Here is a 57137-nt window from a genome sequence, read left to right as displayed (position 1 = left end):
GGAACGCGTCCGGGGCGAGGAAGTTGCGCCGGCGCAGCTCGACCGGGTCCATGTCCAGCTCGGCCGCGGCGAGCTCGACCAGCCGCTCCAGGTGGGCGGCCGCCTCGGGCCGCCCGGCCCCGCGGAACGCGCCCATCGGCGTGGTGTTGGTCAGGGCGGACGCGGCGTCGTAGCGGACCTTCGGGATGTCGTAGACCCCCGTCGCCATCAGGTAGGTCATGTGCAGCGGCAGCGCGCCGCCGAACCCGGCGTAGGCACCGGCGTCGCCGATCACCCGGGCCCGCAGGCCGGTCATCCGGCCGTCCCGGGTGAGGCCGAGCTCGTAGTAGCCCACCTGCCCGCGACCGTGCGGCATCGAGACCAGGTTCTCCGAGCGGGTCTCGACCCACGCCAGCGGGCGGCCGAGCGCACGGGCCGCACCGACGGTCGCGGTGTGCTCGGCGAGCAGGCCCGCCTTGGCACCGAACCCTCCGCCGACGTGCGGCGCGATCACCCGGACGGTGCCGGGGTCGAGGCCGAGCACCTGGCAGAGCTGGTTGTGGAAGCCGTGCGGCATCTGGGTGGAGACGTGCAGGGTCAGCGCGTAGCCGTCGTCCCCGTCGGACCGGGGGTCGGCGACGATCGCGTTGCCCTCCAGCGGGACCGCGGCGACCCGCTGGTTCTCCATCCGGACCCGGACCACGACCTCGGCGTCCTCGAGCGGGTCGCCGTCGGGGCCGCGCAGCCCGGCGGCGAGGTTCGACCCGTACTCGGGGAACTGCAGCTCGGCGCCCTCGGCGAGGGCCGCCTCGGGGTCGGTGACGGCGGGCAGGGGCTCGTAGTCGACCTCGACGAGCTCGGTGGCGTCGACGGCCGCGGCCCGGGTCTCGGCGACGACCAGCGCGACGGCCTCGCCGACGAACCGGACCCGGTCGGTGGCCAGCGGCGGGCGCGGCAGCTCGGGGTTGAGCACCATGAGGCCGTGGTGGGCGGGAAGGTCCAGGTCGGCGGCGGTGTGGACGGCGAGCACGCCGGGCGCGGCGGCCGCCTCCGCCGTGTCGATTCCGGTGACGAGCGCGTGCGCCAGTGGCGACCGGACGAAGGCCACGTGGGCCAGGGAGTCGAGCCGGAGGTTGCCGACGTAGGTGCTCGCCCCGGTGATCAGGTCTGCGTCCTCGACGCGACGGACCGATGTTCCGAGGATCGAACCAGGCATGTGAGCGACGTTACCGCATCAACCGGAGGGTCATCCGGTTACGGCCGCGCCGTGTCGTGAGCGGCCGGGGTCACGCGTCGGCTGCGTCTCCACCTGCGGTCACGGCCCGACCTCGCCCGGTAGCGTCCCGTCCATGCCCGAGTTCCACCACACCGACGTGCTCCCGCTCGGCCCGGACGACACCGAGTACCGCGAGCTCGACCTGCCCGCGGGCTCCGTGACCGAGGCCGCGGGCCGGACCTTCCTCGAGGTCCCCCCGGAGACGATCACCGGTCTCGTCCGCGCCGCCGTGACCGACATCCAGCACCTGCTGCGGCCGTCCCACCTCGCGCAGCTGCGCGCCATCATCGACGACCCGGAGGCCTCCGGCAACGACCGGTTCGTCGCCACCGACCTGCTCCGCAACGCCTGCGTCTCGGCGGGCGGGGTGCTGCCGATGTGCCAGGACACCGGCACCGCGATCGTCGTCGGCAAGAAGACCGAGACCGTGCTGACCGGCGGCGACGACGAGGCGTCGGTCTCCCGCGGGGTGTTCGAGGCCTACCAGGAGCTGAACCTGCGGTACTCGCAGATGGCGCCGATCTCGTTCTGGGACGAGAAGAACACCGGCACCAACCTGCCGGCCCAGGTCGAGCTGTTCGCCAAGCCCGGCCGGGACCCGTTCTACGAGTTCCTGGTGATGGCCAAGGGTGGCGGCTCGGCCAACAAGACCTTCCTCTACCAGGAGACCAAGGCGCTGCTGAACCCGAAGCGGCTCGCGACGTTCCTGGACGAGAAGCTGCGCTCGCTGGGCACGGCGGCGTGCCCGCCGTACCACCTCGCGATCGTCGTCGGCGGCATGTCGGCCGAGTACAACCTCAAGGTCGCCAAGCTCGCCTCGGCGCGCTACCTGGACGGCCTGCCGACCGAGGGCTCCCCGCTGGGGCACGCGATCCGCGACACCGACCTGGAGCAGCAGGTGCTCGAGCTGACCCGCAACTTCGGGATCGGCGCCCAGTTCGGTGGCAAGTACTTCTGCCACGACGTCCGCGTGATCCGCCTGCCCCGGCACGGCGCCTCGCTGCCGGTCGGTGTGGCGGTGTCCTGCTCGGCGGACCGCCAGGCCAAGGCGAAGATCACCCCGTCCGGGGTCTACCTGGAGCAGCTGGAGCGCGACCCGGCCCAGTACCTGCCGGACGCGGTCGCCGAGGACCTCTCCGGCGACGTGGTGCAGGTCGACCTGAACCGCCCGATGGACGAGATCCGTGCCCAGCTCTCGCAGCTCCCGGTGAAGACCAGGCTGTCGCTGACCGGGCCGCTGGTCGTCGCCCGCGACATCGCGCACGCGAAGATCGCCGAGCGGCTCGACGCGGGCGAGCCGATGCCGCAGTACTTGCGCGACCACGCGGTCTACTACGCCGGCCCCGCCAAGACGCCGGAGGGCTACGCGTCGGGCTCGTTCGGGCCGACGACGGCCGGGCGGATGGACTCCTACGTGAAGCAGTTCCAGGAGGCCGGTGGTTCGCTGGTCATGCTGGCGAAGGGCAACCGGTCCAAGCAGGTCGTGGACTCGTGCGCCGCGAACGGCGGGTTCTACCTCGGCTCGATCGGCGGCCCGGCCGCGCGGCTGGCCCAGGACTGCATCCGCAACGTCGAGGTGCTCGAGTACCCCGAGCTCGGCATGGAGGCGGTCTGGAAGATCCAGGTCGAGGACTTCCCGGCGTTCGTCGTGATGGACGACAAGGGCAACGACTTCTTCGCCGACACCTCCGCGCCGACACTGCAGGTCAGCTTCCGCAGCTGACGCCGCACCACGCGCCTCCGCCGTGCCCGGGCCGGGTCCCGGGCACGGCGCCCGCGCACGTCCTGCTCAGCGGAGCCGACGGGGGCCCGTGTCGCGCCGGTCCGGTACCGGGCCGACCGTCACCCGCGCCCCCGTGACGAACACGCCCTCCGGTGAGGCCAGCACCGGGTTCAGGGCCAGCGCCCGGACCTGCGGGATGTCCTCGGTGAGCCGTCCGAGCCGCAGGACGACGTCCTCCAGCGCGTCGGTGTCCGCCGGCTCGGTGCCCTGGTAGCCGGTGAGCAACGGCGCCGCCCGCGGCGCCCGGATCAGCCGCTTGGCGTCCTCGGTGGACACCGGCAGCACCCGGTAGGCCCGGTCGTCGAGCAGCTCGGTGGCCATTCCGGACAGTCCGAACGCGAGCAGCGAGCCGAACGACGGGTCGTCGACCACCTCGATCTTGCAGGACGTGCCCTTGGGCGCCATCCGCTGGACGTAGACCTCGTCGGACCCGGTGAGCCGGGCGAGCTCGGCGTGCGCGGCCCGCACGGCGTCCGGGGACACGAGGTCGAGCCGGACGCCGACGAAGTCGCCGCGGTGGCGCCACTGCTCCCCGGTCGTCTTGAGCACCACCGGGTAGCCGAGCTCGTCGGCCGCCGCGGCGGCGGCGTCGGCCCCGGTGACCCGGCGGAAGGTGATGACGTCGAGCCCGTAGCAGCCGAGCAGCTCCACCGCCTCGTCGTCGTCGAGCTCGTGCTCGGCGTCCGCCCCGAACGAGGCGACCAGCCGGCGGGCCCGCTCGGTGTCGACCCCGTCCGGCACGACGAACTCGCCGACCGGGGTGTTGCGCCACTCCGCGTAGCGGGCCACGCGGCCCAGCGCGGACGTCGCCCGCTCCGGGCTGGCGTAGCTGGGCACCGAGCCGCGCCCCGGCGTCCCGTCGGCCTGCGACACCGACAGCTCCTCCGGGATGCCCTCGACCGCCAGGAACACCGCGAGCACCGGCACCCCGGCGTCGGCGGCGGCGTCGCGCAGCGCGTGGGCGTGTGCGGTGCCCTCCACGGCCACCGGCGGGACGAACACCGCGATGAGCGCGTCCGGCTGGTCCTCGCCCGCGAGCTCGCTCTGGACCGCCTCGGCGAACTTCTCGGGCGAGGCCTGGGTGCCGACGTCCACCGTGTCACCGGCGAGCTCGAGCCCCTCGTCCAGCAGGCCGTCGGCGACCAGCAGGTTCACCGCCGTCGAGTTGCCCACGACCGCGACCCGCCTGCCGGTCGGCAGCGGCTGGTAGGCCAGCAGCAGCGCGGTGTCGAACAGCTGCGGCAGGGTCTGCACCCGGATGACCCCGGACTGCTCGAACAGCGCCTGGACGCTGGACTCGTCGATCTGTGCCGCGACCGAGGCCAGCGACGGCAGCGGCCCGGTGTGCCGCCCGGACTTCACGGCGACGATCGGCTTGGTCCGGGCCAGCCGGCGCGCGACCCGCGCGAACTTGCGCGGGTTGCCGAACGTCTCCAGGTAGAGCAGCACCTGGTCGGTGTCCGGGTCGGTCTGCCAGTACTGCATGAGGTCGTTGCCGGAGACGTCGGCGCGGTTGCCTGCGGAGACGAACGAGGACAGCCCGAGCCCGCGCGAGCGCGCGTTCGCGAGGATCGCGGTCCCCAGCGCCCCGGACTGGCAGAAGAACCCGGTACGGCCGGGCCCGGGCAGTGCCGGGGCCAGGGTCGCGTTCAGCCGGACGGCCGGGTCCGGGTTGGCGACCCCGAGCGCGTTCGGGCCCACCACCCGCATGCCGTGCGCACGGGCCTCGGCGACCAGCCGCCGCTCGGCCACGGTGCCGCCCCCGCCGACGTCGGCGAACCCGGAGCTGATCACCACCAGTGCCTTGACGCCCTTGGCCAGGCAGGAGTCCATGACCTCGTCGATGTTCGCGGCCGGGACCGCGACCACGGCCAGGTCCACCTCGTCCGGGATGGCGGTCACCGACGCGTACGCCCGCACGCCGCGCACCGACCGGGCGTCCGGGTTCACCGGGTAGACGGGGCCGGTGAACCCGGCGAGTAGCAGGTTCGAGAGCACCGCGTGCCCGAGCTTGGTCTCGTCCGCGGACGCGCCGATCACCGCGACCGAGGTCGGGTGCAGCAGGTTCGCGACGCTGCGGGCCTCGGCGGCCTGCTCGCGCGAGTCCCGGACCGCGATCGACTTCTCGGTCGGGTCGATGTCGAACTCCAGGTGCAGCACGCCCTCGGCGAAGGCCCGCTTGACCTGGTAGCCCGCCTCCCGGAAGACCCGGACCATGGCGTGGTTCTCCACCAGCACCTCGGCCTCGAAGCGCGACAGCCCGTTCTCCCGGGCCGCCGCGGCGAGGTGCTCGAGCAGGATCGAGCCCAGGCCGCGGGACTGGTGGTCGTCGCGGACGACGAACGCCACCTCGGCGGAGGAGACCGGCTTGTCGGTGCCCGCTCCCTCCTGGGAGGCCGCGCCGCCGTCGGGTGTCAGGCCCTCGTACCGGCCGATCGCGATGATCTCGTCGCCGAGCAGGGCGAGGAACGCGACCCGGGTGCGGTGGTCGACGACGGTGAACCGCTCCAGGTCCCGCGGCGAGATCCGCGGGTACGGGCCGAAGTACCGCAGGTACCGCGTGCGGTCGGACAGCTTGCCGTGGAAGGTCAGCACCAGGTCGGCGTCGTCCGGGGTGATCGGTCGCAGGTGGACGATCCCGCCGTCGGAGGCAACGACGTCGGCCTCCCAGTGCCGGGGGTAGGGGTGGGCCCGCTGCTGCGGCTGCTCGTCGGTCGTGCTCGTCGTCGTGTTCACCGGTCGGTCCAGGGGTCGGTCGTTCCGCACGCTGCGGTCACTTCTGGCGGGTCGTTCCGCACTCGCTCTCAGTCCCTCGGGTCGTCGGGCTCGAGCCCGTGCAGGGGGAAGACCGCACGGCGGGTCTCCAGGATCGAGGAGTCCACCCGGTCGCCGTACGCGCCGCCCCACTTCTCGAACGACGGGTCCGCCCCGTCGGACATCGACACGGGCAGCGGGGCACGGGTGTGGGTCGACGCGGTCGCCGTCCAGTCCGCGGGGATCGTCGTGTCCGGGTCGAGGTCGCGGTCGAGGGAGACCGCGAGCAGGTGCGTCCAGGAGCGCGGCACCACCCGGTAGAGGGCGTAGCCGCCGCCCCCGAGCACCAGCCACTTGCCGCCCGCGGTGGTCTCGGCGAGCTCGCGCAGCGTCCGGTAGATCGCCCGGTGGCCGTCCACGGACAGCTCCAGGTTCGCCAGCGGGTCCTCGGCGTGGGTGTCCGCGCCGCACTCGGTGACCAGCACCTGCGGGCGGAACGACTCCAGCAGCGACGGCACGACACCGTGGAACGCGCGCAGCCAGCCGGCGTCCCCGGTGCCGGGCGGCAGCGCGATGTTGACCGCGTAGCCCTCGCCGTCGCCGCGCCCGAGCTCCCCGGCCCAGCCGGTGCCCGGCCACAGCGTCAGCGGGTGCTGGTGCATCGAGATCGTCAGGACCCGCGGGTCGTCGTAGAACGAGGTCTGGACCCCGTCGCCGTGGTGGACGTCGACGTCGACGTAGGCGATCCGCTCGTAGCCCTGGTCCAGCAGCCAGGCGATCGCGACCGAGCAGTCGTTGTAGACGCAGAACCCGGCGGCCCGGTCCGGCATGGCGTGGTGCAGGCCCCCAGCCAGGTTCACCGCCCGGTCGGCCCGGCCCTCGGCGATCTCCCGGGCCGCCGCCACCGAGCCCCCGGCGATCAGCGCGGCCGCCTCGTGCATGCCGAAGAAGATCGGGTTGTCGGCGGTGCCCAGACCGTGCCCGATGCCGAACGGCACCTCCGGGGCCGACCGCACCGCGGTCTGGTACCCGGGCGTGTGCACCCGGGTCAGCTCGGCCTCGGTGGCGGGCTGCGGCTCGACCAGCTCGATCCCGTCGAGGACACCGAGCCCGCGCGACAGCTCCATCATGAGGTCGAGCCGCACCGGGTTCAGCGGGTGGTCGTCGGACAGCTGGTAGGTCAGGAACTCCGGCGTCCAGACGACCGACGTGCGCGCGCTCATGGCACGCGACCGTATGCCAGGGATGCGCCGACGGCCACGCCACTCACCTCCTCCGCCCCGCTCACCGGTCCGCCACCCAGGGCCGGTCCCCGGTCGCGGCCGGCCGCTGCGGGTCGGCGCTCCACTCCGACCAGGACCCCGGGTAGAGCGCGGCCGGCGCCTGCGGGGTCGTCAGCCCGGACTCCTCCAGCGCCAGCACCACCGCGCAGGCGTTGATGCCCGAACCGCAGTAGGCGCCGGCCGGGACACCGGGTCCGACCCCGGCCGCGCGGAACCGCTCGGCGAGCACCCCCGCGGGCGCCCAGCGCCCGTCCGGGCCCGCGTTGGCGGCGGCCGGGACGTTGCGCGCCCCGGGGACGTGCCCGGCGCGCGGGTCGACCGGCTCGGTCTCGCCGCGGTACCGGGCCGCCGCGCGGGCGTCGAGCAGCACCCCGTCGCGGGCCAGGGCGGCGGCGCCGTCGGCGTCGACGACCGGCATGCCGCCGGGACGCACGACGAGATCGCCGGCCGGCGACGGCTCCGGCTCGGGCGCGTCTCCTCCGCTGCCCGCGACCGGCAGCCCCGCCTGCGCCCAGGCGGCGAACCCGCCGTCGAGCACCCGGACGCGGGCCGGGTCGACCCCCGCCCAGCGCAGCAGCCACCAGGCCCGCGCGGCGACCGAGCCGTCCGCGTCGTCGTAGGCGATCACCAGCTGGTCCGGGTCCCCGTCCCGCACCCCGGCCGCGCGCAGCACCTCCTGCAGCGCCGCGGGCTCCGGCAGCGGGTGCCGGCCACCCGGCCCGGGCGACGACGGTCCGGCCGCCAGCTCGGTGTCCAGATCGGTGAAGACCGCGCCGGGAATACGGCGGGCCGCGTGGTCGTCTCGTCCAGGAGGCCCGGTGAGCCGCCACCGCACGTCCAGCACCACCGGGACGGCGGTGCGTGGCGGTCTGTCTGCTCCGTCACGACCGGCGCGCGGCAGCAGACCGGCGAGGGCCTCGGGGGAGATCATGGAACCGGACACGGTGCCCATCCTGCCCCGGATGGGTGCGCCGTGCCCGGGGCTCGCCCTGGGTAGACTGGCCGTCGAACGAAGGGGCCCCACGTGAACGACCTCATCGACACCACAGAGATGTACCTGCGGACCATCTACGAACTCGAGGAGGAAGGTGTTGTCCCGCTGCGCGCGCGGATCGCCGAGCGCCTCGGCCAGAGCGGTCCGACCGTCAGCCAGACCGTCGCCCGGATGGAGCGCGACGGCCTGGTCGTCGTCGCCGGGGACCGCCACCTCGAGCTGACCGACGACGGTCGCAGCCGCGCTGTCGCGGTCATGCGCAAGCACCGCCTCGCGGAGCGTCTGCTCATCGACGTCATCGGCCTGGAGTGGGAACTCGTGCACGCCGAGGCGTGCCGCTGGGAACACGTGATGAGCGAGGACGTCGAGCGCAAGCTGCTCCGCCTGCTCGACAAGCCGACCGTGTCCCCGTACGGCAACCCGATCCCGGGACTCGACGACCTCGAGCAGGGCAACGACGTGCCGTCGAGCTCCTCCTCGGTCCCGCCCTCGCTGGAGGTCGGGCTGCAGCGGCTCGACGAGCTCGCCCGTCGCGGCGGCGGCCGGGTCGAGGTGCGCCGGATCGCCGAGCACGTGCAGAACGACGCGGACCTGATGGGTGAGCTGAAGCTCGCCGGCATCGTGCCGGGCCAGAGCGTCGAGGTCGGTGCCATCCCGCGCTTCGGGGACCCGGTCCCGGTGCACTCCACCGAGGACGAGAAGGCCACGGTCGCCCCGCTGGTGGCGCACGCCGTCCTGGTCAGGGCCCAGTAGCGGTCGCGACTGCCGGGACCGGGACCACCCGGACCGCGGCCACCCGGGTGCACGGCGGTCGCCGCCCGCGCCCGTGACATGCTCGCCCCGACGGCTCGGCGCCGCGGAGATCGGCGCCGCAGGGATCGGCAAGCGGGGAGGCCCGGGGTGAAGCTGCTCGTCACCGGCGGCGCGGGGTACGTCGGCAGTGTGTGCGCGGCGCACCTGCTCGAGGCGGGACACGAGGTCGTCGTCCTCGACGACCTGTCCACCGGGCACCGGGACGCGGTCCCCTCGGGCGCGACGTTCGTCGAGGCGGAGCTCGGCGCGGGGGCCGACGAGGTGCTCGGTGCGGGCGGTTTCGACGGGGTGCTGCATTTCGCCGCCCGCTCCCTGGTCGGCGAGTCGGTGACCGAACCGGAGAAGTACTGGTCCGGCAACGTCGTCGCCTCGTTCCGGCTGCTGGAGGCGATCCGCCGGCACGCGGTGCCACGGCTGGTGTTCTCCTCGACCGCCGCGACCTACGGCGAACCGGACCAGGTGCCGATCCCCGAGTCCGCACCGACCCGCCCGACCAACCCGTACGGGGCGAGCAAGCTCGCGATCGATCACATGATCACCTCGTACGCCACGGCGCACGGGCTGGCCGCGACCAGCCTGCGGTACTTCAACGTGGCGGGCGCCCACGTGGCGGGCGACACGCACCTCGGTGAGCGGCACACGGTCGAGACCCACCTGATCCCGCTCGTGCTGCAGGTCGCCTCCGGTACCCGCGAGTCGATCTCGATCTTCGGTGACGACTGGCCGACCCCGGACGGCACCTGCGTGCGCGACTACATCCACGTCGACGACCTGGCCGATGCCCATCTGCTGGCGTTGCAGCACTCCACCGCCGGTGACCACGCCGTCTACAACCTGGGCAGCGGGCACGGCTTCTCGGTGCTCGAGGTCGTCGAGACCTGCCGGTCGGTCACCGGTCACCCGATCCCGGCCGTGGTCGCCCCGCGCCGGGCCGGCGACCCCGCCGTCCTGGTCGCGGCCGGGCACCGGGCCGCCGAGCAGCTCGGCTGGAAGCCCTCGCGCACCGCGCTGGCGCGCATCGTCGCCGACGCGTGGGAGTTCGCCCGGGGCCGCTGACCGCGCCACCGGGCTCGCCGCCCGGCCCTGCACCGGCACCGGACCGGTCGCGGACTCCCCCGGCGCCGCCCGGCGGATCACCGGCCGGAGCACCGCACCGGGGCCGGTCACCGTGCCCCCGCCGGGCCGGGGTCGCCGTGGGTGTCGCCGCCGTCGCCGGCTTCGGCCTCCGCGAGCACCGCGTCGAGCAGGCGGCGCAGCCCGGCCGGTCCCGTGTACGGGCCCGGCGTCGCCCCCGGGGTCACCGCGGCCCGCAGCGACGTCTCGACCACGGTGGCCACGACGTGCCCGGGCCGGTCCGCCAGTGCGCGCTCCACGGCCAGCCCGGCGAGGGCACCGTCGCCGCGCAGGAGGGCGCAGACGGCGAGCAGCGCCGCCGTGTCGGCCCGCCCGGCTCCCGGCAGCGCCCGCGTGAGCGCCGCCCAGAGCTGCTCGGCGTGCGGTGCGTCCGGCCCGAGGCTGCGCCGCAGCGCCTCGTCCCGGAAGCCGGGGTCGGCGAAGGCCGCGCGGAAGTCGAGCGCGAGGCGGTCGTCGATCACGAGCCGGCCCTCGGCCGCCTCGGCGAGCGCCACGTCGAGCAGGCCGCCGGGGTCGCGGGTCTCCCGGTCCCCGCCGTCGGGGGCCGGTCCGGCGCCGGCTGCGCACACCACCCCGGCCCCGCTCGGCGCTCCGCCGTTGCCGCCGGCGCCGGCCCGGGCACGCAGCCGCGACCGGCGAGCGCGGTCGGCGCCGTCACCGTCGAGCTGGGCGAGCACCGCGGCCCGGTCCGGCAGTACGGCACGACCGCCCTGCACCGCCGCCGCGACCGCGACGGGGGTGGCACTCGGGTCCGGCACCGTCCCGGCGCAGCCACAGTCCTGCCCGGGCAACGGGTAGCAGCTCCACCGGTCACCGGCCCGGGTCCCCGAGGCCCACAGCACGGCCATCGGGTCGATACCGGCCCACCGCAGGGCCCGGCGCGCGGCGACCGCGACGTCACGCCGGGGCCCGTTCCGCGCTGCCGGCACCGCGGCGCCGCCACCCACGACCACGACGACCGCCCGGGCCGGGTCGCTGCCCGCCAGCACGGAGACGGCCTCGTCGCAGACGCGACGCACCGCCCTCCCCTGCGGCAGGTCGAGACGCAGGGTGAGGCCGACCCGGCCGCGGAACTCCGGACCGGCGAGCCCGACCAGGACCAGCGAGTCCTCGGGATGGAACCCGATCAGGACCGGTACCGCGGCGACCAGGTCCGCCGGGTCGGTGAGCCGGATCCGGGCCGGCGCGGTGCCGCCCGGCGCCCACGGCCACGGATCGGCCGGGGTGCCACCCGGCGGCCACAGCGGCGTGGCCGCGGCAGTGGGCGGCCCGGGGTCGGGCGGTACCGGGTCGGGCGGCACCGGGTCGGGCGGCACGGGGTCGGGCGGCGCCGGGCTCGGCGGCGCAGGGCTCGCCGGCGCAGGGCTCGCCGGCGCGGGACTCGCCGGCGCGGGACTCGCCGGCGCGGGCTCGGAGAGCGCGGGGCTGGACGGAGCGGGGGCTCGCGGCTCCCCCCGCGCGACGTCCGCGGCGGGCGGAGACCCGGGGCGGGCCGGGGAGCCGGGTTCGGGCTGCGGCAGTGCGGTCATGGCGCCGAGGGTGGAGCAGCGGGACGACGGACGGCGCTCGCCGGGGCCGGGCCTGTGGACCGAGCGCCCCGGACCCGGTTCCGGAGGGGGTGTCGTGGACAACTCGGCCGGTGCGGGGTGCGGCCCGGGTCCGAGTGTCGGTCCCCTGTGCCGGCGGCGGCGGGCGGCCCGCTCCCGGTCGTGGCAGTGCTTCGGACGGCGCCGATGCGCCCGGACACCGCACCCGGTAGGAAAGGACCATGCAGGTGTACCTCGGTGTCGACATCGGAACCTCCGGCTCGAAGGGCGTCGTGGTCGACTCCGGGGGCCGGGTGCTCGCCCGGGCCGACCGCGCACACGAGACCGCGCAGCCCCGTCCCGGGTGGGTCGAGCACGACGCGGAGGCCATCTGGTGGGGCGACTTCGCGGCGATCGTCCGCGAGCTGCTCACCGCGGTGCCGGACGCCGCGCCCGCCGGCCTCGGTGTCTCCGGGATCGGCCCGACGCTGCTCCCCGCGGACGCCGACGGCCGGCCGCTGCGTCCGGCGATCCTCTACGGCGTCGACACCCGGGCGGGCACGGAGATCGACGAGCTGACCGCCGAGCTCGGTGCCGAGCAGATCCTCGCCCGCGCCGGGACGCCGCTGTCGTCGCAGGCGGTCGGGCCGAAGTGGCGCTGGCTCGCCCGGCACGAACCCGAGATCCACGAGCGGACGGCGCTGTTCCTGATGTGCTCGTCCTACCTGGTGCACCGGCTCACCGGGGAGTACGTGCTCGACCACCACTCGGCCAGCCAGTGCGACCCGATGTACGACCTCGAGGCGGCGGACTGGGCCCACGACTGGGCCGAGGCGACCGCACCGGGGATCGAGCTGCCGCGGCTGCTGTGGCCCACCGAGGTCGCCGGGCACGTCACCGCCGCCGCGGCCGCCGAGACCGGGCTGCCGGAGGGGCTGCCGGTCACCGCCGGGACCGTCGACGCCTGGGCGGAGGCGACCAGCGCCGGCGTGACCTCCCCGGGCGAGGTCATGGTCATGTACGGCACGACGATGTTCCTCATCGAGGTGATCGACCGCCCCCGGCCGCACCCGGCGATGTGGACGACCCGCGGCGTCGTCCCCGGCACGTTCACCCTCGCCGCCGGGATGGCGACCTCCGGCGCGATCACGAACTGGCTGCGTGACCTCACCGGGGAGGGCTTCACCCAGCTGGTCGAGGAGGCAGGTCGGGCCGCGCCGGGCAGCGGCGGGCTGCTGCTGCTCCCCTATTTCGCCGGGGAGCGCACCCCGCTGTTCGACCCGGACGCGCGCGGCATCCTCGCCGGGCTCACCACGGGGCACTCACGGGGCGAGGTCTACCGGGCTGCACTGGAGGGCATCGCACACGGTGTCCGGCACAACCTCGAGGTCATGCGCGAGGCTGGCGGCGGGACGAAGCGCCTGGTCGCGGTCGGTGGTGGCGTCCAGGGCGGGCTGTGGACCCGGATCGTCACCGACGTCACCGGCGTGCCGCAGGACATCCCGGAGCAGACCGTCGGTGCCGCGCTGGGCGACGCGTGGCTGGCCGCGGCCGCCACCGGGGCGGAACCAGAGCTGCGCCGGTGGAACCCCGTGGCGCGGACCATCCGGCCCGACCCGGTCGCCCGGGAGGTCTACGAGCGCTTCCACCCGCACTACCGCTCGCTCTACACCGCGACGCGGGAGACGGCACACTTCCTCGCCGAGGAACGGCGCCGGGCCGACCCGGCCTGACCGCTCGCCCGGGCCGCGCCGGGAACGATCAGGTGTAGCTGAACCCGTTGGCGTCGAGCCACGGCTTCGGGTTGATCTTCGTACCGCTCGGGTCGACCACCTCGATGTGCAGGTGCGGCCCGGTGGACTGGCCCCGGTTGCCGACCTCGGCGATCTGCTGGCCGGGCGTGACCTTCTGCCCGACCGTCACCAGGGAGCGGTTGATGTGGCCGTAGACGGTGACGGTGCCGTCGTCGTGCTTGACCCGGACCCACATCCCGAACCCGCTGGCCGAACCGGAGCTGATCACGGTCCCGCCCAGCGGGACGTGGATCGGGGTACCGATCGGGGCCGCGATGTCGAGGCCCTTGTGCTGGCTGCCCCAGCGGGAGCCGAAGCCCGAGGTGACTCGGCCGGACACGATCGACACCGCACCGCCGGCGGACGCGGACTGCAGTGACCCGGTGGCGCCGGCGGCGCGAGCGGCCTCGGCGGCGCGGGCACGCTCGGCGGCGGCCTTCTGGACCTCGGTCACCGAGGCCGCAGCACCCTCGACCGCCTGGGCGGCACCGGTGTGCACACCGGGGGCCACGGTAACGGCCCGGGCGGCGACCGAACCACCGGCCGCGGCCGGGGTCGCCAGCGCGGCGATGGTCGCCGAGTCGGCGATCGGCGCCGCCGGAGCGGCGTCGACCGGGGCGCGGGGGGCGGGCACCGCGGCGGCGTCGGACGCGGTGGCCGCGGGGGTGGCGTCGAACCAGGCCGCCGGCGACGGGAGCTCGCCGGAACCGACGGTCGCGTGTGCGGCGCCGGCGATACCGCCGACGGCGACGACCGCGGCCGCGATGCGGGTGGACGCGGAGATCCGGGAGCCCTCGAGGGACGACCCGGAGGAACCGGGCGGGGAGTACCCGGCGGGGGCGTGCGTGCGGGAGCGCCGGACGCGGGGTCCGGTCGGGAACGCGCCGACCGGCCCTCCGACCCCTGCCACCGCGAACTGCGGTGACAGGAGCCCGAGGCTCGCGCTTCGGCCCTGGGGGGAGCGATGCCGTGCCACGATCTTCCTTCCAGATCCCGGAACGGCGGACAACCCGTGGGGAGCGGGCGGCCCGTCGGGGGTCGGGCTGCGTCCGGTTCGTAACCGTTCCGTGATCCGTGGGCCACGCTAGCCAGCGACCCGCGGACCGCAAACACGAATGAGTGATCGCGAGACCACCGGGACGCGACGGGCGGTGAGCGGACGTTCGGTGACGAGAAGGGCCGCAACCTGCCGTTCACCGCAGCGACCACCGGGGCCGCACACCACTCCCACCCCTCTGACCTGCAGTGACGGTGGTGCCCCGTGGACTGGCGAGTGGTTCGACCGGTTGCCTGCCTGTGGCCGCGGTCACCGAGAGTGGTGGCGGCCGCGGCCGGCAGCGCCGTTCACCCGGTGCGGGACACTGACCCGGCACGATCCGCGGACCGCGAAGGAGCCCGATGCCCGTCACCGACGCCCCGGGGAAGGCCCGGGCGCTCTACGAGGCCCGCCGCACCCGGGTGCCGATCCCACCGCTGACCGACGCCGACCCGTCGCTCGGCATGGCCGACGGCTACGCCGTCCAGCAGGAGCTGGTGTCGCTGCTGCTGGCCGACGGCGACACCGTCGTCGGGCACAAGGTGGGGGCGACGTCGAAGGCCATGCAGCGACTCATCGGCATCGACTCCCCCGACCACGGCCCCGTGCTCGCCTCCACGGTCTACCGCGACGGCGACACGATCCCGCTGGACCGGTTCATCCAGCCCAAGGTCGAGGCCGAGATCGTCTTCGTGCTCGGCGAGCGGCTCGCGGGCCCGGGTGTGACCGTGCCAGCGGCGCGGCGGGCGATCGCCGGCGCGGTGGCCGGGATGGAGATCGTCGACTCCCGGATCGAGGACTGGCGGATCGCGCTCGCCGACACGGTCGCCGACCTGGCCTCGAACGGCGCGATGGCGACGTCCTCGCAGGTCGTCCCGCTCGAGGGCTGGGACCCCCGGCTGACCGGGATGACACTGACCCGCAACGGCGAGCTGGTCGACTCCGGCGCCGGGGCGGCCGCGCTGGGCGACCCGGTCGCGGTCGTCGCCTGGCTGGCGAACACCCTCGGCGAGGCCGGCGTCGTGCTCGAACCCGGCCATCTGATCATGACGGGCGCGTTGCACGCGGCCGTCCCCCTGACGGCCGGGGACGTGTTCCGGGCCGAGTTCGACCGGCTGGGGCCGGTCACGATCCGCGTGGGAGGTACGGCGTGAACGTCTCCGAGCTGGCGGACCGGCTGTCGCGGGCCGTGGCCGACCGGACGGCCGTCGACCGGCTGTCCGACGAGTTCACCGAGCTGGACCTGCCCACCGCGTACCGGGTGCAGCGCGTGCTGCGCGACGCGGCCGGACCGCTGGCCGGCTGGAAGCTCGGCGTCACCTCCCGGGCCAAGCAGGCCCAGGTCGGCGTGTCCGACCCGATCTTCGGGTTCCTGCCGGCCGGCGGCGCACTGGACATCGGCGAGCCGCTGGAGGTCGCCCGCCAGATCCAGCCGCGGTGCGAACCGGAGATCGTGTTCGTGCTCGGCCGCGACCTGGCGGGCGAGCACTGCACCGCCACCGACGTGCTCGCCGCCACCGCCGGTGTCGCCGTCGGGATCGAGGTGCTCGACTCCCGCTACCGCGACTACCGGTTCACGATGGCCGACGTCGTCGCCGACAACACCTCGGCGTCGCGGTACGTGGTGGGGACGCCGGTGCCGGTGTCCGGCATCGACCTGCGGCTGGTCGGGGTGGTGCTCGAGCACAACGGCGAGGTCGCCGCGACGGCGTCCGGGGCGGCGTCGCTCGGGCACCCGGCGGCCGCGGTGGCCTGGCTGGTCCGGGCGCTGGCCGCCGAGGGCGGCGGGCTGCGCGCCGGGGAGATCGTGCTCTCCGGTGGGCTGACGGCGGCCGTACCGGTCGGCCCCGGGGACGTCGTCGTCGCGTCGATCGATCGGCTCGGGACGCTCGAGCTGGCATGCAGGTGAGGAGGACGCAGGTGAGGAGAACACCGTGCCGGTGATCCAGGTGACGCTGACCCGCGGGCGCACGCCCGAGCAGCTCCGCGCGCTCGGTGAGGCACTCACCGCCGCCGCCGCCGACACCCTCGGCGCGAAGCCGGAGACGGTGCGGGTGGTGCTGAACGAGTGCGAGGCCGAGCACTTCTTCGTCGGCGGGGAGTCGCTGGCGGAGCTGCGGGCGTCCGGGCGGCGGTAGCCCGCCGCAGCGTGCTGCACCCGTTCGGCCCACACGGCGGTCACGCGGCGGACGACCGGGCGGGTGGCGCTCACCCGGAACCGTGATTGCCCGGACCCGCGACACCCGGGTTGGGTGGGGTCCGTGCGCCGACTCCTCGTCCCGCTGCTGGCCTGTGCCCTCGTCGTACTCCTGGCCCCCGCGGCGGGCGCGGCCCCCGCGCTCGACCTCTCGGCCACCCGCTACGTCGCGCTCGGGGACTCCTACGCCGCCGGCGTCGGTGCCACCCCGGATCCGGCGTCCGGGGAGTGCCGGCGCAGCGACCGTTCCTACCCGGCGCTGTGGGCCGCGCAGAACGACCCGGCGTCGTTCGTCTCGGTCGCCTGCAGCGGGGCGAACAGCGCCGAGGTCGTGGCGAAGCAGGTGAGCGCGGTCGGCCGGGACACCACGCTCGTCACGATCACCGCGGGCGGCAACGACACCGGGTTCGCCCCGGTGCTGGCCACCTGCAGCACCGCGCCGGACGACGAGTCCTGCTTCCGCGCGATCCGCGGCGGCGAGCACGCCGCCCGGTTCGTCGCGCCCGGCGGCCTGATCTCGACGATCGTCGGCGTGCGGCTGCAGGCGCCCGACGCGAAGATCGTCGTCCTGGGCTACCCACGGCTGTTCGAACCCGGCGCCTGCGACGTGCCGGGCGTGCCGAACGAGACCCGCCGCGAGGCGCTCAACCGGGCCGCCGACACGCTCAACGCGTCGCTGGCCGACGCCGCGCACCGCTTCCGCGGCCAGTTCGTCGACGTGCGCGACGCCTTCGCCGGGCACGGGATCTGCGGCTCCGACCCGTGGATCAACCCGCCGGCGCAGCCGACGACCCCGGCCGTCTATCACCCGAACGCCCTCGGCTATGCCGAGGGCTACCTGCCCGCGCTCACCGCCGCGGCCGCACGGCCGTGACGGCGGACCGGGCCGGCGCCGCGCGGCGTTGCGGCTCCCGCCGCCGCCCGGTCACCGGCCCGCCACCCGCCGGACGCTCCGGACCCCGAGGGTCGGGGCCGACCGTGTTCACCCGTCCGGAGGTCCCACCCGTGCGCCTGCGCCGCCTGCTCGGCTCGCTGCTCCCCCTCGCTCTCGCCCCGGTCGCCCTGACGGCCCTCGGCCCGGCCGCACTCGCCGGCGAACCGGCCGGCACCGAGGTCGTCGCGCATCGCGGGGCGTCCGGCGACGCCCCGGAGAACACCCTCGCCGCGGTCGACGAGGCCGTCGCGCAGCGGGCCGACTCGATCGAGATCGACGTCCAGCGCAGCGCCGACGGCCATCTCGTCGTGCTGCACGACACCACCCTCACCCGGACCACCGACGTCGAGCGGGTCTTCCCCGGCCGGGCCCTGGACCCGGTCGGCAGCTTCACCCTCGCCGAGCTGAGGCGGCTCGACGCCGGTTCCTGGTTCGGGCCCGGGTTCGCCGGGCAGCGCATCCCGACCCTCGACGAGGTCGTCGAGCACATCGGTGAGCGGGCCGGGCTGCTGATCGAGCTGAAGGAACCCGCGGCGTACCCCGGCATCGAGGCGGAGGTCGCCGCCGAGCTCGGCGAGCAACCGGCCGGGATCGTGGTGCAGTCGTTCGACCACGACGCGATGCGCCGCTTCGCCGAGGTGGCCCCAGCCGTGCCCGCCGGGTGGCTGTTCGAGGCCCGCCCGAGCACCGCCGAGCTCGACGACGCGGCCGCGACCGGTGTCGAACAGATCAACCCGAGCTTCCGGGGCACCGACGCCGGCCTGGTCGAGGCCATCCGGTCCCGCGGGATGCAGACCGGGGTCTACACCGTCGACGACGAGGCGGACATGCGCCGGATGCTCGACGCGGGCGTCGACCGGATCATCACCGACCATCCGGGAGTGCTGCGGGACGTGCTCGACGGCTGATGCCCGGCCGGTGACCGGCCCGGTGCGCCGGGGGCAGCAGCCAGGGCGGCAGAGCAGCAGGATCAGCGCGAGCTCGACCGGTGCGCCGCCGGGTACAGCAGCCGGCACGGCGGGGCCGCACCACCCACCTCCGGTGCCCGAGCCGCTACCGTCCGGTGCGGGACGGAGGCCGCGTTATGACGACGTCGGGGACCGGCTGGGCGAACGTGCTCGGTGTGGTGCTGGTGCTCGGCGCGGTCGTCGCCGTGGCGGCCGGCCCCGGCGGCCGGTTCCGCCCGACACTCGCGGGCGCGGGGCTGTGGTTGCTGGTCGCGGTCCCGTCGCTGGCCCAGCTCGCGGTCCCGGGACTGCTCGACGCCCTGGCGCGGGTCCCCGAGCTGATCCGCGCCGGCCAGGTGTGGCGGCTGGCCACCTCGGTCGTCGTGCAGGACGGCGGGGCCGCCGGGACGGCGTCCAACCTGGTCCTGCTCGCGGTCGTGGTGTGTGCGGCGGTGCCCGCCTCGGGTCCCGCGCGGTCCTGGGCGCTCTTCCTCGGTGGCGCGGTCGCCTTCGACCTGGTCACGACGTTCGCGTTCCCCTCCACCGGGGCGGGGAACTCGGCGGCGACCTACGTCCTCGGCTGTGCCCTGCTCGGCCTGCGGCTCGTACGGGGACGGACCTCCCGGTCGGTGACCGCCGCGGTCGTCGCCGGTGCCACCGGGGTGGCGCTGCTGGTGGTGCGGGACGCGCACGGGTTCGCCGTGCTCGGCGGGCTGGCGGCGGGGACGGTCCTGGCGTGGTCCGCCCCGCCGCCGGCACCTGACCCCCTGACCTGCTGACCCGCGGGGTCGGTCAGCCCTTCACACAGAGGATCGTCCGGAGCCGGTGCTCGACCCGGACGAGGTCGGTCTGGGCGGCCATCACGGTGTCGAGGTCCTTGTAGGCACCGGGGATCTCGTCGAGCACGCCGGCGTCCTTGCGGCACTCGACACCCTCGGTCTGTGCCTGCAGGTCGGCCACCGAGAACTGCCGGCGGGCCGCCGCCCGCGACATCCGCCGGCCCGCACCGTGCGAGGCCGAGCGGTACGACTGCGGGTTCCCCAGCCCGGACACGATGAACGACCCGGTGCCCATCGAGCCGGGGATGATCCCCTTCCGGCCGCCCTCGGTGGAGATCGCGCCCTTGCGGGTCACGATCAGCTCGACGCCGTCGTAGGTCTCCTCCGAGACGTAGTTGTGGTGGCAGGAGACCTCGGGCTCGAAGGCGACGGTGCGGCCCAGGCCGCGGCCCAGCGCGGCCTTGAACAGCTCCATCATCACCCGGCGGTTGAGCCGCGCGTACTCCTGCGCCCAGTACAGGTCGGCCCGGTAGGCGTCCATCGCCGGTGTCCCGGACAGGAACACGGCCAGGTCGCGGTCGGGCAGGGCCTGGTTGTGCGGCAGCTGCTTGGCCCGTTCGATGTGCAGGTTCGCGAGGATGTTGCCGATCCCCCGCGACCCGGAGTGCAGCATCAGCCAGACCCGGTCGTCGCCGTCGAGGCACAGCTCGAGGAAGTGGTTGCCGGACCCGAGCGACCCCAGCTGCCGGTGCGCCTTCGCCCGCAACGCGTCGGCATCGGTCCAGGACGCCTCGTCCAGGTGGTGCAGCCGCTCGAAGCCGGACCAGAAGCCGGTCCAGTCGTAGCCGCGCTCGATGCCCAGCCGCGCCAGGTCGGGACCCTCGCGGTGCCCGGCCCGCCCGACCGGAACCGCCCGCTCGACCTGCGCGCGAACCCGGCCCAGCGAGTCGGGCAGGTCGCCCGCGGTCAGGTCGGTGCGGACCGCGGACATGCCGCACCCGATGTCGACGCCGACGGCGCCGGGCGACACGGCGTCGCGCATCGCGACCACCGACCCCACCGTCGCGCCGTAGCCCTGGTGCACGTCCGGCATCACGGCGACCCCGTGGGTCCACGGCAGGTTCGCGCAGTTGCGCAGCTGGGTCAGCGCGCCGGGTTCGACCGACTCCGGGTCGGTCCACAGACGGACCGGCGCCGCGGTGCCGGTGAGCGTGTGCATGGCTCCCCCTTCCGATCATGGAGATTCCCAGGATCGCCGATCGGAGGGCGGCGGGCATCCGGATTGCCGCGGGGTCAGCCTGCCAGCCCGCCGTCGACGGCCAGCGTGGTGCGGGTGACGAAGGCGCTCTCGTCCGAGGCCAGGTAGACGACGGCGTCGGCGATCTCCTCCGGCCGCGCGTGCCGCCGCAGCGGCAGCAGCTCGTCGAACGCCGCGGCGGCCGCCTCCCGGGACAGCCCGGTCGCCGCCATCTCGATCTCGTCCTGGAACGCCGTCGACGTCGGGCCGGGGTGCAGCGTGTTGACCCGGATCCGGCGCGGGGCGACCTCGGTCGCGATCGCCCGCATGAGCCCGACCTGGGCGTGCTTGGCCGCGATGTACCCGCAGAGCCCACCGAAGCCGATGAGTCCGACGACACTGGAGGTGATCACGATGCTGCCGCCGTCGTGCATCCGGGGCAGCCCGTGTTTGAGGACGTGGAACGCGCCGGTCACGTGCACGGCGAGCGTGCGGCCGAACGTCTCCGACGGGTAGTCCTCGATCCCGGCCACCGCTCCGGAGATACCGGCGTTGGAGAACACCACGTCGAGCGGGCCGAACGCGGCCACCGCGGCGTCGACGGCGGCGAGCACCGCGTCCTCGTCGGTGACGTCGGCGACCGCGTACCCGGCGACGGCACCGAGCTCGGTGACCGCATCGCCGAGCCGGCCCTCGTCCAGGCCGACCAGGAAGACCCGGGCCCCCTCCGCCACGAACCGGCGGGCGGTGGCGAGGCCGATCCCGCTCTCCCCACCGGTGATCAGCGTCGTCTTGTCCCGCAGTCGTCCCATGACCGGCCTCCCGCCGTACGGCCGTACCCTCCGGACGGCCGTGCACCCGTCAGCGTCGTCCGGGCGTGGGCCCGGGGGTATCCCGGAAACCGTGTAGTCAGCGACCGCGCAGGACCTGTGCGGTCGCTTCGGCCCGGTTGCGGGCGCCGAGCTTCGCGTAGCCGTTGACGAGGTGCCGTTCGACGGTGTGCACGCTGATCCCGAGCAGGCGCGCGATCTGCTTGTTCGGGGAGCCGGTCGTGACCAGGTCGAGGACCTGCCGCTCCCGGCGGGTGAGGGTGACGGCGCGGGCGGCCGGCGCCCGGCGGACGGGCAGCGCCGACGCCGACCACTCCCGATGGGTCCGGGCACCCGCGGCGAGCAGCGCACCGGCCTCCGCGTCCCGGCCGAGGACGCCGGCCAGCAGCCCGAGATGGTGGTCGACGGCGCCGAGCCAGGCGACCAGGCCCTGCAACACCACCTCGCCGCGGTGCGGCCGCAGCGCCGCGGAGAGCGTCGCCGCCGCCTCCCGGTGCCCCAGCGCGGCCGCGGCCTCGGCCAGCTGCACCATCGACGACAGCCACAGCGCGTCCCGTGGGACGGCGGCACAGTCGTCGTCGGTCAGTGCCTCCAGCGACGCGGTCGCCTCCCGTTCGCGCCCGGTGCCGGCGAGCAGCAGCGTCAGCCCGCAGCGCAGCGTCGCCAGCCGCGGGTAGGCGGTGATCGCCGCACGGAGCGCGGGCTCGGCCTCGGCGACCCGGCCGGTGCCGCGCAGGACGGCGAACCGCTGGACCGTCGCGTACATCCCGGCGGGCCGGGCCCCGATCCGGCGCCCGAACGTCTCGGTCCGGGCGATCGCCTCGAGCGCGTCCCCGGCCGGGTCGCGCAGGCAGGTCAGCGCGGTCCGGAACACCATGGCGTACCAGCGGGCGAGAGGACGGCGGGTCTGCTCGGCCAGCGCCTCGAGAGCGCCGAGCTCGGTCTCCAACGCCTCCGGTGAGTCGGCGAAGGCGTCCGCGACCAGCAGCCGGCGCGCCGACACCTCGGCCGGGACGTCGCCGAGCCCGGCCGCGTGCCGGACCAGCTCGCGGCCGGTACGGACCCGCTCGGCCCGGTCCGCGGGTCCGCGCAGCACGAACTGCTGCGCGGCGAGCGCTCCGGTGAGCGTGCGGGCGTCGCCCAGCCGGCGGGCGGCCGCCACCGCGTCCCGGGCGACGGCGCGGGCCTCCGGCAACCGCGGGCCCCAGTAGATCTCCACGGCGAGCCGGGCCAGCAGCGCCACCCGGGTCGCCCGCTCGGCGGGCGGGAGCAGGTCCAAGGCCCGTTCGAGCATCCGGACCAGGCCGGCGTCGACGATGCCCGCGGAGTCGACGACCTCGCCGAGCCCGAGCGCGACCGCAGCGGGCCGCCGCCCGGGCCGGTCCCCGGCGAGCAGCCACGCCTGGTCGTGCGCGGTCCGCGCGGCGTCCCCGCGCCCGGCCCGCCCGGCCGCCGCGCCGGAGGCCAGGAGCAGCCCGAACCGGTCACCCGGCGCGGTGTGCTCCAGGGCCCGTCCGAGCCAGGTGTGCTCCTCCTCGAACGCGAGCCGTCCGGCGGCCTCGGTGGCTGCCTCCACCGCGAGCCGGGCGGCCCGCTCCCGCTCCGCGGCGGTGCGCTGCACCCGGCCGGCGTGCTCGGCACGCTCGCTCACCGGCAGGTCGGTCATTCCGGCGGCGCCGTGGTGCAACACGGTGCGCCGGTCGGCCGGGCAGGCCGCGTGCAGGACGTCCCGGACCAGGACGTGCGCGAACGCGTGACCGCGGCCGGTCGTGGTGAGCAGCCGGTCGGCGACGGCCGGGGCGAGCGCGCGCTCCACCCCCGCCGCCGACAGCGCTGCGGCTGCCTCCGCGGCAGCAGATCCGGCAACGTCGGAGGCCCGTTCGGCGTGGTCGATCCGCGCGCCGTCGATCTGCGCGTTGTCGATCTGCGCGACGGCGATCCGCGCGACGGCGAGCAGCCCGGCGACGTCGGAGGCGACGAACTCCCGGCCGAGGACCGCGGCGGCCTCGAGCGCGGCGCGGGTCCGCGGCGGCAGCCGGCCCACCCGTGCGGCCAAGGCCGCGGCCACGGTGACCGGGAGGTCACCGTCGGTGGGCCCGCGGAGCAGCTCGCTCATGAAGTACGGGTTGCCGCCGCAGCGGGCACGCAGCGCGTCGGGATCGGCGGTGCCGGCCGCGAGCCGTCCCGCCAGCTCCCGGGCCTCCGGTGCGGACAGCCCGCCCAACCGGAGCACGCCGACCGTGCTGCGCCCGGCGACCGGGTCGAGGCCCGGTGGCCACTCGGTACCACCGTCACGGCAGGTGCCGAGCACGACGACGGGGGCGTCGTCGAGAACGGGCAGGAGGTGGTCGAGCAGGAGCAGGGAGGCCTCGTCGGCCCGGTGCAGGTCCTCGAGCAGCACCAGCAGCGGACGGCCGCGGCGCACGAGCAGCTCGGTGACGGCCTCGAACAGCGCGAACCGGTCCACCGTCGCCGCGCGACCGGCGAGCAGCGGGCCGAGATCGGCGGCCGGAGCACCGCGACCGAGGTACCGGACGATCTCGGTCCACGGCTGGAACGCCGGGGCGCCCGGTGTCTCCCGGCAGCGCCCCCACACCACGTCGGCGCCGGCGTCGCGGGCATCTGCCGCGACCGTCGTCGCGAGCATGCTCTTGCCGATCCCCGGCTCGCCGGTCACGAGCAGCAAAGCGCCGCGGCCGTCGCGGGCGGCCCGCAGCGCGGAACTGATCCGGGCCCGTTCGGAGGTCCGCCCGACCATCGGCGAACCGTCCCCGTCCATCGGCACTCCGTCCGTGCGGCCCGACGGACAGGATGGACCCGACGCGGCCGGTGTGGCACCGCCGTTCGGCAGGGTCCGCCGACACGGACCTCACAGCGCCGGACCTACACTCCGGGCCGGATCGGAAGCAAGGTCCGATCAGCGAGTGGAGGAGCCGGGATGGCGGCTGTACGGCAGCACGTGCTGCTTCTCTCGGCGGTACTGGCACTGGTCGCCGGTTGTGGCGGGTCGCTGGCGACCCAGCCGGGTTCGACCCGCGCGCCGACGACCACGCAGGCCCGGGCGACCACCCCGTTCTGTGAGGCCGTGCAGGCCAGCCGGGACGCGGCACAGCCGGTCAACGGGGTCGGGATCGGCCGCTCGGTCGGTGACGTCGGCGAGGTGGCGGCGAACGTCCGTCAGGCCAACCAGCAGGTGACCGCGCTGGCCCCGCAGGAGATCCGGGCCGACTTCGACCGTGTCAACCAGTTCACCCAGCGTCAGCTGGAGCTGCTGGAGGCCAACGGCGGGGACACCCTGGCGGTCGCCCGCGACCCGGAGATCGCGCAGGCTCGCAGCGACCCCGAGTACCAGGCGGCCTCGCAGCGGATCAACGACTACGTCCGGGCCAATTGCTCGTCCTGACCTGCGGCGTGGGCACCGGGTCGATCGTCACGGGGTGCTGCCGGCGCCAGCCGAGGTAGCGGTCGGCCTCGACGAGCAGTGACCCGCCCAGCCACATGGCGACGACGGCGTCGTCGGTCAGGCCCAGCACGGCCAGGAACATCTCCGGCACGACGTCGACCGGGGAGACCAGGTAGGCTAGGGCGAGCAGGAACGTCGCCATCCGGCCCTTGCCCAGGTGCGGGTAGCTGCCGCGCCAGGCGTCGCGGACCATCGACGGCAGTGCCTTGACCCGCTCGACGGGCCCGGGCTCGCCCGGCCCACCGCGTCGGGTCAGGGCGCGGAAGAGCGTGGCGAAGGCGGCCGTGCGGCCGGCCCGGCGGCCGGCGGACGAAGCGGATGCAGCGCTCATGTCCCGCACAACGCCCACGACCCCGCCGACGTTCCCGATGTGACCCGTCAGTGGCCCCCGAGAGTCGGTAGCCCCCGAGAGTCAGTGGCTCGCGAACATCAGTGGCTCGCGAGGTAGATGTCGCGCAGCACGCCCGCCTCGGTGCTCATCTCGGCCAGCCGCTGCTTGACGACGTCCCCGATGCTGATCATTCCGCAGAGCCGTCCCTCGTCGACGACCGGCAGGTGCCGGTGCCGCCAGCGGTTCATCTTCGCCATGACCTCGGCGATCGACTCGTCCGGGGTGCAGGTGATGACGTGGCGGGTCATGACGTCGGCGACCGTCAGCTTCATCAGGCCCACGCCGTCGGTCGCGAGCCTGCGGACGATGTCGCGCTCGGAGACGATGCCGTCGACGCGCTCGCGGAACCCGTCGTCGGAGACCACCAGTGCACCGATGGGCGGCGGTCCGGCGAGCCGGGTGGCCGCCTCCTCGACCGTGTTCCACGACAGCACGGTGTGCACCGCATCGCCCTTGATCCGCAGGATGTCGGACACCTTCATGGGACACTCCTTCCGGTGGATCCGTACCTCCGAGTGTCCGCCCTCACAACGGCGTCGAGCAAGCGCACCGGCATGACCTGATCGGTTCGGTCGGGCCGGGTGACCAGGACGAATGCGACAGTCGCCGCGTTCGCCGCCGGCCGGGTGCGCACCCCTCAGTGCGCGACTCCTCGGTGCGCGACTCCTCGGTGCGCGACTCCTCGGTGCGCGACTCCTCGGTGCACGGGCCCTCGCGGCCGCCGCACCCGCTTCGCCACCAGTGCCGCGCCGACCCCGGCGGCGAGGGCCCCGCCGGCGAACGGCGCCGCGGCACGCGCGATCTCCCCGGCCCGCCCGACGATCGCCGCCCGGCGCTCCGTGATCGCCGCGGACAGCCGGTCCAGGCTCTCGCGCAGGTCGACCGCCGCACGGACGACCCGGACGTCGCGGCCGTCGGAGAAGGCGGACAGCCGGTCCCGCAGCTCGGCGGCCGAGACGCCGGTCAGGTCGAGCTCCTCCGCCGAGTCCTCACCGGCCGGAACCCCACCGCCGGTCGGGACCCCGCCGCCGTTCGGAACCACACCGCCGTTCGGGACCACGTTCTCGCCGCCCGTCCCGCCACCACGCCGCCGCACGACGCCCTCCCCTCGACCGGTCCGGGAGCTCCCGGACGTGCGCGAACCGTCGTCGTCCAGTCAACGGCATCCGCGGCGCCACAGCCACCTCCGAACGGCCGGGCCGCACTCCCCGAAAATTCGCAGACATATCTCGTTGCAACGACGACCGCTCTCGATATATCGTGATGGCATCCGAGCCGATCGACGAGGAGACTCGACGACGAGAGGACGACACGTCATGACCACGCGAGACATTCCCTGGGGCCCGCCGTTCGCCCGCCGCGGGCGCCGGTCCGGCTTCCGCCACCCCTGGGCCCGCTCCGGACCCGGCATCCCCTTCCCCTGCGGCCCCGAGGAGGCAGCCGTGCACGACCCCGACGACGAGAACGACCAGCACGACAACGACCGGCCCGGCCGGGAGCACGAGCGGCCCGGCCCGCCCGGCCGTGGCCGCCGGCACCACCGCGGCGGCCCGCACCCCCGCGGCCGCGACTTCGGTCCCGGTGGCTTCGGTCCCGGTGGCTTCGGTCCGGGAGGCCCCTTCGGCCCGGGCGGGTTCGGTCCCGGCGGCCCCGGTCGCGGGTTCGGCCGGCGCGGCCGGCGGACCGCACGCGGCGACGTCCGCACGGCGGTGCTCGCCGTCGTCGCCGACGGCCCGCGGCACGGATACGAGATCATCCAGGAGATCACCGCGCGCTCCGGCGGGCAGTGGAAGCCCAGTCCGGGATCGGTGTACCCGATGCTGTCCCAGCTCGAGGACGAGGGCCTGGTCCGCTCCGAGCAGAGCGACGGCCGCCGCGTCGTCCACCTCACCGAGGAGGGCACCCGGCACGTCGAGGAGCACCGCGCCACGCTCGACGCGGTGTGGGCCCCCTTCACCGCCGGGAACGAGGCGTCCGACGAGCCGGGCGACGGTTTCGCCGAGGAGCTGTCGAAGCTGTTCGCGGCCGCCCAGCAGGTCGCCGCGGCCGGTACCCCGGAGCAGATCGCCTCGGCGACCGAGTCGCTGACCGAGGCACGCAAGGCGCTCTACCGCCTGCTCGCCGAGTGAGACACCGGCATCGCCGCCGAGGTGCGGCCCAGCGCGCTCCAGTGACGGACGATCCGCGCTGGGCCGCACCTCGGCAGGCCCCGGGAGCGCGGGAGGGTCCCGCGACCGTGGCGCTCAGGACACGTCGCGCCGCCGGCGCCGGTTGCGCCGCAGCGCCTCGCGCAGCGGCGGCACGACGGTGCCCTCCTCGGCCATCACGCGCCGCGCCTTGCGTCGCGTGGCGAGCACCCCGAGCGTGGTGACCGCCCAGATCGGGAACTGCACCAGCCAGGCGATCCGGAACGCCTCCGGCGTGTAGCCACCCGCGAGGCCCAGCACCGCGCCGACCAGCAGCGTCGTCGTCAGCGAGGCGGTGAACCCGCCGACGTTGACGATCCCGACGGCCGTCCCGCGCCGGTGCTCCGGGTTGAACGTGCGGGCGTAGTCGAACCCGACCGCCGAGCTGGGGCCGTTCGCGGCCAGCACCAGCACGAGCAGCACCAGCAGCCACAGCGGCGCGGGCGGCGGCACGAGCAGCACCACGGCCCACACCAGCGCGGTCGCGCCGATCACCGACAGCACGAGCCAGGACCGGCGCAGCGGGTGCCGCGCGGTGAACTCCCCGAAGACCGGGCCGACGACGGCCCCGGCCAGCACCAGCACCGTCAGCATGACCGAGGCGCCGGTGGTGCTCATGCCCTGCCCGGCGACCAGGTACGGGACGCCCCACAGCAGCGCGAACACGAGCCCGGAGAACTGCGTGCCGGCATGGGTCCACAACCCGAGCCGGGTGCCCGGGTGCCGCCAGGCGTCCTTGAGACCGTCGAGGACCTCGCGCGGGGTCGCCGCCGTCGCCGGCGCCGGACTGCCCGGCGGGCGGTCGCGGAACACGGCGAGCACGGCGATGCCGGCGACCAGGCCCGCCGCCGCGGCGGCGAGGAACGCGGTCGTCCAGCCGTAGCCGTGCAGCAGCGTGGCCAGCGGGATCGCCGACAGCACCTGGCCGAACTGGCCCAGCAGCGCCGTCAGCTGCGTCATCAGCGGCACCCGGCGCGCGGGGAACCACACCGACACCACCGACAGCACGGAGATGAACGTCAGCGCGTCCCCGACCCCGACCAGCACCCGGGCGACGATCGCCAGCGGCAGCGACGTCACCAGCGCGACCATGACCTGCGCGGCCGTCATCGTCACCGCACCGGCGAGCACCATCGCCCGCGCCCCGAACCGGTCGAGCAGCAGCCCGACCGGCACCTGCAGCGCCGCGTACACCAGCAGCTGCAGCACGAGGAACCCGGCGAGCACCGTCGGCGTCGCCTCGAACCGCTCGGCCGCGTCGAGACCGGCGACACCGAACGAGCTGCGTTGCAGCACCGCGACGATGTAGGCGAGGAGACCGGCGGACCAGACCAGATAGGCGCGCTGTGACGATTGCATGGCGTTCCACATCCTCCTCCACCCGCCCGGCGCACGGGCACGGAGGCGGACGGGGTCACACCGGCGTCCGCACCACCGGCCCGCCCCGGCTCCGGATAGGGTCGGCCGCGCACGCCACGACATGGAGGACACCGGTGCTCGATCCCGCACAGCTCTACCAGGTCGACCCGGCCGCTCCGGAGCTCGACGAGCCCGTCCTGATCGTCGTCCTGGACGGGTTCGTGGACGCGGGCAACGCGGGTGCGCTCGCCGTCGGCGCGCTGACCGACGACCGCGAGACCACCCGCGTGGCCGGCTTCGACGTCGACCAGCTCGTCGACTACCGCTCCCGGCGCCCACCGCTGCGGTTCGAGACCGACCGCTGGACCGAGTACCACCCGCCGACGCTCGACGTCGTCGCGCTCTCCGACACCGGTGACACGCAGTACCTGCTGCTGTCCGGGCCGGAGCCGGACACCCAGTGGGAGCGGTTCGTCGCCGCGATGGGCCTGCTCGTCGAGCAGCTCGGCGTCCGCCTGGTGATCACCCTGCAGGGCATCCCGATGGCCGTCCCGCACACCCGCCCGATCGGGGTGACCGCGCACGCGACCCGGTCGGAGCTGGTCGAGGGCCACACCCCGTGGTTCGCCACGGCCGACGTCCCGGGCAGCGCGGCCGCGCTGCTGGAGTACCGCCTCGGCCAGGCCGGGCAGGACGCGATGGGCTTCGCCGTGCACGTGCCGCACTACCTGGCACGGTCGGCCTACCCCCAGGCGGCGCGGGTCCTGCTCGACCACGCCGGGCTCGCCGCCGGGCTGTACCTGCCGACCGAGACGCTGACCCGTGCCGCCGAGCAGGCCGACAGCGAGATCGCCGAGCAGATGGCCGAGTCGGACGAGGTCGTGCAGGTGGTGAAGGCGCTCGAGGAGCAGTACGACCAGGTGGCGGCCGCCCGCGAGTCCGGGGACCTCACCGAGGGTCTCGACGGCGGCGAGCTGCCCAGCGGCGACGAGCTGGCCGCCGAGTTCGAGCGGTTCCTCGCCGCAGGGGGCAAGTCCGACGGCGACAAGTCCGGCGACGACGAACCGCCGCAGGAGCCACCGGCGCCCTCCTCCTGACCGGGGGCACACCGCTGACACCCCGGGCCGCCGCTAACACCCCGGGGCCGGCCACCGACTCCTCCCCCGGTCCCCGCGCCGGGACCGGGGAGGGCGGCCGCCGTGGAGTCCTGGAGTGATTTCGGGGTCGCCGTCACCGGTGCCGGTGCCGCCCTGATCGGCCTGCTGTTCGTGTCGATGTCGATCAATCTGCGACAGATCGTGACGTCGGCGTCGCTGCCGTCGCGCGCGGCGTTCGCGCTGCTCCTGCTGGTGGTCCCGACGCTGTCGGCGATGCTGCTGCTGGTGCCGCAGCACCCGCTCGCCTACGGCGTGGAGCTGCTGGTGCTGAGCGTGGCGCTCGGGCCACCGCTGATCCACCTGAGCCGTCCTGGCCCCCGGCCCGCCGAGCAGCCCCGCGCCACCCGGATCGGCGCCGTCGTGGTCACCGTGCTGACCGTGGGCGGGACGGTCGTGGCCAGGGTGCTGCTCGTGGCCGGCTCGGTGGCCGGCACCCACGGGATCGTGGTCAGCACCGTCGCCGCGTTCGGCGGGGCGCTGACGAACACGTGGGTGCTGCTCGTGGAGATCCTGCGGTAGCTCGCCGCAGTCGAGCGTCACAGCAGGTCGAGCGCCGCAGCGAGCGTCACAGCAGGTCGAACGCCGCCCCCACCACCGCGTCGGCGTCCAGCCCGTGGTGGGCGTAGACGGACCCGAGGTCGCCGGACTGCCCGAACCGCGACACGCCCAGGTGGGTGGCCGGCACCCGGTTGACCCCGGCCAGGAACGCGAGCGTGTGCGGGTGCCCGTCGAGCAGCGTGACCAGGGGCGCGGCCCGGCGGGCCGGGAACGCGGCCTCGAGGATCCACGGCTCGGCCTGCGGCCGGGCCGGGCGGCCGGCGCGCGCCTGCACGGCGTCGAACAGCAGTCCGGCGGCGGTCACACACACGACGTCGACGGCGTAGCCCTGCTCGGTGAGGCGGTCGGCGGCGGTGAGCGCCTCGGTCAGCAGCGGGCCCATCGCCGCGATCGTCAGGTCCGGGCGCTCCCCCGCCGCCCGGCGCAGCGGGTACGCGCCGGCGACGACCTGGCGGCGGCGCCGCTCGCGGGCCGCCGGGTCGGCGGGCACGTCGGCGAGGGCCTGGTCGACCGGCCGGGTGGACAGCCGCAGGTAGGCCGAGGTCCCGTCCGGACGCCCGAGCCGGGCCAGCGAGGCCAGCAGCGTCCACTCGACGTCGATCGCGAACGCCGGCTCGTAGGTCACGCACCCGGGCTGCTCGAGCCCCACCGACGGCGTCGTGACCGACTGGTGGGCCCCGCCCTCGGGGGCCAGCGACACCCCGGACGGCGTCCCGACCAGGATCGACTGCCCGCCGGCGTAGATCCCGAACGACCACGGCTCCAGTGCGCGCTCGACGAACGGGTCGTAGAGCACCCCGATCGGCAGCACCGGCTGACCCCACCGCGACCAGGTGGCGCCCAGCTCGCCGAGCGCGCCGACCAGGTTGCCCTCGGCGATGCCCAGCTCCAGGTGCTGCCCGGTGGGCCGCTCGCGCCAGTGCAGGATCGTCTCGGGGTCGTCGTCGAACCAGTTCTTGCGCTCCGCGGTCGACCACACGCCGACCTTGTTGACCCAGCCGCCGAGGTTCGTCGACGACGACACGTCCGGGCAGAGCGTCACGACCCGGGCGGCCGCGTCCGGGGCCTCCCGGGTGAGGTCGAGCAGGGCACGGCCGAGCGCGGCCTGGGTGGTCGCGCGCCCGGACGGCGTGCGGCCGATGTCGGTGGGGAGCTCCGGCGCCGGCACCGGCACCGTCTCCTCGCGGTGCAGCCGCTCCGCGGTCCGCGCGCAGAGCCGTCCCGCGGCCGAGTCGGCGGGGAAGCGGTGCCACGGGTCGTCGACGTCCGCGCCGACCGCGTCGGCGAGCTCGGCCATCTGCTCGGCGGTGAGGATCGAGCCGTGGTTCTGCGGGTGCCCCGCGGTGGCCAGCCCGTGCCCCTTCACGGTGTAGGCGAGGATCACCGTCGGCCGGGAGTCGTCGATCTCGTCGAACGCCTCGCCGAGCGCGGCGGCGTCGTGGCCGCCGAGGTTGCGGACGGCGGCGAGCAGCGTCGCGTCGTCCAGGGTCGCGACCAGCTCGGCGAGGGCGGGGCCGTCCGGTCCCGAGCCGACGTCCGGCAGCCGGGTGCGGACCTCGTCGGCGTCGCAGCGCAGCAGCCGCTGGTACTCGGGGTTGGGCATGCCGTCGATCCGGGCCCGCAGCGCGTCCCCGCCGGGGCGCGCGAACAGCTCGTGCAGCAGCCGGCCGTACTTGACGGTGAGGACCTGCCACCCGGCGGCGCGGAACATGCCCTCGATCCGCGGGGTGCCGATGTTCGGCACGACCCGGTCCAGCGACTGACGGTTCAGGTCGACGATCCACACGACCTCGCCGAGCTCGCCGACCATCGGGTCGAGGATGGCCTCCCACACCGCGCCCTCGTCGAGCTCGGCGTCGCCGACCAGCGAGTACTGCCTGCCGCGCCGGCCGGCCTCCGCCGGGTCCGCGTCCGCTCCCCCGAACCGGGCGGAGACGTAGCGCCGGGCGAGCGCACCCCAGATCGGGGCGGTCGCACCGATCCCGACCGAGCCCGTGGAGTAGTCGACCGGGTCGGGGTCCTTGGTCCGCGACGGGTAGGACTGCAGCCCGCCGAACGCGCGCAGGGTCGGCAGGTAGGACTCGTCGAGGTCGCCGAGCAGGTAGTTGATCGCGTGCAGCACCGGGGAGGCGTGCGGCTTCACCGAGACCCGGTCGTCGGCCCGCAGGTGCTCGAACCAGAGCGCCGTCATGATCGTCACCATCGACGCCGAGGACGCCTGGTGCCCGCCCACCTTGAGCCCGCTCGGGTCACCTCGCCGGTTGGCCGCATCGATGATCGCGGTGGACAGCCACAGCACCCGCTGCTCGATCTCGGCGAGCGGATCCGCGGCCGGCGCGGCCGTGGCGGACGAGGGGTCGGCGGCGGTGGTCATCGTTCTCTCCAGCTTCGTCGTCCCGAGTCACTGCACCCGGGTCACTGCACCCCGGGCGTCCCCGGGGACGACCGTCCCCAGCGGCAGCGCTACACGCAGGTTGCCCTGACAGCGCACCATCAATCACGATGAGTGCACAACCGGAACCCGCAATTCTGAGCAGACTGCTCGATGCGGGCCCGACCGAGCCGAGCCAGGGCGGGCAGAGTGCACACCGACGACCGCATCCACGCCGGGACCCCCGCCCCGGCCGACGAGCATGCTCCGCCGCCGCACGATGCCGTGCCGCCCGCCCGCACCGACCTCGACGGCCACGACGCGCGGCTGCTGCTCGAGCTGGCCGCGGACCCGCGGGCCACGGTGCTGGCCCTGGCCGAGCGGGTCGGGTTGTCGCGCAACACGGTGCAGGCGCGGCTGGCGAAGCTGGACCGCCTCGGCGCGCTGGACACCTTCGAGCGCCGGGTCGACCCGGCCGCGCTCGGCTACCCGCTGGCCGCCTTCGTCACCGTGCGGGTCGTGCAGCGCGAGCTGGCCGCGGTGGCCGGCGCCCTGGATCGGCTGCCCGAGGTCCTGGAGGTGCACGGGATCTCCGGTGAGGAGGACCTGCTGGTGCACCTGGTGGCCCGGGACGCCGACGACCTCTACCGGATCGCCGGGCACCTGCTCGCGATCGAGGGGGTGGAGCGGACGTCGACCTCGCTGGTCATGCGCTCGCTCGTCGGGTTCCGCACGGCTCCCCTGCTGCACCGTCTCGCGCGCGGGCGCTGACGACACGGCGGCAGCGCCACACCCGCACCGCGCGCCACCCCGGGCCCGCGCCACACCGCCGGACTACGGTCGCAGGCATGTCCGACCTGCTCCCCACCACCCAGCGCACCCTGCTCGCCCGCGTCGCCCGCGCCCAGCGCGACGGCCGCGTCCCCGGGCTCGTCGCGGGGGTCGTCCGCGACGGCGGGCTGGCCTGGCACGCGGGCCGGGGCGCGCTGCCCGCCGGGGCGGCGCCGGACGACGTCCAGTTCCGGATCGGGTCGATCACCAAGACGGTCTGCGCGGTCACCGTGCTACGGCTGCGCGACGAGGGCCTGCTCGATCTCGACGACCCGCTGGAGCGGCACCTGCCCGGCACCCCGTTCGGCGACCGCACGATCGGCCAGCTGCTCTCGCACCTGGCCGGGGCCGGCGCGGAGAGCCCGGGACAGTGGTGGGAGCGCACTCCAGGCGGTTCCCTGGCGGAGCTGGCCCTGTCCGACGACGACCGGGTGCTCCCGGCGGCCCGCCGGTTCCACTATTCCAACCTCGGTTTCGGGCTGCTCGGCGAGCTGGTCGCCCACCGGCGCGGGGCGGACTGGGCCGACGTCGCCCGCCGCGAGGTCCTGCTCCCGCTGGACATGACTCGGACCTCGCCCCGGCCGCAGGCCCCCGCCGCCGCGGGGCACGCCGTGCACCCCTGGGCGGAGCTGACCCTGCCCGAGCCCGAGCACGACGCGGGCGTGATGGCCCCGGCCGGCCAGCTCTGGTGCACCGCGCGGGACCTGGCCCGCCTCGGCGCGTTCCTGCTCGGCGACACCGGCGGGGTCCTGTCGCCCGCGACGGTCGAGGAGATGACGCTGCCGGCCGGCATCGACGCCGCGTCGCCGAGCTGGGCGGCCTACGGCCTGGGGGTGCAGGTTCACCGGGTCGACGGCGTCACCCTGGTCGGCCACGGCGGCTCGATGCCCGGTTTCCTGGCCGGGCTGTGGGTCGACCGCGAGGAGGGCACCGGCGCGCTGGCACTGGGCAACACGACGGCCGGGCTGGACTCCGGGCTCGGTCCCCGCCTGCTCGCCGACCTGCGCGCGGCCGAGCCCCGGATCGTCGACGCCTGGGCACCGGAACCGTGCCCGATCGACCCGGCCCTGCTCGGCCCGTGGTTCTGGGGCCCCTCGCCGTACGCCCTGCGCGCGGTGCCCGGCGGGCTGCTGCACCTGGGTGGCCTGGGCCGTCCGGGCCGGTCGTCGCGGTTCCGGCCCGGCCCGGACGGGACCTGGGTCGGCCTGGACGGCTACTTCGCCGGGGAGACGTTGCGGATCACCGGCGACCACCTCCGGCTGGCCACGTTCGTCCTCACCCGCACCCCGTACGACCCGGCCGCGCCGGTGCCCGGCGGGGTCGCGGCGTCCGGCTGGAGCGCCGAAACCGCGTCGCAGCACGCCGATATCGAATCGAAACAGTCGCTTACAGCGGGTTGACCTGCGACGATTCGTCCGTATGGTGCGCGGTTGCACCAGCGCGGTCAGGGGGTCGCCTACACTTCCGGCGACAACCAACTTGTGCACTTTTCACCGTATTCGACCGGGAGGGGGATGCGCCCGCAGGGCGTGACCTGTCATGACACAGGCGGAACCACGCACGGACACCGGCGCTGCCGGGTCCGGTGAAGGTCGGCCACGTACCGACTGGATCGTCTTCGGAGTGGCCGCGGCGATCGCGCTGCTCTTCGTGGTCTGGGGCATCATCGCCCCGGACAACCTGGGAAACACCGCGAGCTCCATGCTCGACGGTCTGATGCGCGGTGGCGGCTGGGGCTTCATCCTGGCGGCGACCGCCTTCGTCGCGTTCGCGCTGTTCCTCGCGTTCAGCCGGTTCGGCCGGATCAAGCTCGGCACCGACACCGAGGAGCCGGAGTTCCGGACCGTCTCCTGGATCGCGATGATGTTCTCCGCCGGCATGGGCATCGGTCTGATGTTCTTCGGCGTGAACGAGCCGCTCTCGTTCTTCACCACGTCCGTGCCCCCCGGTGCGGCCGAGCCGGGCACGACCGAGGCGATGCAGGTGGCGATGGCCACCTCGCTGTTCCACTGGACGCTGCACCCGTGGGCGATCTACGCCGTCGTCGGCCTGGCCATCGCGTACTCGACGTTCCGCAAGGGCCGTCGTCAGCTCATCAGCCAGGCGTTCATCCCCCTCATCGGCAAGAAGGCCGCCGAGGGACCGATCGGGCGGGCCATCGACATCCTCGCGATCTTCGCGACCCTGTTCGGGTCCGCGGCGTCGCTGGGTCTGGGTGCCTTCCAGATCGGTGGCGGCATGCAGATCGTCGGCTGGACCGACGGGCCGGTGAGCCCTGCGATCCTCGCCGCGATCATCGTGGTCCTCACCGCGGCGTTCGTGCTGTCCGCGGTCTCGGGCATCGCCCGGGGCATCCAGTGGCTGTCGAACATCAACATGGTGCTGGCGGGTCTGCTGGCGCTGTTCGTGTTCGTCGTCGGCCCGACGGTGATCATCCTCGACCTCATCCCGACCTCGATCGGCGCGTACTTCTCGCAGTTCTTCGAGATGGTCGGGCGTACCGAGGCCGTCGGCGGCGAGCCGATGCTCGAGTGGCTGTCCGGCTGGACGATCTTCTACTGGGCCTGGTGGATCTCCTGGACGCCGTTCGTCGGCATGTTCCTGGCCCGGATCTCCCGCGGGCGCACCATCCGTGAGTTCGTCGGCGGCGTCATCCTGGCGCCGAGCCTGGTCTCGCTGGTCTGGTTCTGCATCTTCGGTGGCACCGCGATTACCCAGTCCCAGCAGGGCGTCCAGTTCTCCGAGGACTCCAACGTCCAACTGTTCCAGATGCTCGAGGCCTACCCGTGGTCGGTGATCACCGGCATCCTGGTGATGCTGCTGGTCGGCATCTTCTTCGTCTCCGGTGCCGACGCGGCGTCGATCGTGATGGGCACGCTCTCGCAGCGCGGCACCATCGAGCCGAGCCGCTGGGTGGTCATCTTCTGGGGTGCGGTGATGGGTGCCGTGGCCGTCCTGATGCTGATCACCGGCGGGGAGAACGCACTCGACGGGATCACCAACTTCACGATCCTGGTGGCCGCACCGTTCGTGGTGATCATGGTCCTGCTCTGCTTCGCGCTGTTCAAGGACCTGCGCCGCGACCCGGTGGTCCTGCGGGAGAAGAAGGGCGCCGAGGTCATCGAGCAGGCCGTCGACTGGGCCACCAACCGGCACGGTGACGACTTCTACGTCAAGGTCGCCCCGTTCCCGCCGGACTACAAGGAGGAGCCGCCGGAGAACGGCTACTCGAACGGCCCCGGGACCGGCCCCGGTTACACGATGACCGAGCCCGGCGAGGGCCCGGTCGCGCCCGAGGACTCCGACACCGGGGACACCGGCACGTCGGACGCGGGCCGCAAGGACAGCCCGGTCGGCGGCGACTGACGACCGCCTGCCGCACGAACCGGTGGCCGGGCACCCGTGGGTGCCCGGCCACCGTCGTTCGTGGGACGGTTCCTCGGCGGCAGTCACTCGGGCGCCGCCCGCTCGTTGCACCGGGAGGACATCCCGGTGCGCGAGCCCCCGCACGCACCGGAGATCATCGGTGGTCGTGCACCCGCACTGAGGTGGATCACCGTGTCCACCCCGCGACCGGACGGATGGAGGGACCTGACACAGTGGGCCGGATGCGTCTCGTGTTCACCCCCGGGGACGATCAGGGGTACGCCGAGGCCCGGAGCCGGCTACTGGACCAGTTCCTCGTCTGGGCGCGGCGACGCCGCGTCGAGGTGGACGCCGCGCTCGTCGCAGCGGCCGTCGACTACAAGTACGCACGCGACCGCCGGCTCGGCCGGTGGAACCGCTCGCACATCGCCGACGCGCTCGGGATGTGGTTCCCGCGCAAGGTGACGGTGCTCGAGCCGGACGACGTCGCGCCCGCCTTCCATGCTCTGATCGACTTCCTCGACGACCACGACTGGTTCGACCCGCAGTCCGCCTCCACCGACGCGCTGCACCGCCAGGTCGTCGACTCCACACCCGCCCTGCGCGACGGCCTCGCCGACGAGCGCAACTACGATCTCGGCAAGTTCTGGGGCGTGCAGCTGCACCGCAACGGGATCGACCCCGCGGACCCGATCGCCGTCCAGCGCTTCCTGGACCGCGCCGGCTCCGGCGAGGCCGACGTCGACCGGCACGCGCTGGCCGAGATCATGCGACGCGACGCCGAGCGTCCCGCCCGCACCGAGTGGGACCCCGAGCTCCCGCCGGTGCCGATGCCGAGCGCGGCCACCCTGGTCGAGGCGGCGGAGCGCTCCGAGGGACTCGACCTGCTGCGCCGGCTGACGGTGTGGGTCCGGGCCGGGCGCCGGCTCACCTCGGACGGGCGGCTCGGCCGGGCCGACGCGCTCGACCTCGCGGCGCACCTGCAGCTCGACCACCTCTACCGGGAGACCGCCCGCACCAGCGACGACCTGCCCGAGGTCTCGTTGCTGCTGCGCTGGGCGCGGGCCGCCCGGCTGGTCCGCATCGTCCGCGGCCGGCTGCTGCCGGTGAAGAGCGCGGGCCCGCTGCTGAACCGGCCGATCGAGCTCTGGCGGCGCGTGTTCGAGTCGGTCGGCCGGCTCGGCGACAACCTGGGCGGCACCGACGTGTTCGGCGCCCCCTCGCTGTTCGGGATGTCGATGTCCGAGGCGTTCCCGATGCTGTGGGTGGCGCTCTACGGCACCGGCGGCGGTCCCGTCCCGCTGGAGCACTTCCACCGCCAGGTCCGCGACACCGTCAACGACGAGGCCGGCTGCGTGGTCGACGACCTCGCCGGCGACGTCGAGCAGCGGCTGTGGCGGCGCGACGTCACCGCCCTGCTGGACGCGTGCGAGCTGCTCGGGGCGATCGAGCTCGGCGAGACCCTCGACGCCGACGAGCTCGACGAGCTCTCGGTGGTGGCCCACCGCGACGACCCGGACCCGACGGTCGTCGCGCTGACGCCGATGGGGCTGTGGGCGGTGCACGAGTACCTGCTGGAGCAGGGCATGCACGTCCCCGCACCGGGAGAGCTGGCCGACGAGGACATCGAGTACGTCTGCGTGCGGCTGGCCGGGGTGCGCGACGAGGTCGCCGAGGCCGAGGTCGTCGCGTGGGCCCGGGCCCGGGAGAGCGCGGACGCGGTACGCGAGCTGGACCGGTTCCTGCGCCGCTGCGAGGTCCCGGCCCACCGGGCGCTGGCTCTGCACGCGCTCGGCGAGACCGGCCCGGCGGGACGGGCCGCGGCGGCCCGGCACCGGCTGCACGTCGCCGAGCCGGTCGCGGCGGTGCCCGGCCCCGGACCGGGCTGGTCCGGCCCGGCACCCGCCCCGCGCGACCCCACGGCGCCCCCCGCGCGGCCCACGCCGACCCCGCACCCGCGGAACCCGGTCCGGCAGAACCTCGAACCGGCCGGCTGAGCGGTCGGGCCCCGGTCCGGCACCGGCCCGGCCCGGCCCCCGGTCCGGCTCGACGCGCCGGACCGGGGACGGAACCGCACCGTCAGACCTCCAGGACGACCTTGCCGGTGACGACCCGGTCGTCGATGCGCGACAGCGCCTCCCCCGCCTTCTCCAGCCCGAAGCGCTCGGAGATCAGCGGGTCGAGCGCACCGGAACGCAGGTGCGGGAGCAGGGCGTCCCACTCGGCGCGGATGAAGTCCTCGCGGCCCAGGGCGTAGGCGCCCCAGCCGACGCCGCGGACGTCGATGTTGTTGAGCAGGAGCCGGTTGACCTTCACCGTCGGGATGTCGCCCGCGGTGAACCCGACGACCATCAGCCGGCCCAGTGGGCCCATGCTGCGCAGCGAGTCGGTGAAGCGGTCCCCGCCGACCGGGTCCACCACCATGTCGACCCCGGCACCTCCGGTGATCTCCTTGACGGCGTCCTTGAACCCCTCGACGCCGACCGTGTGCGTCGCACCGGCCCGCTTCGCGACGTCGGCCTTGGCCTCGCTGGAGGTCACGCCGATCACGGTCGCGCCGAGCGCGGCGGCGAGCTGCACGACCGCGGTCCCGATGCCGCCGGCGGCCCCCTGCACGAGCACGGTCTCGCCCGCCTTCAGCCCGCCGCGGGTCTCCAGCGTGAAGTGCGCGGTCAGGTAGTTCATCGGCAGGCAGGCACCCGCGGCGAAGTCCACCTCGTCGGGCAGCGGGAGCACGGTGTGCTCGGGGACCGCGACGACCTCGCTGAACACCCCGGACATCGTGAACGCGACAACCCGGTCCCCCGGGGAGAACCGGCTGCCCGGCCCCGCCTCGCGCACCGTCCCGGCGCACTCCGAGCCGAGGGTGAACGGCGGGTCGGGCTTGTACTGGTACATGCCCTTGGTCAGCAGCACGTCCGGGAAGTTCACCCCGGCCGCGGCGACATCGATCAGGACCTCGCCGTCCCCGCGGGCCGGCGGGTCCACGTCCATGACCCGGACCGCGGCCGGTCCACCCAGTTCGACGACCTGGACTGCGCGCACGTGATCTCCTCGCTTCTTACGACGGCGGCGTCGCCGTCATCGAACCAGCCGTCATCGAACCACGAGCGCCCGGGCGCGCGGACGGTCCGGAGGGACTACGCGTCGCCGTAGCGGGGCGTGCCGGTCTCGGTGAGCGACTCGCAGAGCTCGGAGAGGCGCTGGTCGATGCGGTCCTGCACGCGTTCCAGCGCGTCCAGCTCGAGCAGCAGGTCCAGCGCGTCGCGACCGCCGTCGCCACCGGACAGTGCCTTCTCCAGCTCGGCGCGCCGTTCCCCGGTGCGCCGGCGGCAGGCGTCGGCCGTCGCCTTGTGTGCGGCGAGACTGGCACGAGCGTTCTCGGCGAGGCCGGGGCCCCCGGTGACGGTGGCGACTCGTTCCTCGAGCAGGTGGGGGTTCACGGAAGATCCCTCCCGGTGCGTCGGCGTGCGGTGGTCCGCGTCGGTTCGGCGCGATGGCACCCACGACCATCGGGTGTTCGTGACCATCGCCACACCCACGCTAGACGATCAGCGTGTGCCGCGCATCACACCGGCCGGGCGGTGTCGCCCCGGAAGGGAGATTGCAAGGTTGCCGTCAGCCGCCGCGGCGGGGCTGCGGGATCAGCTCGGCCGGGATCTGGCGACGCTCGGCGACCTGGTCGGTCGTCAGGTGGTAGTGCCCGCGCCGCGATCGCCGGCACAGGTACGCCCGCTGCGGCCGCCCGCCGAGCGCCTCGAGCTCGCGTGCCGCACACTCGGCGGCGTCCCGGTCCGGGTAGATGACCTTGCCGTCGCTCCCGGCCGCCCCGGCGGCGCCGAACCGTTCGCGGTCCTCGACCTCCCGGCGCCCGGGCCGGCAGACCTCGGGCCGTCCGGACCGCATCAGGCGCGCGTAGCGGCCGAGCACCCGTCCACGGTCGGCGTCGACGACACCACGACCCGACGGCAGCGTCTCCACCGAGCGTCGCGCGGCCGGGATGAGCCCCGGGTGCACCGCCGGAATCCTGTCGAACTGCCCGTCCATGTCGCCTCCACGTCACCGTCACCTGTGGATCGCTGCGGACATCCTGCCTCGTTACCGCCGCCCGCGGGGTCGCACGATCGTGTCATGCATCACCGACAGGCAACCCGATCCGCTGACGGAGCGTCAGAAGGCCCTGCATTCCGGCGTGTGTACTGCGCCGTTCGCAGCGGTTCCGGAGAGGTTGTCACACCAGCGGGTACGGCCGTGTGCACCGACCTGTACACCCTTTCAGCTGCACGTATCCTGATTGCCCGGCTCGGGCGTGACATCACTCACCGGGTCCCCGACGGCAGCGGATCCGGTTCCCGGGCCGGCAGGCGAGCGTGCCCGGGGGGTGCAGGCGATGGCGATCCAGCCGGAGGCCGAGGTCGGCCGCGAGGATGTCGGCGGTGGACCCACCGGTCCGCACTGGAACGAGGTGTTCACCCCGTCCGAGCTCGGTGACGGGGTGTTCGACGTCCGCTGGGACCTCCGCCCGCGGCTGCGCCGCTGGCTCGCCCACCACGACCTGCCTGCCGCGTCCGGCCGGGAGGTCCACCGCCCGGCCACCGACGCCTGGGCGATGCTCGACGGCGGCGTGATCGCCGTGTCGGCCGTGACCCTGCCCGGCGGGCTCCCGGGTGCGGTCCCGCCGCCGGGACGGCACGCCGCGGCCGACCGCGGGCCGGCACCGTCGTCCCCGCTGCTGACCCCGGGGATGCGGGTGCTCGGCCACCGCGCGCTGCGACTGCTGGTGGCGCGGCTGCGGCTGACCGGTCCCGGGCGGGCGCTGAGCGGGGAGCACCTCGACGTCCCGGGCGTCGTCGAGGACCTGTTCGACGCGCGGAGCCACGACGCCGCGGACGTCGAGCAGGCCGAGCTGCTCGCCAGCTGCACCGACCGCGCCACGCTGCGCTGGGTCGTCACGGCCCTGCGCCCCTGACGCGCATCGGCGTCCTCACCGCGCTGCGCGCAGTCCCGCCGCGCCTGCGCACGTACTCGCTGCGCCTGCACGTTCTCGCTGCGCCTGCTCACACACTCGCTGCTCCTGCGCACGTTCTCGCTGCTCCTGCGGCATTCTCACGGCGATGAGCCGCTGGATCCTGCACGCCGACCTCGACCAGTTCCTGGCCGCGGCCGAACTGCTGCGCCGGCCCGAGCTCGCCGGGAGGCCACTGGTGGTGGGCGGGGACGCCGGGCAGCTCGACGACCCGCACGCCCGCACGGTCGTCGCCACGGCCTCGTACGAGGCCCGCGGGTACGGCGTGCGGTCCGGGATGCCGATGCGCCTGGCCCGCCGCCGGCTGGCCGAGACGGACGCGGTCTTCCTGCCCTCGGACACGACGTACTACGAGCAGGTGTCCGACGAGGTGATGCGCCTGTTGCGCGGCCTCGGCGAGCCGGTCGAGGTGATCGGCTGGGACGAGGCGTTCGTCGGCACCGACGGTGACCCGCGGGAGCTCGCCCACCGCATCCGCGGGACCGTGGCGACGACCGGGCTGTCCTGCGCGGTCGGGATCGGCGACAACACGCTGCGGGCGAAGACCGCCACCGGCTACGCGAAGCCCGGCGGGATCGCCGAGCTGACCGCGGCGAACTGGTTCGCCACCCTCGGCGCCGACCCGCCCGAAGCACTGCCGGGCATCGGACGCGCCACCGCACGGGCGCTGGCCGAGCTCGGGATCACCACGGTCACCCGGCTCGCGGAGTCCCGCCCCGGCGACGTCGCCGCCCGGCTCGGCCCGAACCGCGGGCCGTACTACGTCTCGCTGGGCCGCGGGATGGGCCGCACCGAGCTGGAGACCGGCCCGTGGGTGCCGCGCTCGCGCAGCCGGGAGACGACGTTCCCCACCGACCTCACCGACCGCGCCGCCCTGCACACCGAGCTGCGCACGCTCGCCCACCGGGTCGCCGCCGACGTCGCGGCCGAGGACCGCGACTGCGTGCGCGTCGGCATCCGGGTGCGGACGCGGTCGTTCCGCACCACCACCCGCAGCCGCGCGCTGGACCCGCCCGGGCGCGGCGCGGACGCCATCGCCGACGTCGCCGCGCAGCTGCTCGACGAGCTCGATCCCGACCGCCCGGTGCGGCTGCTGGGCGTACGCGCGGAGCTCACCGAACCCGCCTGAGAGCCCACGCGGGGTCGGCACCGCAGGCGGGTGGGAGGCTGGGGCCGTGACGAGCTGGACCGCCGACGACTGCGCTGCGCACTGGGGCGTACGGGTGGGCACCTGGAACTCCTACGTCAGCCGCGGGCAGGCGCCCACGGCACTGCCGGAGCCCGGTCCCGCGGGCCGGAAGGTGTGGGACGCCGACGAGGTCCGGTCGTGGGACCGGCCCGGCGCCGGTCGGCGACGGACCTCCGATGACGCCGAGGAGCTGCTGACCCGGATGCGCGCGGTCGGTTCCGAGCTGGAGGAGCTGCGGAACCGGCAGAAGGAGCTGCTGCGCGCGGGCCGCGAGGCGGGGTGCGAGATCAGCGCGATGGCGTCGGCGTTGGGGATCTCCCGCCAGACCGCGTACGCCTGGCTGAAGGACTGACCCGGCGCTCCGGGCCGCGGGAGGCGCTCAGTACCCGATCGCGCTGGTGTAGTCGACGGCGCCGACGGCGATCGCCGTCCCCACGACGGCGAGCGTCACGATCGCGAACGGCCAGGAGATCCGGCGCTCCACGATGCGCAGCACGGTGATCGCCGAGCCGGCGATCCCGGCCGCGACGGCGACGACGACCGCGCAGCTCACGGAGACCAGGACCCGCGAGGAACTGCAGGTCGTCGGCGGGCAGTAGTCGAGGAACGCGACGAGGAAGACCCCGCCGAACACGCCCAGCGCGATCAGCATCCCGGACAGGGCGAGGGCGGAGCCCGCGAGCGCGACGTCCCACCTGATCAACGGCCGACGCGCCGCGCCCGTGCGCGATGGGGCCGTCGGCGGCATGACCACCACGGTACCCGTATCGCCCGGAGCGGGACAGATCGGACATCCGCCTCACGGCTTGCCCGCAGGCGCCGCCGCGGGGTCCGCTGACGGCGTGCACACTCCCTTCTCGACGCTCTCCCACCTGGAGTGCTCCCGGACCGGGGCCCGCCACGACGCCGACACCGTCGCCGGGCTCTCCGACGCGGGTGCGCCCCTGCTCGCCCGTTACGACCTCGACCGCGCGCGGGAGCTCATGACCCGCGCCGAGGTCGCCGGCCGGCCGCCGGACCTCTGGCGCTACCACGAGGTCCTGCCGGTACGGGATCCCGCGCGCGTCGTGACGCTGGGCGAGGGCATGACACCGCTGCTGCCGCTGCCCCGGGCCGGCGCCCGGCTCGGGCTGCCCCGTCTCCTGATGAAGGACGAGGGGCTGGTGCCGACCGGCGCGTTCAAGGCGCGCGGGGCCGCCGTCGGCGTCTCCCGGGCCGCCGAGCTCGGGGTCCGGGCGATCGCGATGCCGACCAACGGCAACGCCGGCGCGGCCTGGGCCTGCTACGCCGCCCGCGCCGGGCTCGGCGCGCTGATCGCGATGCCAGTGGACGCCCCGGAGATCACCCGGCGCGAGTGCGTCGTGTCCGGTGCGGAGCTGTACCTGGTCGACGGGCTGATCGGCGACGCGGGCCGGCTCGTCGCCGACGCCGTCGCCCGGCGCAACGAACGGGGCGCCGGCTACCAGGACACCTCGACGCTCAAGGAGCCCTACCGGGTCGAGGGCAAGAAGACGATGGGCTACGAGATCGTCGAGCAGCTCGGCGGGCGGGCCCCGGACGTGATCCTCTACCCCACCGGCGGCGGGGTCGGGATCATCGCGATCCACAAGGCGCTGCAGGAGCTGGTCGAGCTCGGCCGGCTCGCCGGCCCGATGCCCCGGCTGGTGGCCGTGCAGGCAGAGGGCTGTGCCCCGATCGTCGACGCGTTCGCCGCGGGGCTCCGCAGCTCGGAGCCGCCCGCCGACCCGCGCACGGTCGCGTTCGGGATCACCGTGCCGAAGGCACTGGGCGACTTCCTGGTGCTCGACGCCGTCCACGACACCGGCGGCACCGCCGTCGCCGTCTCCGACGCGGAGCTGCTCGCCGCCGAGCACGCGCTCGCCCGCGACGAGGGGGCCTGGATCTGCCCGGAGGGCGCCGCGTGCGTCGCCGCGGCCGGGCGGCTGCGCGAGTCCGGGTGGCTTAACGGGAGCGAGTCGGTCGTCGTGCTCAACACCGGCAGCGGGCTGCTCTACCCGGACACGGTCGCCGCCGCCCCACCGGTGCTCGCGGCCGACGGGCACATCCCGTGATCCGCACCGGGCGGGCCGGCGGCACCGACCCGCGGGGCCCGGCGCCCTGCCGGTCCGGCACCCTGTAGCCGTGCCACGCCTGCGACCGTCCGCCGCCGAGCCGCCGCCCGCCCCGCTGTCGCGGTACTGGAAGTCCTATGTGGCCGACTGCACCGAGCAGGTCGAGCGCTTCCACCGGATCACCTCGGTGATCACCGCGATGCAGGTGCGGACGTGGCTCACCGAGATCGGCAAGCGGCTCGACACCGAGCTGGAGGCCGTGCAGCGGCTCGCGGCGGTCGGCGACTCGATCCAGCCGGCCCGGTTCCGGATCACCGAGCCCCCGGCCCGCCGGATCGCGAACCGGCTGGACAAGGCGAAGTCCTCACTGAAGCACTCGGTGGACCAGGCCGCCGAGATCGCCGAGCAGGCGGTGCTGGATCCCACGCACGACGACGTCCGGGTGCACCTCAAGGTGCTCAACGAGCAGGTCGGACGCCTGGCGATCGCCGCACCGGTCGACGAGGAGCAGGCCCCGGAGCCCCGGCGCCGTCCGTGGCGCCGGGCCTCCGGTTCCTGAGCTCCGGAACTCCCGGGAACGGCCGTCCTAGTACGGCCGGTCCCCCGCGATCGCCACGCGCTCGGCGACCCGCTTGTGCGGGTGGTAGTCACCGACGGCGTAGTGCTGGGTGGCCCGGTTGTCCCAGAACGCGACGGTGCCCTCGGCCCAGCGGTACCGGACCTGGTACTCGGGCACGTGGGCCTGCGCGAACAGGTGCCGCAGCAGCGCGTCCGACTCCTCGCGCGCCATCCCCACGATCTCGGTGGTGAACGACGCGTTCACGAACAGCGTCCGGCGTCCGGTCTCCGGGTGCGTCCGGACGACGGGGTGAGTGACCGGCGGGAACCGGTCCTGCAGCCGGGCGAGCTTGTCCGGGTCGAGGAAGCGGGCGAAACCGGGGACCATGTCGTGCACGGCGACCGCGTCGTCGATGCGGGCCCGCACGTCGTCGCCGAGGTTGTCGTACGCGGCGGCCATGTCCGCCCACAGGGTGTCCCCGCCGAACGGCGGCGTCTGCACCATCCGCAGCACCGCCCCCATCGCCGGCTCGGGCCGGAACGTGGTGTCGGCGTGCCAGATGTTCTCGTAGGTCCGCTGCCCGGCCCCGAACCGCACCACGTCGGCGGAGTCACCCCGGTCCAGCATCGGGTTGGTCTCCAGCGGGCCCCACAGCGCGCCGAACGCCCGCTGCTGCGCCCCGGTCACCTCCTGCCCGGGGAAGAACAGGACCTTCCACTCCAGCAGCGCCCGGTGGATCTCCGCGCGCAGTTCGGCGGACGGCTCCTCCCGCAGATCGACGCCGGTGATCTCGGCCCCGAGCGTCCGCCCGACCGGGGTGAGGGTGAACAGCTCGAACGGTCGGTCCGGCCCGTCGCCGGGCAGGCGGCAGAGCAGGCGCTCGCCCTCCAGCAGGTCGATGGCGGGCGTGGACCGGGTCCGATCGAGAGAAAGGGTCACGGCCAGATGGTGCGTCGCCGACCCGTGTCCGGACAAGTCCGTCCCCGCCCGGGCCGGCCGGCACCGGTCGCCCGGCCCGCGGCGACCGCTCAGCCCGGGCGGGCGCCCGAGCGCACCCAGTCGAACGCAGCCCGGGCCTGCGGCGTGACGTCGGTGGTCGTGAGGGCACGGATCTCGTGGCCGGGCAGCGGGTAGCGGACGTCGTCGAGCGACGACGCCCAGGTCGCGGCCGCCACCTCGGCCGCACCGGCCCCCGCGAGCAGGGCCGGGACGACGCGGCGGTACTCCGTGGCCACCAGCCGGTCCAGCGCCGTCGTCGTGACCGCGACGTCGAAGTCGATCTCACCGGCGCCGGTGCCGTCGGCGAGGTCGAGCCCGCGCCGCTCCGCGATCACGCCGAGCAGCACCGGGTGCAGGCGTGGATGATCACCGAGCACCCGGTCCGGGTCCAGGTCCGGCTCCCCGGGTTCCCCGATCCCGAACGCCCGGGCACAGAACTCCCGGTGGAACGCGCGCAGCGCCGCCAGCCGCAGCACCAGTTCACCGCGCTCGTACTCGGTGCGCGCCGCCGTCAGGCCCGCCGAGGTCAGCACACCCCACGCCCACGCCACCCACGCCGGTTCGGAGCCGTTGCGCCACAGGTCGAACACCGCCACCGCGAGCTCGTACAGATCGCCGAGGACGTCCTCCGGGTCGGGCGGTTCGAACAGCTCGTCCCACATGTCGTTCATCGGTGGCCGTTCTACCGGTCCACCCTGCGCGAACAGCCGCCCGGTTGCTCGAAACCGTCGGCCCCGGCAGGCAGGATGGGCCCCATGACGACCACCGAGCCGAAGCACTCCGGCCTCGACCTGCGCTGGGTCGATCCCGGCGTCCGCCCGCAGGACGACCTGTTCGCCCACGTCAACGGCCGGTGGCTGGCCACCCACGAGATCCCCGAGGACCGCTCGCAGGACGGTGCGTTCCGGGTGCTGCGCGACCGCGCCGAGGAGCAGGTGCACGCGATCGTCGCCGAGTGCGCCGACGGCTCCGCCGAGCCCGGCAGCGAGGCCCGCAAGGTCGGCGATCTCTACGCCTCGTTCATGGACGTCGACCGCGCCGAGCAGCTCGGGGTGGGACCGCTGCGCCCGCTGCTGGACGAGGTCTACGCCGCTCCCGACCGGGCCGCGCTCGCCGGCGTGCTGGGGCGGCGCCAGCGCGAGGGCCGCGTCGCGCTGTTCGGCGAGTTCATCGCGACCGACGCCAAGGACTCCTCGCGCTACCTGGTCAACCTCAACCAGTCCGGCCTGGGGCTGCCCGACGAGGCCTACTACCGCGAGGACGACTCGGCCGAGATCCGCACCGAGTACGTCGAGCACCTGCGGCGCCTGGCCGAGCTGGTCGGCCTGGCCGAGCCGGGCCGGGTCGCCGAGCAGGTCATGGAGCTGGAGACGGCGCTGGCCGCGGCGTCCTGGGACCGGGTCACCAACCGCGAAGCCGAGAAGACCTACACGCTGATGACCCGCGAGCAGCTCCGCACGGCGGCGCCCGGGTTCGACTGGGCCGAGTGGGAGGCCGCGCTGGCCGTCCCGTCGCACGCCTACGACGAGGTGATCGTCCGGCAGCCGAGCTTCGTCACCGAGGCCGCGGCGCTGTGGGCGGACCGCCCGCTCGAGCAGTGGCAGGCGTGGCTGGCGCTGCACGTGGCCTCGGCCTGCGCCGAGTACCTCTCCGCGGACCTGGTCGAGGAGGACTTCGGCTTCTACGGCCGCACGCTGTCCGGCACGCCCGCGCTGCGCGAGCGCTGGAAGCGCGGCGTGTCGCTGGTCGAGGGCGCGATGGGTGAGGCCGTCGGCAAGCTCTACGTCGAGCGGCACTTCCCGCCGCGGGCCAAGGAGCGGATGGAGGAGCTCGTCGCCAACCTCGTCGAGGCCTACCGGCAGTCGATCTCCACTCTGGACTGGATGAGCCCGGCCACCCGCGAGCGGGCGCTGGAGAAGCTCGGCCGGTTCACGCCGAAGATCGGCTACCCGGAGCGGTGGAAGGACTACTCCGACCTCACGATCGACCCGGCGGACCTGCTCGGCAACGCCGGTCGCGCCGCCGAGTGGCGCCACGACTTCGAGTACGCCAAGCTCGGCGGCCCGGTGGACCGCCACGAGTGGCTGATGACCCCGCAGACGGTCAACGCCTACTACCACCCGCGGCTCAACGAGATCGTGTTCCCGGCGGCGATCCTGCAGCCACCGTTCTTCGACGCCGACGCCGACGACGCCGCCAACTACGGCGGCATCGGCGCGGTGATCGGCCACGAGATCGGGCACGGTTTCGACGACCAGGGCTCCCGGTACGACGGCGACGGCAACCTCACCGACTGGTGGGAGCAGGCCGACCGCAAGGAGTTCGACTCCCGCGCGCAGATGCTGATCGACCAGTACGACGGGCTGTCCCCGATGGGCCTGCCCGGCCACACGGTCAACGGCGCGCTCACCGTCGGGGAGAACATCGGCGACCTCGGCGGCCTGACGATCGCGTTGAAGGCCTACGCGATCGCGAACTCCGGCGGCGAGCCCCCGGTGCTGGACGGGCTGACCGGCGAGCAGCGCGTGCTGTTCGGCTGGGCGCAGGTCTGGCGGGCCGTCACCCGCGACGCCGAGGCGATCCGCCGGCTGGCGACCGACCCGCACTCCCCGCCGGACCTGCGGTGCAACGCGGTGGTGACCAACCTGGACACCTTCCACGACGCGTTCGGGGTCACCGAGACCGACGCGCTGTTCACCGAGCCGGGCCGGCGCGTGCGCATCTGGTGACGGGCGCCCCGGCGCCGGGTTCACCGCCCGGCGCCGGGACACCGCCTGGAGCAGGACGACGGCCGGACGGTGCTCACGCTCCACTCCGAGCCGAGGAAGGCGTGAGCGTGCGGCGCCGCCGCCGGATCACCAGGTAGATCACGACCAGCAGGGCCAGGAACGGCACGCCGGCCTTCCACGCCGTCGAGAACTGGTCGGTGAACGGCGTCGTCGCCAGTACCGCGGCCACGAACAGCATCGCCGCCACGGTCGTGTACGGCGCGCCCGGCAGCCGGACCGCGGCGTGCTCGCCCGCGGTCCGCCTGCGGAAGACCAGGTGGCTCGCGAAGATCAGCAGCCAGGTGGTGAGCGCACCGAACAGCGCCAGCCCGACCAGCAGCGGGAACGCGGTGGACTCGGCGAACACCGACACCAGCACGGCGAGCGCGAGCCCGGCGGCCGAGACGGCCAGCGCACGTTGCGGTGCGCCGTTGCGGCCGGTACGGGCCAGCGCGCGTGGCGCGTAGCCGTCCTGGGCCAGCGAGTAGGTCATCCGTGCGGTGACGTAGAGGTTGGTGTTCATCGCCGAGAGCGCGGCGGTGAGCACCACGAAGTTCATCACCGCGGCCGCGGCCGGCACCCCGGCCTGCGCGAACAGCCGCACGAACGGCGACTCGGTGACCTCCTCGCCCGTCGACACGGTGTTCCAGGGGAGCAGCGTGACCACGACGAGCATCGCGCCGATGTAGAACACCGCCAGCCGCAGCACGGTGCGGCGCGCGGCCCGCGGGATGTCCCGGCCCGGGTCGCGCGACTCGGCGGCGGTGACGGCGACGGCTTCGGTACCGAGGAAGGAGAACGTCACGATCGCGAGCGCGAGCCAGATCGCACCGAGCCCGTTCGGCGCGAAGCCGCCGTGCTCGGTGAGTGCCCCGATCCCGGCCGGCTCCTGCCCGGGCAGGCCGAACACGATCGCCGTCACGCCGACCGCGATGAACGCGACGATCGCGACCACCTTGATCATCGAGAACCAGTACTCGGTCTCGCCGAAGAGCCGCACCGCCCCCGCGTTGAGCGCCAGCATGATCACCGAGAAGCCGACGACCGGTATCCACAGTGGCAGCTCCGGGTACCAGAACTGCAGGTACAGCCCGGCGGCGACGACCTCGCTGCCGATGTTGACGACCTGGGCGGCCCAGTAGATCCAGCGCTGGACGAACCCGGCGCCGTCGCCGAGATAGCGCTGCGAGATGGGGCCGAACCCGCCCGCCTCCGGGTGCCGCACGACCATCTCGGCGAGCGCGTAGGCCAGGATCAGGGCGACGACGGCGGCGACCGCGTAGGCGACGATCACCGCGGGCCCGGCGACCGAGATCGCGAGCCCGGAGCCCAGGAACAGGCCGGTGCCGATCGCCCCGCCGACCGCGATCATCCCGATCTGCCGGCCGCTCAGGTCCCGGCGCAGCCCCGGCGCGCGCTGTCCCGGCTGCCCGTGCCGCCGCGGCTGGTCGTCCTGCTGTTGGTCCTGCTGCTGCAGCTGATCGTCCTGCGGCGACCTGTTGGCGCGTTCCACCGTGCTCCCCGTGCGGTACAGCTCCCCGCCCGGGCCGCGGGCGGAGCGCGCCGGCTCCGTCCCGCGCCCGGGTGGGGCGCACCGGGTGCACGGCGCAACGACCGGGGATCCTCGCACGGCGGCCGTGGCGCTCGTGCGCGGACGCCTCGTGGACGGCCGGCCCCGCACCCAGCTCGCCGTCGAGCCGGGGCCCACAGGGCGCGGTCCCAGCCGTCGGCGGAGTCCGTGCACAGCCGGCCCCATGGCACCGGCCCCACCCACAGCCCACCCGGTCCACAGCCGACCCGGTGTACAGCGGGCCCCGCGCACGACCGGCCCCGTGCACGAGGGCGCAGCCGGAGCCCACCCGCCCGCGCACGCTCCCGGATCAGGCCCGTTCGACCTGCACCTTCGTGTCGGAGAACGTCGGGGCACGGCCCAGGTCGGCGAACCCGGTCGGGCTGACCGCGTTGACCGTGGACTGGCCCTTCGCCTGCGACCGCCACGCCCCCATGTGCGCCAGGACGACGCCGCGGGTGACGTCCGCGGTGACGACCGCCCGCACGAGGATCTCGCCGCGGTCGTTGAACACCCGCACGAGGTCGCCGTCGGCGAGCGCCCGGTCCTCGGCGTCGGCCGGGTGCAACCACGCCGCCGGCTCGCCCTGCACCCGCTGCTGGGCGGGCAGGTTGGCGTAGCTGGAGTTGAGGTACGCGTGCGACTTCGGCGAGATCAGCGACAGCGGGTGCGCCCCGTCGGCCCGCGGCGGTGGGACGTACCGCGGCAGCGGGTCCACCTCGCCACCGGGCTGGAACTCGTTCGACCCCTGCCGGAACAGGGGCAGCACGAAGTCGCCGCCGGCGGCCGCACCGGAGCGGAACTCGTGCCGGCCCGACGGCGTCGGGAACCCGCCTTCGGCGTGCGGGGCGTACTCGTCCGGGCCCGGCAGGTTCAGCCGCGCCCAGCCGGTCTCGGCCAGCGTCTCCGGGGTGATGCCCGCCAGTGCCGGGGCGGACCAGTCGTACGCGGCGGCGATCAGCTCCTCGTCGGTCATCCGGAAGCACTCGTCGTCGTACCCCATGGCGGCGGCGAGCCGCCGGAACAGCTCGGTGTTGCTCACGGCCTCCCCGACCGGCGGGATCGACGGCCGGTTGAGTCCGATGTAGAAGTGACCCCAGGAGAACATGACGTCGGTCTGTTCGAGCTGGGTCGCCGCGGGTAGCACGATGTCGGCGTAGGTCGCGGTGTCGGTGAGGAACTGTTCGGAGACGACGGTGAACAGGTCCTCGCGGGCCAGCCCGGCGAGGACCTTGTCCTGGTCCGGGCAGACGACGACCGGGTTGGAGTTGTAGACCATCAGCGCGTGGATCGGCGGTCCCTCGATCTCCCCGGCGAGCGCCGCGCCCAGGTGGAACTGGTTGACGACCCGGGTGCCCGGTGGCCGCAGCTCCGGGCGGGACAGCGTGTCCCAGTTGACCGGGAACGCCCACAGCGGCAGCGCCAGCAGGCCGCCGCCGGGCCGGCGCCAGGCCCCGACCAGGCCGGGCAGGCAGGAGATGGCGCGCACCGTGGAGCCGCCGCCGGGGTGGCGCTCGATCGCGACGCCGATCCGGATCATCGACGGTTGCCCGGCCGCGTACTCGCGGGCCAGGGTGCGGATGTCGGCGGCCGGGATCCCGGTCTCGGCCTCGGCCCATTCGGGGGTGCAGTCCGCGGCCCGCTCGGTGAGCTCGTCGATGCCCAGGGTGTGGTCGGCGACGTAGGCCTCGTCGGTCAGGCCCTCGGTGGTGATCACGTGGATGAGCGCCATGGCGAGCGCGCCGTCGGTGCCGGGACGGATCGGGATGTGCCAGTCGGCGCGCGCGGCGGTGCGGTGCCGGACCGGATCGATGACGACGACCTTGGCCCCACGCCGCTGGGCCTCGGCGACGAACGGCCACAGGTGCAGGTTCGTCGAGATCATGTTGCAGGCCCAGATGACGATGTAGCGCGCGTGCACGAGGCTCTCGGGGTCGACGCCCGCGGTCGGGCCGACGCTCATCACGTACGCCGTCGACGCACCGGAGTCGCAGTAGGTGCGCTCGCTGACCGTGGCGCCCATCCGGTTGAAGAACGGGTCGCCGACGTTGAGCCCGTTCAGCGTCCCCTGCGTGCCGAGATAGCTGACCGGCAGCACGGCCTCGGCACCGTGCTCGTCGATCACCTGCCGGAAGGCTCCCGCGACGGTCCCGAGCGCCTCGTCCCAGCCGATCGGCTCGAAGCGCCCGGAGCCCTTCGGACCGGTGCGCCGCAGCGGGGTCGTGACCCGGTCCGGGCTGTAGACGCGGTCGACGTAGTTGTTCACCTTCACGCAGAGCCCGCCCCGGGTGAACGGGTGCTCGGCGTCGCCGCGGACCGCGGTCGCGCGGCCGTCCTCGACGGTGACGGTCATCGCGCAGCCGTCGGGGCAGTCGTGCGGGCAGATCGCCCGGCGGGTGCCGGAACCGTGCAGGTCGACGATCGGGAGCTGGGGTGTGGTGGTCATGCGCGTCCTCCTGGGATCACGACCAGGGTCGTGCCGTCGGCGAGGCCGCGGGGTGGCGATGCGTGCCAGGGTGTTGCCGCTGCGTGCCCGGCTGCCGGTTGACCGGGACGGCTCCGGGCGGTGGACTCATCGAGGTGCCGACACTCCCCGGCCGCTGCGGAGGTGCCCGTGGTCCTCGTTCCCGGTTCGGCGCCGGTCGCGTCCCGCACCCGGCGCTGCGACGAGTGGCGGGAGGCGCTGCGTCATGACTTCGTCGCGCTCGACGTCGCCCCGGACCGCAGACGTGGCGGTGCCTTCGCGGGGTCGGTGCACAGCGCGACGCTGGCGCACCTGCAGGTCTCCGAGGTGTCCTCGGTCCCCCAGGTGTGCCGCCGCACCCCGCAGCTCGCCTCCCGCGACGACCGGCGGTTCCTGCAGGTGGGGCTGCTGACCCGCGGGACGGCGGTGCTGGAGCAGGACGGCCGCCGTGCCGTCCTGCACCCGGGGCAGCTCGCGCTCTACGAGACCGACCGCCCGTTCAGCTGGATGTGCACCGCGGACTGGGGGCTGCAGGTCTTCACGTGGCCGCGCGAGTCGATCGACCTCGCGCCCGGCGCGTCCGCCGCGGCGACCGCGCACCGGCTCGACGCCCGGTACTCCGGTCTCGGTCGGATCGTCGCCGGCGTGCTGCGCGAGCTGACCGACATTCCGGCGCTGAGCTCCGCCGGAGCGGCGCGGCTCGCCGACGAGACCGGCGGTCTGGTCGCGACCCTGGCCGGCGAACTGGCCGGGACGGCGGGGTCACCCCCGGGGACCGAGCGGTCCCGGGACGAGCTCCGTGACCGCGTCGAACGCTACATCGCCGAGCACCTCGCCGACCCGGAACTGGGGGTACGGTCCATCGCCGATGCCCATTTCGTCTCGGTCCGGCAGCTGCACCGGCTCTTCGCCGCGACCGGCGAGTCGGTGACCCGCCGGATCCGCCGCGAGCGGCTGGAGCGGGCTCGGCGCGATCTCGCCGATCCGCGGTTCGCCGACGTGCCGGTCGGCCGGATCGCGCGGTGTCACGGCTTCACCGACGCGGCCGGGTTCAGCCGCGCCTTCCGCGCCACCTACGGCCGGGCGCCGAGCGCGCACCGCCCCGGGTGCTGACGCCGGCCCCTGCCCGCACCGCTCCTCCGCGCCCGGGCCGGGTGCGGAGGAGTCGCGGCGGGGTCAGCCCGTCGGTGTCCGGTCGGACGCCTCGTGCGCCGGAGCGGGCTGCCGCTCGCGGTAGACAAGCCGCCGGAGCAGGGACTCCGCCGGACCCGGCTTCCCGCGCCGCTCCAGCCAGACGGCGAACGCCACCGTCACCAGCCACACCGCGACCGCGAACAGCGCCATGGTCGCGCTGTCGAGCACCGCGCCCAGCCCGAACCCCCACGCGGCCAGCAGCGGTGCGCAGAGCACCGATTGGCCCAGGTAGCTGGTCATCGACCGCTTCCCGACCGCGGACACGGCCGATCCGACCGGGCCGAGCGGACGCCCGGTGAGCCGGTCGCCGATCAGCCCGAACAGCGCGACGTAGCCGACGCCGCAGGCCAGACCGGTGGCCACCTGCGTCCCCGAGAACGCCCACATCACCTGGTCCAGACCGCTGATGACGCCGATGTGGGCCAGTGCGTGCGGCAGCCCGCCGGCCCAGCCGATCGCGATCCCACCGACGGCCACGATCCACAGGAGCCGCCGGTGCTCCCCCGGACGCTCGAGGAGCATCCGGCGCGCCGACCAGAACCCGAGCAGCACGGCGACCGGAACCGCCATCCCGAGAAGTCCCTGCCCGACCACCAGCATCGGCCACAGCACCAACCGGCTCCCGGCCGCGGCCAGCGGGTTCTCCGCGGAGGCGCTGGCCGTCATGAAGTCCGGCATCCCACCGGCCACCTGGGCCCCTCCGCCGGAGGTGAGGACGGCGACTGCCCCGAGCGCGGAGAACACGGCGAACAGGAGGAGCAGGGCCGTCCCGATGCCGGCCCAGATCAGCAGCGTCCGGTCGGCGCGGCGGAGGAACAGCCAGACCAGGACCAGACCGCACAGGCCGTAGGCGCCGAGAATGTCGCCACCCCAGAGCAGCAGGGCGTGCACGAAGCCGAACACGAGCAGCCACAGGTTGCGCCGCTGCAGGAGCCGGAAGGCCTCCGGTTCGGCCACACCGGCCGCGCCCTGTCGCCGGTGGATGACCGCGAGCCCGTACCCGAAGAGGAACGCGAACATCGGATACACCCGCATGTCCACGCCGGTGATCAGCACTGCTTGGACGATCTTGTCGGCGACCGAGCCGTCCACCGGGTGGAAGCCGGCCTCGGAGTGCGCCCGCCCGTACAGGTAGAACGGCGTGTTGGCGAGCACGATGAGCAGCAGCATGAAGCCACGTGCCAGGTCGGGCGCCGGGGCTCTGCCGGCCGGCCCGAGCGGTCCTTGCACGCGTGATCGTCCGTCGTCGACGGTCATGGTCGTCCCCCTCGAAATCCCCCGCGCCCCAGCAGACCGGGACGAACCGGATCGGTCAACCGGAAAAGGATGAACGGGTCGTAGCCGATGGTCGACGCCGGTCCCCGGGCTACCTCCGGCGGGCACAGTTCGGCCGGACGTCGGTCCTGCCGAGAACGGTGCGCGCCATCGCGCAGTCGCAGTGGACGCCGGCGCGCCGGAGGTTCGCCTCCATCCGGGCCGGGCACCCCTGCAGCTCCTCGATCCAGGACCGGGTGAGCCGCAGGGTGCCGTCGCAGCCCCGGGCCGCGGTGCCCTGCACGATCGCCTCGGCGAGCCACTCCCGCAGCGAGCCGCCGAGCCCCGCAAGATCCGCCGTCGGCGGCCGGGGTGTCTCGATACTCATGGCGTCACCATCCCGGCCACCCCTGACACTTCTCGCGGCCCTCCGCCCCGCGCGGCGCGACCGCCCACGAGTGGCACGCGCACGCTTCCCGGTCACGACGCCCCCGCCGTGCTGCCGTCGGTACGGACCGCGTGCCGGAGCTCGTCGGAGAACCGTGTGCGCAGTTCGGTCATCCACTCGGGTCCGGTACGCTGCGGGTCCACGTCCGGGCGCTCGCGGGTGGTGGTCTCGTCGGCGTAGACGCGGAAACACCCCTGGATGCCGCGGATCAGCCCGTCGACCAGACACCTTCCCGGTTCGGCGGGATCGAGGACCGTGGTGACGACCCGGTGGCGATGCTCCCCGCCGGCTCCCGCGCCACCGGGATCGGCCGGCTCGCGGCCGTCCGGGCACAGGAGGAAGTAGCCGCGTCCGGCCAGCACCGCCTCCTGGAGCAGGTGCCGGACCAGCTCGTCGTCCGGCTGTCCGGGTCCGCGGTCCAGCACGTTCCGGGTGACCTGCAGGTCCTCGTGCCCGATCGCCTCGGCCAGCGCGACGACGTCCGCGACCGGGTGGCCGACCAGCGTCGACACGAGCTCACCGGCGGCCCGCAGCCAGCGCAGCGCCGCGGTCGCGGCCGCGTTCGGCTCGATCGAGGTCAGCAGCCCCCACGGGTTGAGCGGGTCGGCACGGAGCAG

Annotated in this window: 50 protein-coding genes (2 of these 50 only partly in view); 25 read left to right on the top strand and 25 right to left on the bottom strand. The window is 74.5% G+C overall.

Going from position 1 to position 57137, the window contains the following annotated elements:
* On the bottom strand, positions 1 to 1195 hold the 5' portion of the coding sequence (locus BM093_RS06225) for a xanthine dehydrogenase family protein molybdopterin-binding subunit (RefSeq protein ID WP_093338518.1). It extends 1184 nt beyond the left edge of the window; 1195 of the gene's 2379 nt are visible here — the first part of the coding sequence; it begins with the start codon at positions 1193 to 1195; its stop codon lies beyond the left edge, outside the window.
* Positions 1196 to 1328: 133 nt separating this feature from the next.
* Here BM093_RS06225 and BM093_RS06220 point away from each other — a divergent pair, with 133 nt between their 5' ends.
* A complete protein-coding gene (locus BM093_RS06220; RefSeq protein ID WP_093338516.1) occupies positions 1329 to 2978 on the top strand; it encodes a fumarate hydratase in 1650 nt (549 codons plus the stop codon).
* A gap of 66 nt (positions 2979 to 3044) precedes the next feature.
* Here BM093_RS06220 and BM093_RS06215 read toward each other — a convergent pair whose 3' ends face one another.
* From BM093_RS06215 to BM093_RS06205, 3 genes are all read right to left on the bottom strand, one after another.
* Complete coding sequence (locus BM093_RS06215; RefSeq protein WP_218162679.1) at positions 3045 to 5774, bottom strand: bifunctional acetate--CoA ligase family protein/GNAT family N-acetyltransferase; 2730 nt, start codon at positions 5772 to 5774, stop codon at positions 3045 to 3047.
* A gap of 68 nt (positions 5775 to 5842) precedes the next feature.
* Complete coding sequence (locus BM093_RS06210) at positions 5843 to 7015, bottom strand: acetoin utilization protein AcuC (protein ID WP_093338514.1); 1173 nt, start codon at positions 7013 to 7015, stop codon at positions 5843 to 5845.
* Between the two features lie 61 nt (positions 7016 to 7076).
* Positions 7077 to 8027: a sulfurtransferase gene (locus tag BM093_RS06205; protein ID WP_425439106.1), complete on the bottom strand. Its 951-nt coding sequence runs from the start codon at positions 8025 to 8027 to the stop codon at positions 7077 to 7079.
* A gap of 72 nt (positions 8028 to 8099) precedes the next feature.
* Here BM093_RS06205 and BM093_RS06200 point away from each other — a divergent pair, with 72 nt between their 5' ends.
* Together BM093_RS06200 and galE are read left to right on the top strand one after the other, a co-directional pair.
* Positions 8100 to 8822 (top strand): iron-dependent transcriptional repressor DtxR, encoded by a 723-nt coding sequence (locus BM093_RS06200; RefSeq protein WP_093338511.1) that lies wholly within the window; start codon positions 8100 to 8102, stop codon positions 8820 to 8822.
* A gap of 147 nt (positions 8823 to 8969) precedes the next feature.
* On the top strand, positions 8970 to 9938 hold the full coding sequence (gene galE / locus BM093_RS06195) for a UDP-glucose 4-epimerase GalE (RefSeq protein ID WP_093338508.1): 969 nt from the start codon (positions 8970 to 8972) through the stop codon (positions 9936 to 9938).
* Between the two features lie 107 nt (positions 9939 to 10045).
* Here the strand turns inward: galE and BM093_RS06190 are convergent, their stop codons facing one another.
* Positions 10046 to 11332: a DUF4192 domain-containing protein gene (locus tag BM093_RS06190; protein WP_093338506.1), complete on the bottom strand. Its 1287-nt coding sequence runs from the start codon at positions 11330 to 11332 to the stop codon at positions 10046 to 10048.
* Positions 11333 to 11784: 452 nt separating this feature from the next.
* Here BM093_RS06190 and BM093_RS06185 point away from each other — a divergent pair, with 452 nt between their 5' ends.
* A complete protein-coding gene (locus BM093_RS06185; protein WP_093338503.1) occupies positions 11785 to 13275 on the top strand; it encodes an FGGY-family carbohydrate kinase in 1491 nt (496 codons plus the stop codon).
* Positions 13276 to 13303: 28 nt separating this feature from the next.
* Here the strand turns inward: BM093_RS06185 and BM093_RS06180 are convergent, their stop codons facing one another.
* Entirely contained in the window at positions 13304 to 14245 is a 942-nt protein-coding gene (locus BM093_RS06180) for a M23 family metallopeptidase (protein ID WP_245773333.1), read from the bottom strand.
* A gap of 488 nt (positions 14246 to 14733) precedes the next feature.
* On the opposite strand from BM093_RS06180, the gene BM093_RS06175 reads away from it, so the two are divergent.
* The 6 genes from BM093_RS06175 to BM093_RS06150 all read left to right on the top strand — a co-directional run bounded on the left by BM093_RS06175 (position 14734) and on the right by BM093_RS06150 (position 19228).
* Entirely contained in the window at positions 14734 to 15525 is a 792-nt protein-coding gene (locus BM093_RS06175; RefSeq protein ID WP_093338501.1) for a 2-keto-4-pentenoate hydratase, read from the top strand.
* Complete coding sequence (locus BM093_RS06170; protein WP_093338498.1) at positions 15522 to 16280, top strand: 2-keto-4-pentenoate hydratase; 759 nt, start codon at positions 15522 to 15524, stop codon at positions 16278 to 16280. The genes BM093_RS06175 and BM093_RS06170 overlap by 4 nt, the downstream gene beginning before the upstream one ends.
* 25 nt (positions 16281 to 16305) lie before the next feature.
* A complete protein-coding gene (locus tag BM093_RS06165) occupies positions 16306 to 16509 on the top strand; it encodes a 2-hydroxymuconate tautomerase (protein ID WP_093338495.1) in 204 nt (67 codons plus the stop codon).
* 123 nt (positions 16510 to 16632) lie between these two features.
* A complete protein-coding gene (locus BM093_RS06160; RefSeq protein WP_177238295.1) occupies positions 16633 to 17442 on the top strand; it encodes an SGNH/GDSL hydrolase family protein in 810 nt (269 codons plus the stop codon).
* 131 nt (positions 17443 to 17573) lie between these two features.
* Entirely contained in the window at positions 17574 to 18410 is an 837-nt protein-coding gene (locus BM093_RS06155; RefSeq protein ID WP_093338716.1) for a glycerophosphodiester phosphodiesterase, read from the top strand.
* A 176-nt stretch (positions 18411 to 18586) separates the two neighbouring features.
* Positions 18587 to 19228, top strand: coding sequence for a hypothetical protein (locus tag BM093_RS06150; RefSeq protein WP_093338490.1), 642 nt, complete (start codon positions 18587 to 18589; stop codon positions 19226 to 19228).
* A 13-nt stretch (positions 19229 to 19241) separates the two neighbouring features.
* Here BM093_RS06150 and BM093_RS06145 read toward each other — a convergent pair whose 3' ends face one another.
* From BM093_RS06145 to BM093_RS06135, 3 genes are all read right to left on the bottom strand, one after another.
* Complete coding sequence (locus BM093_RS06145) at positions 19242 to 20447, bottom strand: RtcB family protein (RefSeq protein WP_093338488.1); 1206 nt, start codon at positions 20445 to 20447, stop codon at positions 19242 to 19244.
* 74 nt (positions 20448 to 20521) lie between these two features.
* Complete coding sequence (locus BM093_RS06140) at positions 20522 to 21277, bottom strand: SDR family NAD(P)-dependent oxidoreductase (RefSeq protein ID WP_093338485.1); 756 nt, start codon at positions 21275 to 21277, stop codon at positions 20522 to 20524.
* Between the two features lie 97 nt (positions 21278 to 21374).
* Entirely contained in the window at positions 21375 to 24074 is a 2700-nt protein-coding gene (locus BM093_RS06135) for an ATP-binding protein (RefSeq protein ID WP_093338483.1), read from the bottom strand.
* Between the two features lie 159 nt (positions 24075 to 24233).
* Between BM093_RS06135 and BM093_RS06130 the strand changes: the two genes are divergently transcribed.
* Entirely contained in the window at positions 24234 to 24698 is a 465-nt protein-coding gene (locus tag BM093_RS06130) for a hypothetical protein (RefSeq protein WP_093338480.1), read from the top strand.
* Here the strand turns inward: BM093_RS06130 and BM093_RS06125 are convergent.
* The 3 genes from BM093_RS06125 to BM093_RS06115 all read right to left on the bottom strand — a co-directional run bounded on the left by BM093_RS06125 (position 24664) and on the right by BM093_RS06115 (position 26245).
* Positions 24664 to 25089, bottom strand: coding sequence for a YkvA family protein (locus BM093_RS06125; protein ID WP_093338477.1), 426 nt, complete (start codon positions 25087 to 25089; stop codon positions 24664 to 24666). The two genes, BM093_RS06130 and BM093_RS06125, sit on opposite strands and share 35 nt — an antisense overlap.
* 98 nt (positions 25090 to 25187) lie before the next feature.
* Positions 25188 to 25631: a CBS domain-containing protein gene (locus BM093_RS06120; protein WP_093338474.1), complete on the bottom strand. Its 444-nt coding sequence runs from the start codon at positions 25629 to 25631 to the stop codon at positions 25188 to 25190.
* A gap of 155 nt (positions 25632 to 25786) precedes the next feature.
* On the bottom strand, positions 25787 to 26245 hold the full coding sequence (locus BM093_RS06115; protein ID WP_093338472.1) for a hypothetical protein: 459 nt from the start codon (positions 26243 to 26245) through the stop codon (positions 25787 to 25789).
* A gap of 220 nt (positions 26246 to 26465) precedes the next feature.
* Here BM093_RS06115 and BM093_RS06110 point away from each other — a divergent pair, with 220 nt between their 5' ends.
* Positions 26466 to 27278, top strand: coding sequence for a PadR family transcriptional regulator (locus BM093_RS06110; RefSeq protein WP_093338470.1), 813 nt, complete (start codon positions 26466 to 26468; stop codon positions 27276 to 27278).
* 114 nt (positions 27279 to 27392) lie between these two features.
* On the opposite strand, the gene BM093_RS06105 is transcribed toward BM093_RS06110, so the two are convergent.
* Positions 27393 to 28694: an MFS transporter gene (locus tag BM093_RS06105; protein WP_093338467.1), complete on the bottom strand. Its 1302-nt coding sequence runs from the start codon at positions 28692 to 28694 to the stop codon at positions 27393 to 27395.
* Between the two features lie 134 nt (positions 28695 to 28828).
* Here BM093_RS06105 and BM093_RS06100 point away from each other — a divergent pair, with 134 nt between their 5' ends.
* Both BM093_RS06100 and BM093_RS06095 read left to right on the top strand, forming a co-directional pair.
* On the top strand, positions 28829 to 29791 hold the full coding sequence (locus BM093_RS06100; RefSeq protein WP_093338465.1) for a proteasome assembly chaperone family protein: 963 nt from the start codon (positions 28829 to 28831) through the stop codon (positions 29789 to 29791).
* A 102-nt stretch (positions 29792 to 29893) separates the two neighbouring features.
* Complete coding sequence (locus BM093_RS06095; protein ID WP_093338462.1) at positions 29894 to 30370, top strand: hypothetical protein; 477 nt, start codon at positions 29894 to 29896, stop codon at positions 30368 to 30370.
* Between the two features lie 46 nt (positions 30371 to 30416).
* Here the strand turns inward: BM093_RS06095 and BM093_RS06090 are convergent, their stop codons facing one another.
* Positions 30417 to 32783, bottom strand: coding sequence for a transketolase-like TK C-terminal-containing protein (locus tag BM093_RS06090; protein WP_093338460.1), 2367 nt, complete (start codon positions 32781 to 32783; stop codon positions 30417 to 30419).
* Between the two features lie 207 nt (positions 32784 to 32990).
* Between BM093_RS06090 and BM093_RS06085 the strand changes: the two genes are divergently transcribed.
* From BM093_RS06085 to BM093_RS06070, 4 genes are all read left to right on the top strand, one after another.
* Positions 32991 to 33551 (top strand): Lrp/AsnC family transcriptional regulator, encoded by a 561-nt coding sequence (locus tag BM093_RS06085; RefSeq protein ID WP_425439105.1) that lies wholly within the window; start codon positions 32991 to 32993, stop codon positions 33549 to 33551.
* A gap of 77 nt (positions 33552 to 33628) precedes the next feature.
* Positions 33629 to 35011, top strand: a complete 1383-nt coding sequence (locus tag BM093_RS06080; RefSeq protein WP_093338456.1) for a serine hydrolase domain-containing protein — start codon at positions 33629 to 33631, stop codon at positions 35009 to 35011.
* 139 nt (positions 35012 to 35150) lie between these two features.
* A complete protein-coding gene (locus tag BM093_RS06075) occupies positions 35151 to 36977 on the top strand; it encodes a BCCT family transporter (RefSeq protein ID WP_093338454.1) in 1827 nt (608 codons plus the stop codon).
* Between the two features lie 242 nt (positions 36978 to 37219).
* A complete protein-coding gene (locus tag BM093_RS06070; RefSeq protein ID WP_143105278.1) occupies positions 37220 to 38974 on the top strand; it encodes a hypothetical protein in 1755 nt (584 codons plus the stop codon).
* A gap of 82 nt (positions 38975 to 39056) precedes the next feature.
* On the opposite strand, the gene BM093_RS06065 is transcribed toward BM093_RS06070, so the two are convergent.
* The 3 genes from BM093_RS06065 to BM093_RS06055 all read right to left on the bottom strand — a co-directional run bounded on the left by BM093_RS06065 (position 39057) and on the right by BM093_RS06055 (position 41024).
* Entirely contained in the window at positions 39057 to 40022 is a 966-nt protein-coding gene (locus BM093_RS06065) for an NADPH:quinone oxidoreductase family protein (protein ID WP_177238294.1), read from the bottom strand.
* Between the two features lie 95 nt (positions 40023 to 40117).
* Positions 40118 to 40420: a hypothetical protein gene (locus BM093_RS35780; protein WP_093338448.1), complete on the bottom strand. Its 303-nt coding sequence runs from the start codon at positions 40418 to 40420 to the stop codon at positions 40118 to 40120.
* Positions 40421 to 40595: 175 nt separating this feature from the next.
* On the bottom strand, positions 40596 to 41024 hold the full coding sequence (locus BM093_RS06055) for a hypothetical protein (RefSeq protein ID WP_093338446.1): 429 nt from the start codon (positions 41022 to 41024) through the stop codon (positions 40596 to 40598).
* A gap of 343 nt (positions 41025 to 41367) precedes the next feature.
* Here BM093_RS06055 and BM093_RS06050 point away from each other — a divergent pair, with 343 nt between their 5' ends.
* From BM093_RS06050 to BM093_RS06040, 3 genes are all read left to right on the top strand, one after another.
* The gene (locus BM093_RS06050) at positions 41368 to 41946 is read left to right on the top strand and encodes a hypothetical protein (protein ID WP_143105276.1); all 579 of its coding nucleotides are present in this window, start codon (positions 41368 to 41370) and stop codon (positions 41944 to 41946) included.
* Positions 41947 to 42091: 145 nt separating this feature from the next.
* Positions 42092 to 43132, top strand: a complete 1041-nt coding sequence (locus BM093_RS06045) for a DNA polymerase IV (protein ID WP_093338440.1) — start codon at positions 42092 to 42094, stop codon at positions 43130 to 43132.
* A 46-nt stretch (positions 43133 to 43178) separates the two neighbouring features.
* Positions 43179 to 43544 (top strand): hypothetical protein, encoded by a 366-nt coding sequence (locus tag BM093_RS06040; protein WP_093338437.1) that lies wholly within the window; start codon positions 43179 to 43181, stop codon positions 43542 to 43544.
* A 27-nt stretch (positions 43545 to 43571) separates the two neighbouring features.
* Here the strand turns inward: BM093_RS06040 and BM093_RS06035 are convergent, their stop codons facing one another.
* A complete protein-coding gene (locus BM093_RS06035; RefSeq protein ID WP_093338435.1) occupies positions 43572 to 43940 on the bottom strand; it encodes a hypothetical protein in 369 nt (122 codons plus the stop codon).
* Positions 43941 to 44034: 94 nt separating this feature from the next.
* Here BM093_RS06035 and BM093_RS06030 point away from each other — a divergent pair, with 94 nt between their 5' ends.
* Positions 44035 to 45264, top strand: coding sequence for a threonine synthase (locus tag BM093_RS06030; protein ID WP_245773332.1), 1230 nt, complete (start codon positions 44035 to 44037; stop codon positions 45262 to 45264).
* A 70-nt stretch (positions 45265 to 45334) separates the two neighbouring features.
* Complete coding sequence (locus BM093_RS06025) at positions 45335 to 45823, top strand: hypothetical protein (RefSeq protein WP_093338432.1); 489 nt, start codon at positions 45335 to 45337, stop codon at positions 45821 to 45823.
* A 27-nt stretch (positions 45824 to 45850) separates the two neighbouring features.
* Here BM093_RS06025 and BM093_RS06020 read toward each other — a convergent pair whose 3' ends face one another.
* Together BM093_RS06020 and BM093_RS06015 are read right to left on the bottom strand one after the other, a co-directional pair.
* Positions 45851 to 46762, bottom strand: a complete 912-nt coding sequence (locus tag BM093_RS06020; protein ID WP_093338429.1) for a TauD/TfdA dioxygenase family protein — start codon at positions 46760 to 46762, stop codon at positions 45851 to 45853.
* An 89-nt stretch (positions 46763 to 46851) separates the two neighbouring features.
* The gene (locus BM093_RS06015) at positions 46852 to 47493 is read right to left on the bottom strand and encodes a hypothetical protein (protein WP_093338426.1); all 642 of its coding nucleotides are present in this window, start codon (positions 47491 to 47493) and stop codon (positions 46852 to 46854) included.
* Positions 47494 to 47577: 84 nt separating this feature from the next.
* Here BM093_RS06015 and BM093_RS06010 point away from each other — a divergent pair, with 84 nt between their 5' ends.
* Entirely contained in the window at positions 47578 to 49551 is a 1974-nt protein-coding gene (locus BM093_RS06010; protein ID WP_093338423.1) for a M13 family metallopeptidase, read from the top strand.
* A gap of 73 nt (positions 49552 to 49624) precedes the next feature.
* On the opposite strand, the gene BM093_RS06005 is transcribed toward BM093_RS06010, so the two are convergent.
* A complete protein-coding gene (locus tag BM093_RS06005; RefSeq protein WP_093338703.1) occupies positions 49625 to 50995 on the bottom strand; it encodes an amino acid permease in 1371 nt (456 codons plus the stop codon).
* Between the two features lie 475 nt (positions 50996 to 51470).
* Positions 51471 to 53606, bottom strand: coding sequence for a molybdopterin-containing oxidoreductase family protein (locus BM093_RS06000; protein ID WP_093338420.1), 2136 nt, complete (start codon positions 53604 to 53606; stop codon positions 51471 to 51473).
* Positions 53607 to 53774: 168 nt separating this feature from the next.
* On the opposite strand from BM093_RS06000, the gene BM093_RS05995 reads away from it, so the two are divergent.
* Positions 53775 to 54737, top strand: coding sequence for an AraC-like ligand-binding domain-containing protein (locus tag BM093_RS05995; RefSeq protein ID WP_177238293.1), 963 nt, complete (start codon positions 53775 to 53777; stop codon positions 54735 to 54737).
* Between the two features lie 63 nt (positions 54738 to 54800).
* Here BM093_RS05995 and BM093_RS05990 read toward each other — a convergent pair whose 3' ends face one another.
* The 3 genes from BM093_RS05990 to BM093_RS05980 all read right to left on the bottom strand — a co-directional run.
* Positions 54801 to 55988, bottom strand: coding sequence for a DUF418 domain-containing protein (locus BM093_RS05990; RefSeq protein WP_245773331.1), 1188 nt, complete (start codon positions 55986 to 55988; stop codon positions 54801 to 54803).
* A 196-nt stretch (positions 55989 to 56184) separates the two neighbouring features.
* Positions 56185 to 56460 carry a DUF2695 domain-containing protein gene (locus tag BM093_RS05985; protein WP_093338411.1) on the bottom strand — a complete coding sequence of 92 codons (276 nt, stop codon included), beginning with the start codon at positions 56458 to 56460 and terminating at the stop codon, positions 56185 to 56187.
* Between the two features lie 92 nt (positions 56461 to 56552).
* Positions 56553 to 57137: the 3' portion of a hypothetical protein gene (locus tag BM093_RS05980; RefSeq protein WP_143105275.1), read on the bottom strand. It continues 480 nt past the right edge of the window; the window shows 585 of its 1065 coding nt (coding positions 481-1065); its start codon lies beyond the right edge, outside the window; it ends in the stop codon at positions 56553 to 56555.

Origin of the sequence: Pseudonocardia ammonioxydans, from assembly GCF_900115005.1 — a bacterium.
Lineage (GTDB): Bacteria > Actinomycetota > Actinomycetes > Mycobacteriales > Pseudonocardiaceae > Pseudonocardia > Pseudonocardia ammonioxydans.
This window is presented reverse-complemented; position numbering and strand designations above follow the sequence as displayed.

What these genes read in the sequence shown, in the direction of transcription:
- BM093_RS05985 (WP_093338411.1), bottom strand. Translation starts at nt 56,460, where the DNA reads ATGAGTATCGAGACACCCCGGCCGCCGACGGCGGATCTTGCGGGGCTC.
- BM093_RS06220 (WP_093338516.1), top strand. Translation starts at nt 1,329, where the DNA reads ATGCCCGAGTTCCACCACACCGACGTGCTCCCGCTCGGCCCGGACGAC.
- BM093_RS06075 (WP_093338454.1), top strand. Translation starts at nt 35,151, where the DNA reads ATGACACAGGCGGAACCACGCACGGACACCGGCGCTGCCGGGTCCGGT.
- BM093_RS06135 (WP_093338483.1), bottom strand. Translation starts at nt 24,074, where the DNA reads ATGGACGGGGACGGTTCGCCGATGGTCGGGCGGACCTCCGAACGGGCC.
- BM093_RS06125 (WP_093338477.1), bottom strand. Translation starts at nt 25,089, where the DNA reads ATGAGCGCTGCATCCGCTTCGTCCGCCGGCCGCCGGGCCGGCCGCACG.
- BM093_RS06045 (WP_093338440.1), top strand. Translation starts at nt 42,092, where the DNA reads ATGAGCCGCTGGATCCTGCACGCCGACCTCGACCAGTTCCTGGCCGCG.
- BM093_RS06015 (WP_093338426.1), bottom strand. Translation starts at nt 47,493, where the DNA reads ATGAACGACATGTGGGACGAGCTGTTCGAACCGCCCGACCCGGAGGAC.
- BM093_RS06110 (WP_093338470.1), top strand. Translation starts at nt 26,466, where the DNA reads ATGACCACGCGAGACATTCCCTGGGGCCCGCCGTTCGCCCGCCGCGGG.
- BM093_RS06185 (WP_093338503.1), top strand. Translation starts at nt 11,785, where the DNA reads ATGCAGGTGTACCTCGGTGTCGACATCGGAACCTCCGGCTCGAAGGGC.
- BM093_RS06070 (WP_143105278.1), top strand. Translation starts at nt 37,220, where the DNA reads ATGCGTCTCGTGTTCACCCCCGGGGACGATCAGGGGTACGCCGAGGCC.
- BM093_RS06035 (WP_093338435.1), bottom strand. Translation starts at nt 43,940, where the DNA reads ATGCCGCCGACGGCCCCATCGCGCACGGGCGCGGCGCGTCGGCCGTTG.
- BM093_RS06055 (WP_093338446.1), bottom strand. Translation starts at nt 41,024, where the DNA reads ATGGACGGGCAGTTCGACAGGATTCCGGCGGTGCACCCGGGGCTCATC.
- BM093_RS06150 (WP_093338490.1), top strand. Translation starts at nt 18,587, where the DNA reads ATGACGACGTCGGGGACCGGCTGGGCGAACGTGCTCGGTGTGGTGCTG.
- BM093_RS06010 (WP_093338423.1), top strand. Translation starts at nt 47,578, where the DNA reads ATGACGACCACCGAGCCGAAGCACTCCGGCCTCGACCTGCGCTGGGTC.
- BM093_RS06145 (WP_093338488.1), bottom strand. Translation starts at nt 20,447, where the DNA reads ATGCACACGCTCACCGGCACCGCGGCGCCGGTCCGTCTGTGGACCGAC.
- BM093_RS06090 (WP_093338460.1), bottom strand. Translation starts at nt 32,783, where the DNA reads ATGACCACCGCCGCCGACCCCTCGTCCGCCACGGCCGCGCCGGCCGCG.
- BM093_RS06000 (WP_093338420.1), bottom strand. Translation starts at nt 53,606, where the DNA reads ATGACCACCACACCCCAGCTCCCGATCGTCGACCTGCACGGTTCCGGC.
- BM093_RS06210 (WP_093338514.1), bottom strand. Translation starts at nt 7,015, where the DNA reads ATGAGCGCGCGCACGTCGGTCGTCTGGACGCCGGAGTTCCTGACCTAC.
- BM093_RS06050 (WP_143105276.1), top strand. Translation starts at nt 41,368, where the DNA reads ATGGCGATCCAGCCGGAGGCCGAGGTCGGCCGCGAGGATGTCGGCGGT.
- BM093_RS06175 (WP_093338501.1), top strand. Translation starts at nt 14,734, where the DNA reads ATGCCCGTCACCGACGCCCCGGGGAAGGCCCGGGCGCTCTACGAGGCC.
- BM093_RS06205 (WP_425439106.1), bottom strand. Translation starts at nt 8,027, where the DNA reads ATGGGCACCGTGTCCGGTTCCATGATCTCCCCCGAGGCCCTCGCCGGT.
- BM093_RS06140 (WP_093338485.1), bottom strand. Translation starts at nt 21,277, where the DNA reads ATGGGACGACTGCGGGACAAGACGACGCTGATCACCGGTGGGGAGAGC.
- BM093_RS05990 (WP_245773331.1), bottom strand. Translation starts at nt 55,988, where the DNA reads ATGCTGCTGCTCATCGTGCTCGCCAACACGCCGTTCTACCTGTACGGG.
- BM093_RS06105 (WP_093338467.1), bottom strand. Translation starts at nt 28,694, where the DNA reads ATGCAATCGTCACAGCGCGCCTATCTGGTCTGGTCCGCCGGTCTCCTC.
- BM093_RS06120 (WP_093338474.1), bottom strand. Translation starts at nt 25,631, where the DNA reads ATGAAGGTGTCCGACATCCTGCGGATCAAGGGCGATGCGGTGCACACC.
- BM093_RS06130 (WP_093338480.1), top strand. Translation starts at nt 24,234, where the DNA reads ATGGCGGCTGTACGGCAGCACGTGCTGCTTCTCTCGGCGGTACTGGCA.
- BM093_RS06080 (WP_093338456.1), top strand. Translation starts at nt 33,629, where the DNA reads ATGTCCGACCTGCTCCCCACCACCCAGCGCACCCTGCTCGCCCGCGTC.